The organism is Sunxiuqinia sp. (genome assembly GCF_055140945.1).
Genome location: NZ_JBSQYS010000013.1, coordinates 57,672 through 115,342 on the forward strand (window position 1 = coordinate 57,672; position 57,671 = coordinate 115,342).

The following is a 57,671-nucleotide window of genomic DNA, read 5'->3' on the forward strand; positions in this document are numbered from 1 at the left end:
AGCTCGGATATTGGGTGTCGCCACTTTTGATTATCTCCCTTATTGTTTTTTCAATATTATCAGCCCGTTTATGAGTATTCTGATGGCTTATCTCAATATTAAAATCCGACGATTTGATAAGACTTTTACCAAGCCTAAACCATCGCCAGAAATCAAATGACAAAACATTTTCTATATTTGATTGCGTGCTAACTAATCCGTCTAGTTTATGATTCCAGGAATTGTATTGATTGTTTTGTATTTTGGTCTGCCAATTCTTCTGCTTTATCTGACGCAAATTTCAAAATTATTGAATAAGATTGGAGCAGTAGTTTTGGCCTACATCATCGGATTAGTTGCTGGTAATAGTGGTATTTTACCCAGAGCATCAGTTGCCTTTAAAACAATTCTGGCAGGAAAGACCAGTCTTCCGCAGGAACAGACAAACGAATTATTAGCTCAGGGATTAATTTCTCCCAACGACCTTCTTGCAAACCATGTTGCCGGCATTCAAGATATCATCATCACCATTGTCATTCCGCTGGCTATCCCTCTGCTACTGTTTTCGCTTGATATAAAACAGTGGATCAAGCAAGCTAAAGGCGCACTGCTCTCACTTATTTTGGCCATGGTATCGTTGCTAATTGTAATTTTCGCTGGCTTCTTCCTATTTAAAAATGAAATAGCTGAAGCATGGAAAGTCTCGGGTATGTTGGTTGGAATTTACACCGGAGGCACGCCAAACCTGGCAGCCATCAGCACCGCAGTTGATGTTAGTCCCAACATATTCATTCTGACTCACACCTACGACATGATGCTTGGAGCCATCTGCCTAACCTTTTTAATGACTGCAGCCCAACAAGTATTCAACTTGTTTCTTCCGCGTTTCAAATACTCATCAAAAGAACGTAGTCAAGAAGTTGATGTTAAAGATGAGAGTATGGACAACTATAGCAAAATGCTGACTAAAAATGGAGTAATGCATTTGCTCAAAGCATTGGGGCTATCAATTGTAATATTTGCGATATCAGGCGGACTCAGTTTGCTCGTGCCAAAATCAGCTCAAATGGTAACGGTCATTTTATCCATCACAACGCTGGGACTTATTTTCAGCTCCATAAAAATTGTCAACCACCTTAAGAAAACCTTTCAGCTTGGGATGTACTTTATTATTGTGTTTTCGCTGGTAGTAGCAAGTATGGGCGATTTGAGCAGCATGTTTCAGATCGATTTCTTGTATCTCTTCCTGTTTGTTACAATGGCTGTTTTTGGATCTATGATTATCCATGTTTTCTTGTCGTGGATCTTTAAAGTGGACTCCGACACGACCATAATTACCATCACAGCCCTCACCTATTCTCCCCCATTTGTGCCGGTTGTTGCCGGAGCTTTAAAAAACAAAGAGATCATTATTTCCGGCCTGACGGTTGGTATTCTGGGCTATGCCTTTGGAAATTATATTGGTGTTGCCATCGCTTACTTTCTGAGTGGATTTTGATATTTTGACGCCTTCGTCGGTACAACTACGACATTGATTATCCGTGAGTTTTCCTAAGGTCGTGTTAAGTCATTCGATGGTCATTTAGGCGGTCATTAAGTTGTCATCAAACCAATGACAAGGAATGACAACACTTGACGACATGAAGAACTATATCGGTAAATGTGCAGACATTCATATTATTAAAAGAGATAATTCAGTCCCATGTAGAATCCGGAATCGCCATCCCGTTCATCTGCAGCTATCCCATAATCCAGTGCAATGATAAAGTTTTGATTCATGGCAATTCGCAAACCTGCGCCATAGGAAATATGCATCTGTTCAGCATGATCTTCAAAATAATCAGCATATCGAATCGATGACATCTCGGGAGAAAGAGGATTGACAAATTCAATCTTATCGGTTACCTGGCCAAAATCGACAAACCCATTTAGGCCGAGGTAGAAATTATTATTTAGAAGTTGAAAACGGGCAAACTTCCAACGTAATTCAACATTTGCGAGAAGGACACCGTCACCAACCACTCGGTTTCTTCGTATTCCGCGAAGCGTTTTTGAGCCGCCCAGCCCTTCGGATGTAGCTCCTTTCATAACAGAAGTGATTACCTGCGACTGATAATAAAAAGGCACATTGCCCGATAAGGTTGTTTGCCAGGCTATCCGATAAGCCAGGGATAAATCATCCGGAATAATTGTAAAATACTGACGATGCGTTAAACTCAATTTTGAAAAAGAACTTTCAGCTCCCAAAATATTTGGCGATACCAACAATACGGCTTCAGCCCAAATGCCTTTCATCGGATTGGGCTTATTATCGCGGGTATCCCAAACCAAACCACCTTTAAAAGTTGGCACAAAACCGCCATCAGCTTCCTCCTCTTTTATAATGCCCCAATCAATATAGTGTTCATACAAGCCGGGCACATCAGGCAAAACATCAGAACCACTTTTCCCTTCATTTAATTTTTCCAGTTTGACCTTGTCAATCTTAAAATTCAGGAAATTAAAACCGGCGATCCAACGAAACCGCCCGGTGGCTATTTTCCCCTGCAAGTCAATTTTCCAGCGAAATAATTTACGGTCGTATTTATAAAACATTCGTGTTCTGTAGTCTGCAGCATCTTCATCAATCCAATTTCTATTGAAGACGGCATCGTAACCGTTAAATCCATAAAAATCATAAGTCTGATCGGTTAAATAACTCAGGTCCATTGACGTTTGAACATCCTTTATTAATTGGTCAGAATCATAATAAAACCGATACACGCCGCTGCCTTTGGTGTAACGCGATACTTCAAGATAAAGAGAATGCTCGTAGTTTGGATAGCGGCTGCCATCGCCATAATCGAATAAATTAACAAAAGCCCCGTACTGAAAACCCAAATCGTTATCGAAAGTAATTGCCGGCAATGCTCCAAAGTTCCATCCGCTTTTTATTGATTGTTCATTTTCTTCGCTCTGAGGAAAAACCGATATGCTAATTAAAAGAAGCAGAAAGAGAATTTGATATGATTTCATTTCAGTATAATTGTTCGTGCTAAACGAAAATACCTCTTTTTTAGCTAAACCTACTATTATTGAAATCGGCTTCGATAAATTATTTTGAAGACATACTTCGGTTAAATGATGGATTTCTTATTTTTACACTTTGATCGTGCACAACTTAACTTTTGCAATCTAAAAGACAATGACTCAATTTTCCAGGATAGATTCTGATTCTGAAGTTCCAAAATACAAACAGGTGGAAGAGCTTATCATTTCAGATATTGAAGCTGGAATATTCAAACATGGTCAACGTATCCCATCCATCAACGAAACAAGTGAAGAACTGCTGCTCTCCAGAGATACGGTGGAAAAAGCTTACGTTCATCTTAAAAAAAAGGGAGTTTTATTAGCCGTCAGAGGCAAAGGCTACTACGTGAATAAAACAACAGTAAGCCGGAAACTTAAGATTGCCCTGATTTTCAACAAACTGAGTAACTACAAAAGGAGTTTATATTCGTCATTTGTAAATACAATTGGAGCTAAAGGCAGTGTGGATGTGTTCATATACAATTATGATATCGCAGAGTTTGAAAACATTATCAACAATAACCTCAGCAATTACGACTACTTTGTTATCCTGCCACATTTCAGAAATGAACAGGCTAATGTTAGCCAGGTCATCAAAACAATTCCGAAGGAAAAAGTTTTAATTATTGACAAAAATCTGGATGAATTAAAAAACTATCCGGTAGTTTATCAGGAGTACGACAAAGATATTTTGAATGCTTTGGGTGAAGCAATTGATCTATTAAAGAAATACAAAAAGCTGAATCTTGTTTTCCCTAAGAATGAATATTATTCGCAATTCATTAGTCGGGGATTTACAATCTTCAGTCAAATTCATAATTTTAATTGCCAAATTTTCGACTCGCTGGAACACAAAGACATTAAGCAAAACGAAGCTTACATTCTGATTTCGGATAATGATTTGTTTGAGCTTTTAAAATTTATCAAACCCAAGAATTGGATTGCCGGAAAAGATATTGGCATCCTCTCGTACAACGAAAGTCCGGTAAAAGAGTTGCTGAGTGACGGCATCTCAACCATTTCAACCAATCACAACCAAATTGGACAGCTCGCTGCTGAAATGATTCTCAGCCAGAATTTCCGTCGAATCAAAAGTCCTTTCGATTTCATTCGTAGGAATTCCCTCTAATTCGAACTATTTTTGTCCAAAAATTGGCTATAACAATTGAATCCAGTATATTCAAAGCACTTTAATATTAACAACAGAAAGCATAAGTATGTCTGAAAATCTAATTCACATATTGGTTGCCGAAGACGAGGAGTTTAATTTCTTGTATCTTGTCGAATCTCTCAGCGAATTTAACATTAAACTGTATCGAGCCAAAGATGGCTTGAGTGCTGTGAAAATGTGTCAGGAAAATCCGAATTTCGATCAGGTGCTCATGGATATTCGCATGCCGGTAATGGACGGCTACACAGCAACGAATGAAATTAAAAAGTTTCGTCCCAACCTGCCAATCATAGCGCAAACAGCTTATGCCATGGAATCGGACAAAAGAAAGGCTTTTGAAGAAGGTTGTGACGACTATATTTCAAAACCAATCCGGAGACAGGATTTGATTGACATTATAGCCAAATACGCTCCGGAAAGATGTCCGCTAAAAATTGTGACTCAATCAAGTTCCTAGTAAGAATTAAGATAAACGATTAATAGTGAAATAAAAAGCCTGATGGGATACAACATAATTGTTTTCATCAGGCTTTCATTATTATGGATATGGCATCTCGTGCCTCTTTATCAGTCTTTCGGCAACCAGACTTTCATTTTGTTCGCACCACGGTTATTCCACGCATAAGGTTTATTGAAAAAGACAAGCCTGAAATTGCAGATTTGTCACTTTATCAAGCGCACTTCATACACACCACCAACGCTTGAGCCTTCCTTTGCTTCAAACTTAACTCTCAACTTACCATCGGATTGCCCTGCGATTTCAGCCGGGATGGCATAGTCCTCAGTAAAAAATTCAAAGCCTTTGCTTCCATCAAGATTAACTTCAGTAATCAGCTCACCATTCACTAGAATAGTAAAATGGCTGTTGTTGTCCAGGCCAAAATACATTACGCGAAGCTTCTTTGCTTCCTTCTTTTCGTCTTTTAACTGATAGCTAAACCAGCCCCGGGCATCGCGCCAATGGCGTCCCTGATTTACACCAATTTGGGATTCTTCACTTTCAATAAAGTGGTCGGACTCGGGTTGCTGCTCTCCCGGAAAAACCAAATCGATTGTTTGTGAAGCCAATTGTCGCTCGGCCGCTTCTTCGGCAGCCAGCTCTTGTTGCATTTTCTCATATTTCTCCGCAGTTTCCACTTGCCAATAAACTACATAGCGTGATTCATGAAGGCGGAAAAAAGGAATTAATTTCAGATCGGCATACTTTTTCGGTTCCAGATTATCAATAGTAAAAGTTAAAGCCTCTCCAGCAACAGGATGGATTTCACCAACGACTGCATCCGATTCGCTAATGATCACCGGCATATCTTGCAACGGATATTTCTCGCCGTGAGCGATATGTCCTCCCCGGCTATCATCGGCATATAGACCCTCCATATCGGCAGTATCCGTTTTTGCAGCCAACACAATGGGACCGTGTAAAATTGTGTAGTACGCTTCGCCATCAGGTAATTGTTCAACGTGGGTGTGCATGGGCATTGTTACTTCGACCACATCGCCTTTTTTCCAATTCCTGCTTATCCTTATGTATTCACCCAGCTGCGCAGGAAAATCAATTGCTTTTCCATTTATCGTGACGCTCAATTCTCCTTTTTTCACCCACGAGGGATAACGAATATTCAAGGCAAACACCTGTTGTTCTTTTGGATTGATCGTAAATTGGGTTGTTTCCTGATCGGGAAAATCGGTTTGTTGAACGACCTCCACTTGTTTTTCTTCCCAGCTTAATTTTGAAGGAATAAACAAATTGACATACAAGTCGTCATCGCTGTAAGCATAAATCATTTCACCGTACTTAGTGTGGTTTTCCAAGCCAGATCCCACACAGCACCAGAAACTCGTTTCCGGTTGCGAATACACCCGATAATGTCCGGGGCGCATCGGGGTGAAATAGACAAAGCCTCCATGATCCGGATTTTGAGTCGATAGAATATGGTTATACAAAGCTCGTTCGTAATAATCCATATATTCGCCTTTGGGATCAGACAGGAACAACAGCTTGGTTAGCTTTAGCATGTTGTATGTGTTGCAGGTTTCTGGTCCCTGCTCACTGGTAATCATGGTCGAAAAATCATCAACCGGGTTGAAATGCTCACGGACGCTGTTGCCGCCAATCGAAACCGACCGATTTTTGACTACTGTTTCCCAAAAGAAACGGGCAGCTTCCGCCCATGATTCATTTCCTTCCACATCAGCAATTCGCTTATACCCGATTACTTTAGGAATCTGGGTATTGGCATGCATACCTGTTAGGTGGTCTTCATGCTCCAATAAGGGTTTCAAAACGGATTCGTGAGAAAACTGACGAGCCAGTTCCAGATACTTCTCATCACCTGTAATCACAGCTACATCTGCAAAAACCTCGTTCAATCCACCATGCTCACTTCGCAGCATATCCTGGATTTCTTCTTCGCTTAAATCTGACACCAGCTGAATAGCCCAGTCAGTGAGCTTGATCAACATTTCCTTTGCCACTTCACTCTCGCCATACCAATAGGCATCGCGCAAGCCCGTGTATATTTTATGAATATTATAAAGCGGAACCCACTTCTTATTTAAGCTGAATGAACCGGCATCGATATGCCCATCAGCAATTTCTTCCCACATGGCTCGTCCGCCAGGCACTCCACCCAAATAACCGTCGTCATACTGATCCTGTGCGTGCTTCAGCTCGCTGATCATGTAGTCCATTCGTTCTTTCATTCGCTCATCACCCGCAGCTGCATACATCATTGCTAAAGCCGACAGATAGTGACCTCCAATGTGTCCGTCGAGCCCTGTGTTTTCCCAATTCGCATAGCTTTCTGCTTTGGGGTCTAAGCCTGCCTCGCGTAAGTAGGGGGCTAGCAATCGATCAACATCCATTTCCAACATATACTGCATATCAGTGTACATGGCTCGCTTAAAAGGGCTGTCCAATAACTGAACATCAGACAAATGAAAGGTCTGAAGTTGAGTATTTTGCGCAAACAGCGCCAATGGAAAAAAACAAATTAACAATAATAGTGATCTCATATTCATGATGTACTTCTCAGTTTAGTTTAATCTCATATTGACACCGATCCTGTCCGCGATGGATGGAAGAAATAACCTTTGCCTGAACCTGCTTGCCTGCCACGTCTGAAAACATCAACTCGGCAAACCCTTCGGAACAATAACACAAAATTGACGATTTTATTCCTTTTTCTTTATTCACCATCGGACAAACACAGTAATTTTTGTTTTCGTCTGCAATTAGCACGCCTTCTTCTTTGCTGTAGCTTATCTTCCATCCCCATTTCTCTTCGATAAAATGGATGAATTTTTCCAAATCTCCAACATACGGTTTCAAAAATTCGTTCATTTTTAGATGCTCATAATGAGCACGAGCACAGTTTTTCAGCAAATCACGCGACAAGCTCTCGTCCGTGTGTTCGTCCACGCTTGCCATCAGGATGGAAATCCATTCCTGCATCATCTTTTGCCGGCTATTATCTTCGTCCTTTGGCTCAGCTGCAAATCCATCTCCCCCGGCAAAGGCTGAAAAACCGCAGAAACATCCTCCTGCAGTACAGGTTTGTTTAAGAAAGTTTCTGCGGTTTGTATCCATACCAATCTGTATTATAGTTTTTCGGAAACTGCTTTACCTGTGTAAGACACCGTTTTCACAGGTGTGCTTTCTGTCAAACCAGTTCCTGAAGTTTCATTCACCAAAACCAAACGGAACTGGCGTTCATGCAACATACCGGGGAATTCACCCTGGTGGTCTGAAATAGTTAATGTTTGCGCTACATCATTCCATTTAAATGTAATGGTTGAATACACGCCATCTTCATAATTGTAGTTATCACCTTCATCTTCATAAAGCGTAAATTCACCATCAGCTCCAGTGAAAATCCGAATCTCCATATCGTCAGCTTTCTCTTCTGATGCATATTGCACCTCAGGCCCCCAAGGCACAATCGACCCAGCTTTCACATATAAAGGCAGAATATCGATCGGTGTTTTCTTTTCAATCGTTTGACCGCCATTAAAGCTCTTTCCTGTCCAAAAGTCAAACCATTGTGTGCCTGCAGGTAAATATACCAGAGTTGACTTTACTTTGCTGAAATTTTCAACTGGATCAACGTATTTGGTTTCATCTTTTTTTGTCTTAACATACATGGGCTCAGTAACCGGACAAACCAAAAATGATTTTCCAAACATGTATTCATTGTTAATATCCAGGGCTTTTTTATCTTCCGCAAAATCCATTACTAAAGCACGCATCATAGTGGAACTTTTTGAAGTCACCTCCCACGAAGTGGAATATATATAGGGAAGCAAGCGATAACGGAGATTGATAAACTTTTCTATGGCATTGTATGTCCATTCCCCTTTATCCCCAAACTGGTATATCTCTCGCGGTGTGTCTGTACCATGAGATCGCATCATTGGACAAAAAGTTCCAAACTGCAACCACCGAACGTATATTTCGTGAAATGCTTTATTGTCTACTCCACCAGGGAAACGCCAAACAAAGAATCCGCCAATATCACTGTTCCAATAAGGAATTCCACAAAGTGAAAAGTTCAGCCCAGCCGAAATTTGTTTACGCAATACATCCCAGTCGGTAACAACATCACCCGACCAGGAATTGGCTCCATAGCGTTGTTGACCAGCAAAAGCAGAACGAGTAAGAATAAATACTCTTTTTTTATCAGTTGTAGCGCGCTGATGCGTTGAAACGCCTTTAATGTGCTCAAGTGGAAATGCGTTCAAAACTGAACGATATGGTCCGAGAAATGTTGGTTGCTCAAAATCCTCGTCTTTTACCTCAATATGGTCAGGCTCTGATGAATCCAGCCACCAGGCATCATTATGAATAAAGGAGAAAACACCTTCATTTAGATATTCCCAATAGATATCCCTTGCGGTAGGGTTGTAAACATCGTAGGGCTTGGTTCCCGAGTTTGGTGGCCATGTTAAAAAATTGAGCAGCATATTACGGCTCTTAAACTCAGCATATTGTTTTGTTAACGGACCAAATCCCGGCCAAGCGACAATCATCAGGTGCGCATTCATGTCATGTACTTGATCGACCATTCTTTTAGGATCGGGAAACCTTGTTTCATCAAAAGCCATCCTGTTCCAAACACTATCTTCACCCCAGTAACGCCAATCCTGAATAATACCGTCCAATGGGATACCAAGTTCGCGGTATTTTTCTACGACCCCAACCGTTTCAAACTGCGTTTTGTAGCGCTCACGGCTTTGCCAATAACCATAAGTCCAATAAGGAAACATCGGAACGTCACCTGTCAACTCCCGCATTTGAGCAACAACTCCATCTGCATCACCACCAATCATTACGTAATAGTCAACACATTGCCCGATTTCAGAATCAAAAAACGTTTCATTCTGGCTGTCAGAGAATTTTGTCGGCGAGTAATTGTCCCAAAAAACTCCATATCCTTTATTGGATAGGATAAAAGGAATAACACTCTCCTTATTGTCTTGCTTCAGTAAAACTTCTTGCCCGCGTTGAGACATTTTGCCATGTTGTAATTGCCCCAGTCCATATATGAATTCGTTCGGGTCCAATTGAAAACACTGCTTAACATTAAACACTTCAACGCCTGCATACTTTTTGGGTTCGATCGTGGTCCCGTTTGTCTTTTCAGAAATCAACAAACGATGATCTGCATCAAAAAATTCAATAGCTCCAGTATTTTTTTTTATAGAAATAACCATAGATGAACTAGAGAGCGTAACGGCATTATCATCCTCAGTCACTTGAACCAACACATCTTCTGGTGTCTTGATTACAGAAAGGCTTTCGTAAGGTAAGTCTGCGCCTTTCTTTGATTTTACGACACGAACGATTTGAGGACTGTAAAATTGAACCTTTATATCAACTGAGCCAATTGATTTTTGTATGCCTTGGTCGTTTTTAATAATACTGTTTGCCCGACAATTAATACCGGCAATAAACACGAATATCGAAATTAAAACCAAAAAATTCTTAGTCATTTATCAGTTTTTACAAGTTTAAAAGAGAAGCTCACTAAGAAATGAGCTTCTCTCGTCAAATAATTAAGTATTTATTAGTAACCTGGATTTTGGGATAATTTGCTATTTGTTAGAAGCGCTTGATTTGGAATTGGATAGATTGTTCTGTATTCGCTACTTGGATCGTGAGAGAACCACGACTTCGTAGTAAATACACCAAACCGTATCAAGTCTTGTCTACGGCGTCCTTCCTGACAAAACTCCCATCCTAGTTCATCTAAGAATCTTCCATACTCAATATCAGCACCACCCTCATGGGTCGTTTCATAAGTGTCACGACGACCGTAATCGTAATTACTACCGCCAATCAATTCCTCATCGGTAACAGCGGCTTTTTCAGGATTATCTTTGAATGCTCTTGCGCGTACCTGGGTCACTAGCTCTCCAGCACCTGATTGTCCGGTTCTCATTAATGACTCAGCTTTCATCAAAAGGATATCGGCATATCGCAATAACGGAAAGTCGTTACTTAAACGGTTCGTACTTCCAATAGCATATTCGAATTTCCCCCAACGGTACCCGTCGTACATGGTTGATTCATCAATGCTGGGTACGTTATTTACATAAACAAGAGGTTCGCCGTTATCACTTCGGGGAAGTATGTCACCTGAAGCAGTATATTGTTGTCCTTGAACATAATTTTCCTTCAAGCGAATGTCATCAGGATCAAAACTTTCAATAAACTGAGGAATAGCACAGATACCTCCCCAAGGCACATTGGTAAAACTGTACGTTTTTTGGCTTTCAGGAGCTAAGGTATTTAAATGGAAATCGAACGCATTCCAGTCAGTTACATAAATTTCATCTTCCGGGATTCCATAGATGATTTCTAATGAGTTCTGATTCTCCGTAATGAAAACATCTTTTTGGTTGCTTTCCAGTGCATAACTACCTGTACTTTCAGCAAATGCGATTACTTTATTACAAGCAATAATACAATCATCCCAATGTGCAGTGCCAATCCAAACTTCAGCATTTAGATATATCTTTGCAAGAAGTGTATAGGCAGCCCATTTATTAAAACGCCCATAATAATAACCACGAGCTTCTTCTGACAGGTTATCAATATTGTCAGTAATTTCGCTTATAATAAAGTTGAAAACTTCAGTTCTGGAAGATTGTTCAGGCAAATCAACATCCTTGTAATCGGTCACAATTGGGATATTCCCATAGAAATCAACCAAAATATAGTAATAAGAAGCCCGTAGAACTTTCAGTTCGGAGATCAACTTATCCTTTGCTTCCCCTTCAACGCCAATCGTACCATCCTCAATTTGTGAAAGCAAACGATTACAAGTAGTAACTCCATTGTAAGTACGCGACCACGGTTCCCACACAGAGTTATCTTCTACTGTCCAGGTGTGCTGGTGCCATCTTTTATAAATTCCGCCATCAACCCATCCATTCGGACGAGCAGGGGTAACTTCTTGATCAGCACAGTTCTGCTGCCCACGAAGAACACCATTCCAGAGTAATAAAGTTTCTCTCCACGGCACATATGCGGCATTAACGAGATAACTAATATCTGCATCCGACTCTGGACTGTATTGGGAACCAACTACATTTCCATAACTATCATCTAATAATTCGGTACATGAGGTTGATACTCCAAGAAGAAGGATAACCGCACACAACAGTTTTATATATATATTCTTTTTCATTTTATTACGGTTTTAAGATTAAAAATTAACATTTACACCGAATGTATATGACCTAACACGAGGATACTGAATTCTTTTGTCAAAACCTGGATCGAGTCCGGATGTACTCACCTCAGGATCTACTCCTTTATATCCAGTGAAGGTTGCAGCATTTAATACAGATCCATAAAACCTGATTGATCGTATGTATTTACCTATATTTCTGAGTGTATACCCGAGTGTAATATTGTCAATTTTCCAATAATCGCCATCCTCAACATAATAACTATTGAATTCTGGGTCAATCGTATTATTTAATTTGACTTTACCAAAGGCTAAATCATTTACTGATTCTAATCGGTTCTCTTTACGACTGTTTTTGGGATTTTCAAAATACATTCGTGCTTCATTAATAATCTGGTAATCAAAAGCCCCACGCATTGTAATGCTTAAATCAAAATCCTTATATCTTAAGTTGTTGTTCCAGCCGGCATACATTGTTGGAAGACCGTTTCCTATTACTTGCTTGTCCTCTATATCATGAGAAAACTCGTCGTAAGGAACCAATTCACCATCTGGTTTTTCGTAAATCCATTTCCCCTCATCGTCCACATCAACCACTTTATATCCCCAAAAATTACCTATGCGTTCTCCAACCTGCACTCTGTGAGAGCTGGTTTTAACAGGTTCCTGTATCCAACCGGTATCAAAAAAGTCATAATCAGTTTTAAAAACTTTTCCGTTAATCCTCTTTAGCTTATTGTCATTTTTTGAAAAAGTAACACTCGTACTCCATTCGAAATCGGTGGTTTGAACAGGTATAGCCGAAAGCAGTACTTCAATACCTTTATTTTCCATAACACCTCCGTTGGCTTTAATTGTGCCGTAATCATATGGTGGAACAGAAACTGTAAAATCATAAAGCAATCCATCTACCTTTCGGCTATATAAATCAATAGAACCGGAAAGGCGTCCATTTAAGGAAGCAAAATCGAGACCGATATTGGTTTCCTTCTTCTCTTCCCATTTTAGGTCAGGATTAGCATTGGATGCAGGAACAATTGTTTGAAGCCATTCTCCATTCACGTAGGCATACTTATCATACTTCAACATTCCAACTCCAAGAAACGCATCACTGGGTTGTGAACCGGTTACTCCATAACCTGCGCGTAATTTCAAATTATCAAAAATTCGTTGATTTTTCATGAAGGCCTCCTCTGTTATTCGCCATCCTAAAGAAGCCGATGGAAAAACCCCCCATTCATTATCCGTACCCCATAATTGACTGGCACCTTCATATCGTAAACTAGCCATAACCAAGTACTTGTCCTTAAATGCATAAGTACCACGCCCGAAGAAACCAATAAGATTGGAAGTATATTTTGAAGAACCCGCACCAGCTTTCCCTTCTTTCATGGCGGAACCAATGCCTATATTATGCCATCCTCCAAAATAGTCGTCCTGAAATCCGTAATTGTTAAACCACATTTCTTCAGAGTCAAACTCGTTGTAGCTATAACCCCCCAGGAGACTAAACCTATGCGCATCAAGATCTTTTTTATACAATGCTGTAATCTCTGCAACTTTTTCGATTGATGTTCTCGATCCAACAGAAGACCAACCATTTAAACCATCGCGTAAGGCAGATACGTGATTCAAAGATTCTGAGTAGCCATAAGCACGATGAAAACGTAAGTGCGACAAAACAGCACTTATAGTTAAATCAGCGATAGGTTTAAAAATGATATTCGAATTAAAACGAACCTCCGTATTTTTTACATCTCCATCACTTTCTTTAATTCGTGCAACCGGATTTTCATATTCAAACTTACTAAAGTTTTCATGCCATGTTCCGTCATCATTCGTTACAGGGTCAGTCGGTTTTCTTGAAACCGCCATACGGTAGGTGTATCCGTTGAAACTACTATTGTTTTGAGTTGAAGGATGCTCGTTAACCATACCAATAACTCCCATTCTCAGTTCTAGTTTATCATCAAACATAAAATGGTCAACCTGAAAACGTCCTTTAAAAGTTTCGTTGGCCGATTTCAACATGATTCCTTCAGAAGAATTGTAATTGGCATTGGCAATATAATTTGTATTAGCTGTACCTCCCTGAAATGTTACATTGTGTACATGAGAAAAAGGTGTACGTGTAATTTCATCTAACCAATCGGTGTCCGAACCATTATCCAATTCATCAGGGTACAGTGCCCGAAACTCGTCGGCACTCAACATTTCCGGTCTTTTGGCAATTTGCGATGTACTGACATAACCACTATATTCTACTCTATTAATATTCCCACCACCTTTCTTAAACTGTTTGGTAGTAATTAGAATAACTCCATTGGTACCGCGGGTACCATATATTGCAGCTGCAGATCCATCTTTTAACACCTCTACACTTTCTACATCTTCGGGCGGGACAGTAGTAAGACTTCCGGGAACTCCATCGATTAGTACTAGTGGGTTTGAATTTGCTCCACCAAAGGTGTTTGTTCCACGTATTTTCAACTGGGTTGTTGAGGTCGGATCACCACTTGGGTTTGTTATTACCAAACCCGCTACTTTTCCGGCAACCAACTGACCAACATCCTTGATTGCTCCCTTATTGAAGTTTTCAGGTTTAACACTTGCTACCGAACTTGTAACATCTCCAGCTTTAATTGTTCCATATCCAATAGCAACAACCTCTTCCAAACCAATAGTACTAGTTGATAGAATGACATCAATTGTTGAGCTGGTAACTGGCATTTCTTGTGACTGCATCCCCACAAATGAGAAAACAAGAACAGCATTTTCCGGGAGATTACCCAATTCATAATTTCCGTCCATGTCTGTGATGGTTCCAGTTGCTGTGCCTTTAATGACAACCGTTACCCCTGGCAGCGGCATACCGGAAGCATCAGTCACTTTCCCTGAAACGTTGGAAGGTTGTTGCATGAATTGGGACATCGAATCACCTCGACCTGCAAGAATGATTTGTCTGTTATTAATAGTGTAGGCTACATCACAGCCTTTAAACAACAGGTCGAGTACCTCTTCGATGGATTTGTTCTCCACATCTAAGGAAACCTTTTTGTCTAGCGAAACGGTCTTGTTGTTGTAGAAAAAGAAATAATTCGTTTCATCTTCTAACCGATCAAGCACCTCTGAAATCGTTGCGTTTTCAATCTTAAGTTCCACTTTCTGGGTTTGTGCAAAATTACTTTTAGCAAGTGTCTGCAGTGATAGTAGCGCAATTAAAAATACTGTCAATCTCATAATTCTAAAGATTTTTCCAGCTCCGGGATATAAATACCCGCAACTTGGTAAGAACCACGTTTTTTTCATAAATTTGATTTTTCAACGGATTAATTATTCTATTTGATTAATTCAAAAAAGGGCAGTGGTACGAACACTGTCCTTTTCGTTAGTTTTCAGACCATATTGTTACTTTTCTATCTTCAATTTTTGTTTTTACTGATGTAGATATCTCAATCATTTTCAAAACCTCTTCAATCGTTTCGTTTTGTATTGTAGCCGTGTATCTTATGCCGGAATTTAACAAGTCCGTTGACACACTGATCTTACAATTAAACCATCGTTCGAGTTTTACCACAGTTTCTTCAAGTGGCGCCTCTTTAAAAATTAGCTTGCCATCTTTCCATGAAGTCGTTAAGTAAGTCTCCACTTCTTCAACAAGCATTTTCCGTGATCTCCGGTCCAGCGTCATTCTTTGGCCGGGTTTCAGTTTGGCTATTTCTTCGCCGTTGGCATTTAGCAGAGAAATGCTTCCTTCTTCCAGGGTAGAACTCATCGTTCTTTCGTCGGCATAATTCGACACATCGAAGGAAGTACCCAAAACCCGGATATTCAGTTCTGATGTTCTTACAATAAAAGGTTGATCAGCATGATGGGCTACTTCAAAATATCCTTGACCACTAAGTATTACCTCTCGGGTGTTTTGCGTTGTGAAATTTACCGGGTACTTAATAGAACTGCCTGAATTTAGCCAGACTTGTGTTTGATCGGGAAGTGTAAAGTTTACCCGTGATCCAGGCATTGCGAATACCTCCTGCATGACTAATTCTCCTGTATGATCGTGCTGATGCAAACGGTAGTATAAAAAAGCAGATCCAATTAATAGCGGAATAAATAATATTGCAGCGATGCGACTAAGATAAGAAGTCCATTTAGGTTTCCTGAAGTCTTTCCCCAGATGACTCTCTTGTTTAGTTTTTACAACTCGCCAGATCTTATCTCTTAACAGATGAAAGTATAAATCGTGTTCCTCAACAGTTCCATTTTGTTGATCCCAGTGCCGTGTCATTAGATGGTCCAGCTCTTTGTCTCTGAAGGTCGACTTGATGTATGCTCTGAGATTTTCCTTCTCCTGAGCCGTAAGCTCACTTGATTTAAGTTTTTCAAGGAGTTGTGTAGGCTCTATTGTATATTTTGATCCCATATGATTTTTTCTTTTCATATAGGTATACACATTCCTCTCTGACAACCCCTATTCAAAAACTCATTTTCTTCATTTTAATGAAAAAGATCGAAAAATATTAGCCCCGAAAATCCCATAGACATCAGGCTCTTTCGGATTTGGGAGATAGATGTAGTCATCTGGTTTTCAACTGTCTTAATAGAGATTCCCAGTTGGTTCGAAATTTCTGCATTTGTCAGAATCTTTTCCCGGCTCAGTAAAAAAATTTTCTTTCGTTGCGGACTCAATTCTTCAATGGCCTTTTTATAGGCACGCTCTAATTCCGCAAAATCGAGCTCGTCGTCAAGTAAAATATCCCGACCTGGATGCAGCTTTGCATAACTTACATAAAGCTGCTCATTTTTTGATTTACGGATGGTGTTCAAAATGGCATTTTTAGCCATCGTGAAAATGAATGAATCAAACGACCGATCGGGTTGTAAATCGCCTCTAACTTTCCAAATTTTGAGAAACACTTCCTGTACGATTTCCTCAGCTTCTTGCTCACTTTTTAGATATGCCAGCGAAAAACGGTGTATCTTCTTTCCGTAAGCATCAAAAATGGTTTTAAACGCCTCGGAAGAACCTCCTTTTAGTTCTTTAAGTGTAGCAGAATTAATATTTGGAGTATGGTCTGTCAACGTTAGGTCAATTTAATTTCAAATATAGGAAAACCGCGAATGCACCCCAAGCCACCACCTTTTTACTTTCATGTGTAAAAAAAACAAATTAATTGGCTTGAAAAAGAAGGGTGTAATGATTTTTGATAAGTGCTACACCCTTCTTGTATCTGATCCTATTCTACCGGATCAATCCCTTTCAAAGTTGGATCGACCTCTAATAGTTCGCCTGTCGGGCTAAACGCTAGTTTGTCGATGCACACTTCGCGATGGAAGCCGCCTGCTCGGCCCATCTCAACACCTTTGGGATAAGTAAATCGATGATAGACCAAATACCACTCATCTTTGCCTGGCACCTGAATCGCAGAGTTATGCCCGGTGGCAAAAATATCCTGATCCTCATCCCGCTGAATCACGATGTTGTTTTCAGGAATGGTTAACTTTCCCAAAGGAGAATCAGAAGTAGCGTAACGCACTTTATAATTCGGACTGCGAGTATCATCTTCCGACCACATGAAATAATAGGTTCCATCCCGATAAATAACATACGTTCCTTCTCGATACGTGTTATCAATATTCATCTGCTTCAAGGTATTTTTGTTGATCGACACCATGTCGTCATTCAACTCAGCCGCTGCCATATAGCCATTTCCCCAATACAGGTAACTTTTACCCGATTCAGGATCGGTGAATACATCGGGATCAATTTCCTGTCCTCGATCCACCCCTAAAGTTTTAAAATCGATCAATGCTGTTCCACTATCAACAAAAGAGCCTGTAGGATCATCAGCAACTGCCACACCTATTTTTTGGGCCGCTGTGAAATAGAAAAAATACTTGTACTCGCCATCTATTTTCTTTTCGATAATACAAGGAGCCCAAGCATTGCGGTTAGCCCAAGTCACATCCTTTTTCAGATTAAGAATCGTGCCTTCGTCCGTCCAGTCGATCAAGTTATCCGATGAAAAGACCTTAAAGTAATATCCGCCCCAATTGTTAAAACCATCGGTTGTTGGATAAATATAGTACTTTCCTGTTTTTTCAGCATATAAAATATCGGGGTCAGCATAGTAGCCTTCCAACACCGGATTGTGGTGTTCAACGGCTTCAACCTGATAAACGACTTCGCCCTGCCCTTCGATTGTAAATTTGTAAGCTACTGGTCCAGTTGAAAAATCCTGAGCTCCTTGAGGAGTATATGAAACTCCTGTCCAGCTCTTAAACTGGGGGTCAAAGCTTGTTAAATCGACACCATTTTTTACCGGTAGTTGAATTGATTTTTCCTCCACATCGAGCACAACATTTTTCTTTTTCACCTCGTTCGACTGCACCTCAACTAAAAAGTCTTCCGGTTCGCCCCATTGATTGATCAAACGCTTTAGTTCCTTTTCGGTAATCGGCATTACCGTACCATGGCGCGGATGAAAATTCATAGAAATTTCTTCGTCAATCACTTTAAAGTGCTTTAAGTCTTTGCTTTTTGTAAACTGGTATCCGCCTTTGGTGTAGAGGTCGTACATCAAGATCCATTCGTCAGAATTATTGAGTTTGAAAATACCACTTCCCTCTACAGGGTCGGTTTCTTCATCAACGCGCTCGCTGCTAATTTGCTCATAACCTTCAGTCAACTGGTTAGAAATAGCAAGTTTGATACCCGGTTTTCCATCTTCCGATTTCATAAACAGATGATATTTCCCATCGTGGAAAATAATATCTCCATCAATACAGGCATTATTGGTCGGGCTATAAAACAATTGTTCGGGAGCAGCTTCCAACTCCGTAAAATCCTCATTGGCATAAGCATAATAGATTTTATCCGGATCATCTCCTTGCTTCATCGAAAAGTAAATCATATACTTTCCGGTCTGCTCATCATAAATGGTTTGTGGAGCCCAAACCCGCCAGACATCTCCAAATTCAACGGGGAACGACTCAGGAATATTCACTTTTGATGATTCCCAATGAATTAAGTCAGTTGACTTCATGAGCACCATCGCATAGTTTTTCCATCCCATTTCAGGGACATATAAATCAGTAGCTACCATGTAGAACGTTTTGCCATCAGCTCCACGCAGGATATGTGGGTCACGAACACCGCCGGAAGTACTAATTTCTTTGGAATCTAAAACCGGTTCATTGTCATTTAGTGCTTTGTAATGATAGCCATCCATACTCACGGCAAACCGGATCGCTTCTTCTCCCGGCCCATTTCCCGTAAAATAAGTAAACAGGTAACCTGAAAATTCGTCATCAGAGGACTTGAATTGACATGACACGAGTGCTGTTAGAGCTGGCAATGCCACCCCCCAAAGAAAAAAAGTTTTGAGTAAATTGAATTTAGTCATCGTAGTAGTAATTAATTTGATTTCATACGTAAAACTGAGAAAGAGTATGCCGGCAACGTGTAAGTAAGCTCTTTGTCAATTTGAATGGTGCTCGCTTCTGGTTTGGCCTTCTCATCATCTACCTCACCCGAAAGAACTGTCAGTTGCGCATCTCCAAAAGCAATCGGAGTTTTTGACAAATCAACTTCTGTATGTACAGAGACTGGCAGAAGGTTAGCTAATTTCAGAATATAATCACCCGATTTGCTGTCGTAAACTAACGACGATCCAACACGCTTTTGCACGTCTTCATTGTTATCAGACAAACTAATCATCGATGGAATATACTCATCTCCTGAGTTTTGTCCGAAAAGCTTTTGGACATAATAATCAGGGGTCAGATAAATGTTGGTATTGTCGAAATAAATTAAGTCCGGATTCCACTGAGTATTCCCTTTTTTGGCCAGCAAGGGAGCATACGACGTCATGCTCACCACATCAGCATTCCGTTCCACATTAATTAAATGAAGCGCATCGCACAAGGCTGTTTCCATGTTCAGTTTTCGACCCGGAATATGGGTCGCATATTCGCCCAAATATACCTTTGGCTCCGAGCGATCATACCGGTCATAGTAATCCTGGTTATTCAAATACCAGCCCGGAGGTTGATAGTAGTGTTCGTCAACCATTGGCACTTCCAGCTTCGAAGCTAGCTCCCAACCCACGCGATAGTCAGTTCCTTCAGAAAAAGGCCCAACGGTGCCAATCACAGTAATCTCAGGATGTTTCTCTTTGATAGCGTCGAAAATCTTTATGAAACGCTCCTGAAAAATGTCTGTGATCAGATCCTCATTTCCGATACCCACATATTTTAGGTTGAAAGGCTCCGGGTGACCCGCTTCCGCGCGAAGCTTACCCCACCTTGTATTTTTATCGCCATTGGACCATTCAATCAAATCGAGGATATCCTGCACGTACTGATCCATGGCGCACATCGGGATTCCTCCTTGCTGCCCATGTCCACCGGTTTGCGAATTTTGGCAAGGAACACCAGCCGCAATCACAGGGAGTGGTTCAGCACCAACATCTTCACAAAACTGAAAATACTCAAAATACCCCAGCCCCATCGATTGATGGTAATTCCAAATATTACGATCGGGTTTGCGCGTCTCCAAAGGACCGACCGTATTTTTCCATCGGTAAATATTATGCAAGCCGTCGCCATGCGCCACACAACCTCCGGGAAATCGAACGAAACGAGGATGCAGATCAGCAATGGTCTGAGCCAAATCAGCCCGCAATCCATTCTTTCTTTCTTTGAAAGTTTTTCGCGGAAAAAGGGATATCATATCCAATGCTATTTTTCCTTTAAATTGGGGAGTTAACGCTAATATTGCCTTGTCAATTGTTTCATTTGCAGTAAGCGTCAAAGTCAACTTTGTCCAGTCCGACTTCACCGCTTCTGATTGACCTTCAGCATAAACATTACCGTCTTCATCCACTAGTCGAACTTCTAATTTGCCTTTTGCTCCCTCCAATGTGCGTGCAAATACGGAGAAATCATATTTGGCACCAGCTTTCAGTGGAATTCCATCAAAGCCTTCATTTTGCAAGGATTCGCTTTTCTCGCCAGTAATTACAACAGCGTAATGTTTTTGATTGGGATGAACCGGAACCAAGGTATCAATAAAGAAATCATCTTCATCCCCTGTAAAGCTCCAGGCCTTCTTACAGTCCCAGGTTCTATCGCGGAATTTGGTATCTGCAGGATTGTATTCAAAACCTCTATTTTGTACTAATTCGGCATACAAACCACCATCGGCTGCATAGTTAATATCTTCAAAAAACACACCAATCAGCAGATCGCTAATTGCCTTGCTTTTCTCCGGCATTACGGTAATTTTAGCATCTAATGGTTTTAAATCAGAATAGCGATCAGCATCATCCGTTAATCGTTCTGAGCGCTGTATCTCATGGTATTTCGTCAGTTTATAAAAACGAGTCAATCCATCAATAACCGACCACGGAACCTTTGCCACAACACCGAATTGTTTTTCTCCATCAATCAGCACTTCTTCTCGTGCACCAACGCGGTCGGTTTCATCTCCTTCAACTGTTTGCGAGTAGCTTTTAAAATCAGTTGTGGTTGTTTTATAGATTTTCTGTTCCTCACGCCAATCACTTAACCAAGTAATTTGATAAACATTTTCCGTCGACAGGAAAGTAACCTCCGGAAGCAAAACATTTCCCGTTTCCAGTACATACGGATAAGATTGCGGCGACCAGGTATATAAATCATCGGTTTGCGCGTTGGCAAATTGTCCCGTCTTTTCATTCAAACTCCAGATCGCATGCCATCTGCCCTCATTGTCGTGAAACAAAAAAGGAGTTAGCATCCGCTTTTGTGATCCCCATGTTCCAAAATCAGAAAATAAAAAACGGAATTCGGGTCCAATCGAATGCCATCTTTCCTGATCAACACTCCAGGCATAATGCAATCCATTTTTGGCATTATTTTTTTGCGTTGCATAAGAAAAGACATAAGCAGAATCTGGCTCATTTGCTTGAGATGAGAATACTGAAAATAAGCCTAAAATAAAGATAGAAAGTAGTAGTTTCATTTTCGTTAGTAGCTAATTAGTGATTAAACGGACCATTAAAAGTCAAAACTACTTTTTTAAATTCAAAATTGCAATACACACCTTTTTTCAGCACCTGCCGGGAAATGATAAAATTAGTGTAAGAGTACACAACTCTTCCGGATAGTGCTGATGGAAAGGAGTAATCCGATTTGGAAAGTTAAACTTGATGTCGATGAATGCCTCTTTACTTCCAAGCATGCTAGATCGGCATCGTGTCCTGTTGGTATTTGTTACTCAGCTTTGATTGGGCTACATGCCAAAATTTGCAAATTCCGGAACCTGTTAAAATCAATATTCGATATTTGAAAAAGAAAAAAACGATAGAGAATGCGAAAATGTGGAGATCTATTTGAGATTTTAGTGGCGGAGAATCCAATTTTATCCCTTGTCAGGGATAAATAAAAAAACCGCTAAAAAAGCGTTTTTTTTTCGTGAACCTGAAGGGACAAAATTCGAATCATTTAATACGTTTGTGAGTTTACAATTCCCGTATCCAGATATTCCGGAAACTCACCGGATTGCCATGATCCTGTAAAATAATTGGGCCATCGCCATGTGGTTTGACCGTGTATTCAGGAATTCCGATGTATTCTGTTGGTCCACGCACTTCAACATGGTTTTGCACCAACACCCCGTTTTGAATCACTGTAACACGAGGATGGGTAAAATAAGTTCCGTCGTCGTTAAAGCGAGGCGCCGTATAGATGATGTCGTATGTTTGCCAAACTCCGGGAGCTTTGCAGGCATTCACCAGGGGAGCATGTTGCTTATAAACACTGCCGGCTTGTCCGTTACGATAGGTTCGGTTGTTAAAATTATCCAACACCTGCACTTCGTAAATGCCCTGTAAAAAAATTCCGCTGTTGCCCCGCCCCTGGCTTTCGCCTATAACTTCGGCAGGGGAACGCCATTCTACATGCAATTGAAAATCTTTAAACTGTCGTTTGGTTTCTATTGTTCCCGAACCTTTTTTTACAGTGGCCACCCCCTGATCAAACTCCCACGCAGGTTCTGCACCTTCAGCATTGGTCCACTCGTAACCAAAAGGTTGGTTGGCACTCAACAAAACAATAGCATCCGATGGGGCACCCATCGGTGTTTCGCCCGGTGTAACAACCATCACTTCGGGATCCCAAATTTCAGTCATTTCAGGAACCATGGTTGGCCGGTCTTTCTGAGCAAACACACTTGTACTTGCCAGCACAGCAAGTACGATTACAAAATTTCGCATAATTTATAGTTGGTTTAGGTTAAAAATTAGTTACAGGTCAAGCTCCTCCATAATGGCTTCAATTTTATCTTCAGCAGCTTTTTCTACCGCATCGTATTCGGCGCGGGAATTTAATTTGGCTGCCACTTCAAAATAGAATTTAATTTTAGGCTCGGTACCTGAAGGACGCACCGATATTTTTGTTCCGTCTTCGGTAAAAAACTGCAACACATTTGCTGTAATCTTCTGATCGATTTTCTTGCTCACACCACTAAGCAAGTTTTTTTCGGTCAGGTCAGCATAGTCTTTTACAATTTTTAGTTTGCTTCCACCCAATTCTTTTGGCGGATCGTTACGGAAAGTCACCATCATCTGCTGAATTTCATCAGCTCCGGTTTTCCCAGGACGAACGATGTATTTCATTTTTTCTTTTGAATAACCGTATTCCAGATAGATATCCTGAATCAGCTCGTACAGGGTTTTGCCCTGGTCTTTTGCCCAGGCAGCAATCTCTCCCATCAACGCGCAGGAAGAAACGGCATCTTTATCGCGCACAAAATCAGCCGGCATAAAACCAAAGCTTTCTTCGCCACCACCAATATATTTCTTTTGACCTTCAAGGTCGCGAATTATTTCGGCAATATATTTAAATCCGGTAAAAACGTCGAAATACTCAATGCCATTAGCACGAGCGATATCGGCAATCTTCTCAGTTGAAACAATGGTTTTTACAATGAACTCATTTCCTTTAAGCGCATTGCTTTCTTTCATTTTTGTAATGATGTAATAAATGAAAAGCAAGGCGGTTTGATTCCCATTTATAATGATGAATTCACCTTTGTCATTTTTAACAGCTACTCCAAGTCGGTCGGCATCCGGGTCAGACGCTAACACCACATCGGCATCAATTTCGGCACCCTTTTTCATGGCCATATCCATGGCCGCAGTTTCTTCGGGGTTTGGAGATACTACTGTCGGGAAATCGCCACTTACCACATCCTGCTCAGGCACGTTAATAATATTTGTAAAACCAAACGCCCGCAGTGCAGCAGGAATTAATTTCACCCCTGTTCCATGAATCGGCGTGTAGACAATTTTCAGATCCTTATGTCTGGCAACAACTTCAGGAGCAATAGAAACTGTTTTAACTTGCTCCAAAAACTTCTGATCCATTTCAGCACCCAAAATCTCAATCAAGTCTTTATTGCCTTCAAATTTGATATCCTCGGCGTTTACTTTGCCAACTTCATCAATAATATTTTTATCATGAGGACCTACAATCTGCGAACCGTCAGTCCAGTAAGCTTTGTATCCGTTGTACTCTTTGGGGTTGTGCGAAGCAGTTAAAATAATACCACTTTGGCAGCCTAGTTCACGAATGGCATACGACAATTCCGGTGTTGGACGCAAATCTTCAAATAAATAAACTTTGATTCCATTTGCGGAAAAGATATCGGCACTTTTTTCGGAGAACAAACGGCTGTTGTTACGGCAATCATAACCAATGGCAACTTTAATTTCCTGCCCGGCAAACTCCTTATTTAGGTAGTTACTCAAGCCTTGAGTTGCTGCACCGACAGTATAAATATTCATCCGATTTGTTCCCGCACCCATGATTCCGCGTAAACCTCCGGTACCAAATTCAAGATCACGATAAAAGGAATCGATCAGCTCATTTTTATCCTCCTGCTCCAACATCCGTTTAACTTCGTTGCGGGTTTCTTCGTCGTAAACATCGGTTAACCATGTTTGTGCTTTACTGATTACCGCATCTAAAACATCTTTATTTGTTGTCATTTTTATCTATTTTTTTATTTGAACAATACATTTTTTCAGGCTATCGCGCCAGTAGGGAATTTGAATTCCAAAAATACGTTTAATTTTAGATTTATTCAGAACGCTATACGCCGGACGCACGGCCGGAGTAGGATAATCTTCGGTTGGGATTGGTCTGACATTGCAATTAATTTCATAAATTTCATGAATCGATTTGGCAAAATCATACCAACTACAAACGCCTTCACCGGAATAATGGTAGATACCGGGCTTCCAAAGGCATTCTTTATTTTCTGTTTTTGAAATGATTGTTAAAATTGCTTGCGCCAGATCTCCGGCAAAGGTTGGAGTGCCAATCTGATCGTTGACCACCTTTACTTCGTCCCGTTCCAATCCAAGCTTGATCATCGTTTTCAGGAAATTTTTCCCGGTAGCTGAATACAACCACGAAGTCCGGATAACCATGGCCGACTTCGATTCTTTCAACAAAGCAATCTCACCATTGAGTTTACTTTTTCCATAAAATGATTCCGGGTTCACTAAATCATTTTCGGTATACGGCGTATAGCTGGTTCCATCGAATACATAGTCGGTTGAAATATGAATAACTTTGAAATTGTAGGCTACAGCTAATTTCCCAATCCAGCCGGGCACCTTTGTATTTAATAAACCTGCTAATTCAGTATCTCTCTCAGCAACATCAACTGCCGTATATGCTGCACAATTAACCAGGTAATCAGGCTTCACATTTTCAACAAAGTCATCCAAAGCCACTTTGTCTGTTAAATCCAATTCATTAATGTCAGTAAAAAAGAATTGAAAATCATGATATTGATTCGCAATTGCATTGATTTCTGAACCCAATTGTCCTTCAGCACCGGTAACAAGAATTTTCACCATAACTTAAAAGTTGTATTCCGCTTCTTCAAATAATACATTCTTTTGATCTTTGTCAGATACCAAGGCATCTTTTTCATCCACTTTCCAGTCTATATTTAGTTGTGGATCATTGTATACTATTCCTCTTTCAGCTTCCGGATGGTAATATCCATCGCATTTATAGGAAAACACCGCCGTTTCGCTTAATACGGAAAAGCCATGTGCAAACCCACGCGGAATATAAAACTGCTTTTTGTTTTCGCCACTCAATTCAAGGCCAAACCATTGTCCAAAGGTTGGCGAATCCTTCCGCAAATCAACTGCTACATCAAAAACAGCTCCTTCAATCACCCGCACGAGTTTTGCTTGCGCATAGGGCTTTAACTGATAATGTAACCCTCGAATAACCCCTTTGGTTGACTTCGACTCGTTATCTTGTACAAAAGAAGTTGATATTCCTGCTTCTTTTAGATTTTTTGCGTTAAATGATTCTAAAAAATATCCGCGCTCGTCCTTAAAAACCCGGGGTGTTAAAACCAATAATCCTGCTATCGGAGTATTTTTAATTTCCATGAAAAGTTGATTCGATTAAAATGAAGTTATTTTTTTATGCGCCAGTTTATAGAGATACTCGCCATACTGATTTTTCATGAGTGGCTCTGCCAGCTTTAGTAGTTGCTCTTTATTAATGTATCCTTTTTTGAAAGCAATTTCCTCGAGGCACGACACTTTCAGCCCCTGACGTTGCTCAATGGTGGCGATAAAGTTCGAAGCCTGCAATAAGCTGTCGTGAGTACCTGTATCAAGCCAGGCAAAACCGCGCCCCAATAGTTGAACTTTCAACCGTTTTTCTTTCAGGTACAATCGGTTCAAGTCAGTAATTTCCAACTCTCCCCTTGGCGAAGGTTTCAGCGATTTTGCTTTCTCAACCACATCATTAGAATAAAAATAAAGACCTGTTACCGCATAATTCGACTTGGCCTCCTCCGGTTTTTCTTCAATTGACAATACATTCCCTTGCTCATCAAAATCCACGACTCCGTAGCGTTCCGGATCATTTACGTAATAACCGAAAACCAAAGCTCCATCCTGCAACTGTCCGGCATCGCCTAATATTTTACTGAAGTTGTATCCGTAAAAAATATTGTCACCTAAAATTAAACAAACCTGATCATTCCCAATAAACTCTTCGCCAATCAGAAAGGCCTGAGCCAAACCATCGGGCGATGGCTGAACGGCATATTGCAAGTCAATCCCCAATTGCGATCCATCACCCAATAAATCCTGATAAACCGGCACATCCTGAGGCGTTGAAATAATCAGGATTTCGCGTATGCCGGCCAGCATTAATACTGACAATGGGTAATAAATCATCGGTTTGTCGTAAACCGGTATTATTTGTTTTGATATTGATTTCGTAATTGGATACAATCGGGTTCCGGAACCTCCGGCTAAAATAATTCCTTTCATAACTAACTTATTTTTAGCAATTCATCGAAATATGAAATTGTTTTTGTCAATCCTTCTTCCAATTGAATTTTGGGTTCCCAACCATCCAATTTTTCCTTTGCCAGCGAAATATCGGGTTTTCGTTGAATTGGATCATCCTCAGGCAAAGGCAAGTAAACTATTTTAGATCGGCTTCCAGTCAGCTCAATAATACGTTGAGCTAACTCAAGCATTGTGAACTCATTCGGGTTCCCAATATTCACCGGACCAATAAATTCATCCGGTGTTTTCATCATGCGTTTAAATCCTTCAACCAAATCATCGACATACTGAAAGCTTCGGCTTTGCAGTCCATCTCCAAAAATGGTGATGTCCTCGTTTTTAAGCGCCTGTACAATAAAGTTGGAAACCACTCGCCCATCGTCCGGCTCCATTTTAGGACCGTAAGTATTGAATATACGAACGATTTTAATGGGTACATGGTTTTGCGAATAATAATTAACAAAAAGTGACTCCGCACAACGTTTTCCTTCGTCATAACACGAACGCACGCCTATGGGGTTAACGTTGCCCCAGTACGATTCAGGCTGTGGATGCAATTCCGGATCGCCATACACTTCGCTGGTCGACGCCTGCAATATTTTAGCTTTTACCCGTTTTGCCAAGCCCAGCATATTGATTGATCCCATTACCGATGTTTTAATCGTTTTGATAGGATTATATTGATAATGAACAGGAGAAGCCGGACAGGCCAGGTTGTAAATTTCATCAACTTCAATATAATAAGGCATAATGATATCGTGCCTTACTAGTTCGAAATAGGGATTATCCAGAAGATGAACCACTTTTTGCTTTGAGCCGGTAAAGAAATTATCCAGGCAAATAACTTCATGGCCATCATTTAAAAGCTGTTCGCATAAGTGGGAGCCTATAAATCCGGCACCCCCGGTAACTAAAATGCGTTTTTTTCGAGCATCCATTTGGGTCAGTTTTTTTTCTATTTAAGCGGCCAGTTTAAAAGTTCTCATTTCAGCCAATCAAACTTCAAAAGTGGCAAACAATTGTACTATTCAGACTACTGACCAAAAGTAGAAAATAAATCAGTTTCGACAACAATAATCGAGCTCCAATACCGTGCCGCCAGTTGATTTATCGACCAATTGGCGACCAACTCAAATATAGAAAGAATAGCGAGTTATTAAATCTGCTCGTTTTCACCAAAAAAGCACTGAGAATCTTTGAATTATAGCATATAAATCCTAATTTTGCGGCGCATTTAAACAAATATAAAGTCTAACTTATTAATTAATTGATTATTACATGACAGAAGAAAAGAAAGAGAACCTCGAACCAAAAGAGGAACTCGAACAACAAGATGCAGCACAGGATGTGCAACGGGAACACGAAGTAGTTTCTGAAAAAGTAAGTGAAAAAGAAGAAGACAAAGCCGAAGAGCTTGTTGAAAAAGAAGGTGTTTCCTCGCTAGCCACTGAGGAAGAAGAAGCAACAGAGGTTGCTGAAGAGCCCGCCGCCGAGTCGGAAGAATTTGACTGGGCTGCACTGGAAGCAGACGATGAAGGTTTTGCTGGTAAAAAGAATACCGAACTCGTGGATCTTTACGACAATACCTTAAACACGGTTCAAGAGAAAGAAGTACTGGAAGGTACTGTTATCTCAATGAACAAACGCGAAGTTGTTGTTGATATCGGCTATAAATCTGACGGTATTGTAAGCTTAAACGAATTCCGTTATAACCCGGAACTGAAAGTTGGGGATACGGTTGAAGTTTATGTTGAAAGTCTTGAAGACAAAAAAGGACAAATGATCCTGTCGCACAAAAAAGCACGTGCAGTCCGCTCTTGGGACCGTGTTAATGATGCGCTGGACAAAGACGAAATTATCAAAGGATACATCAAGTGTCGCACAAAAGGTGGTATGATTGTCGATGTATTCGGAATTGAAGCTTTCTTGCCAGGTTCACAAATCGATGTGAAGCCAATCCGCGACTATGATATGTACGTTGGTAAAAACATGGAATTCAAAGTGGTTAAAATCAACCAGGAATTCCGTAACGTCGTTGTATCGCACAAAGCATTGATTGAAGCAGAGCTTGAGCAACAGAAGAAAGAAATTATCTCTAAATTGGAGAAAGGTCAGGTGCTTGAAGGAACTGTTAAAAACGTTACTTCATACGGTGTATTCATTGACCTTGGTGGTGTTGACGGATTGATTCACATCACTGACTTAAGCTGGGGACGTATTTCTCATCCGAATGAAATCGTTGAATTGGATCAAAAACTGAATGTTGTAATCCTTGATTTCGATGATGACAAAAAACGGATTGCCCTTGGCTTGAAACAATTGACTCCTCACCCATGGGACAACTTGGATACTGAGTTGAAAGTTGGCGACAGCGTGAAAGGCAAAGTTGTTGTAATGGCTGACTACGGTGCGTTTGTTGAAATCGCTCCGGGAGTTGAAGGTTTGATCCACGTTTCAGAAATGAGCTGGTCACAGCACTTGCGCAGCGCTCAGGACTTCTTGAAAGTTGGCGACGAAGTAGAGGCTCAGATTTTGACATTAGATCGCGACGAGCGTAAAATGTCACTGGGTATCAAACAATTGAAAAAAGATCCATGGCAAGAGATCGACACCAAATTTGGTATCGGAACAAAACACAGCGCAACGGTTCGCAACTTCACCAACTTTGGTGTATTTGTTGAAATCGAAGAAGGTGTTGACGGATTAATTCACATTTCAGACTTAAGCTGGACGAAGAAAATCAAACACCCATCTGAATTCACTTCAATTGGTGCTCAAGTCGAAGTTGTTGTGTTGGACATCGACAAAGACAACCGTCGTTTAAGCCTTGGACACAAACAATTGGAAGAAAATCCATGGGATGTGTTCGAAACTATTTTCTCTGTTGATTCTATCCACGAAGGAACCGTTGTTGAATTATTTGACAAAGGTGCAACGATCGCTCTTCCATATGGTGTTGAAGGATTTGCAACTCCTCGCCACCTGGTAAAAGAAGATGGTTCAAAAGCCAGCCTGGAAGAAAAAATGGACTTCAAAGTGATTGAATTCTCTAAAGCAGCAAAACGGATCATTCTTTCTCACTCACGTGTATTCGAAGATGAGAAAAGATCAGAAGAAACTGCTAAAAAGAAAACTCAAAGCAAACAAACTGCAAAAGCAATGAAGACTGTGAAAGACAGCCAGGAAAAAACAACTCTTGGTGATATCAGTGAATTGGCTGCTTTGAAATCACAAATGGAAGCAGAAGAGAATAAAGAAAAATAGATCATAAACTCTATCAATAGTTTCAACAGAAATTCGTAAATTTCATTCTATGGAATTTGAAATTATCAAAAAAGGGGATCAGATTGTTGTTAAAGTTTTGTCGAAAAAGCTTGACACCAATAATGCTCCGGAGCTAAAATCAGAGTTGATTGTTTTAGGTAACGATGGAGCAAAAAACATCATTTTAGATGTGAGTAACTGTAGTTATGTTGACTCATCGGGACTAAGTGCAATATTAGTTGCCAACCGACTTTGCGAAGATGCTATCGGAACGTTTATACTTTGCGGTCTTCAACCTGATGTTGAAAACCTGATACGAATTTCGATGCTTCACACCGTTCTACTGATTACAAAAGATGTAGAAGAAGCAGAGAAGCTACTGATCGAAAAGAGCAAACTTTAACAGGAGTTCCTGTATGCAGATGCCTTTTCAATTGACAATTCTTGGAAGTAGTTCAGCAATGCCTACTTCTAAAAGATATCCAACCGCTCAAGTGCTCAATGTGCTTGGGCGGTTCTTTTTAATAGACTGCGGTGAAGGCACCCAACACCAATTGCGAAAGAATGGAATCGGTTTTGGGAGGCTCAATCATATTTTTATATCACACCTCCATGGCGATCATTTCTTTGGTCTGATCGGGTTTATTTCAACCCAGGTACTGCTTGGACGAACGAATGACCTGCATATTTATGCCCATTCTGAACTGCAACGCTACATTCAATTTCAAATTGAATTTTTAAAAATTGAAGAATTAGGTTTCCGGTTGGCCTTTCATCCGCTTAACTTCAAGAAAGAGCAGCTTATTTTCGACGACGAGAAACTAAGCATCACATCTTTTCCGCTCAACCATCGCGTGCCCTGTTGTGGCTTCCTGTTTAAAGAAAAAAACAGGGAGCCCAATATCAAAAAAGAACAAGTCAAAAAATACAAGATTCCAATCCGGGAAATCAAAAACATCAAATCCGGAGCTGATTTCACAGCTGAAAATGGTAAAATTATTCCGAACAAAGATCTGGTAATTTCTCCGTCAAAGCCACGCTCATTTGCCTTTTGCTCTGATACAGCTTATCACGAAAAGGTAGTTCCAGTTATACAAGACGTTGATATTTTATACCACGAAGCAACCTTTGCAGATTCGGAAAAACAACTCGCAAAAACAACATTCCATTCAACCGGCAAACAAGCTGCACTTATTGCACAAAAAGCTCATGCCGGGCAATTGTTGATTGGTCACTTCTCGGCCCGCTATAAAGAACCTGATATTCTCTTAGAAGAAGCTCAAAGTATTTTCCCAAATACAACGGCAGTTACCGAAGGTGATGTGTACGAAGTAATCCGAGATTAAAAGAGAAAGCGAGTTGGATTATTCCTCGAAAAACTCTTTATTAAAATTAACCAGATAGAGCTCTTTTACCGGACGGGTAAACGCGGTATACAACCATCTTAAATATTCAACATTCAGCATATCTTCAACCAGATATCCCTGATCAATAAAAACAGCATCCCACTGCCCCCCTTGGGCTTTATGGCAGGTAACCGCATAAGCAAACTTAACCTGCAACGCATTGAAGTGTTTATTCTCTTTAATTTTCTCCCAACGCTTTTTCTTACTTCGAATATCCAAGTAATCCTCCGCTACCGATTCATACAACCGTTGACTTTCTTGGTAGCTTAACGATGCCGTCTCAATATCGAGTGTTTCCAGCAAAATCTTGCAATCGATCTCCAAATCGTCGTAGTCCAAAAACTTCAGGCACACATTGGCAAAATGAAAACCATACAATTCTTCATATCCGTAAATTGATTGAACTTGTACAATATCACCATTGGCAATAAAATCCAGCCTTTCATCGTCACTCAGCCAATAGTAGTTGTTCTTTACAATCATCAATAAATCCCCAATAGTTACCTGAGCTTCTTTATATAGAATTGTAGAACGAATACCTTCATTAAATTTATTGGCTCGTTTATTTGATCGGGTAATGACCATCGTTTGCTGCTCTCCAAATTTATCGTAGCACTCAGTAATTTTATCAATCAACTCTCCTCCCCCAATTCGCTTGATATCAGTAAAATTAGTCGTCTCAATGGGAAAATAAGCAGGATCAGAAAAACCTTCCCCAACCAACGAGCGAATATTAGTAGCATTGTGTAAGATTCCGGAATCGAGCTCTTGACGTACAACTTCTGTTAACTCAAGATGCATCACTTCAGCCCCATACATCTCCAGCTCTGAATGATCCAGAGCCGGGCTAATTGCCATGCCAACCGGTGGAAGCTGGGCTGTATCGCCAACCAATATCAATTTGCAATTCTGTCCCGTATAAACGTACTCATAAAGGTCATCCAACAAACGCCCGGTTCCAAAAACCGACCCTTCAGGAGAAGAATTGGAGATCATGGAGGCCTCATCGACAATAAAAAAACAATTCTTTGTTAAATTTTTGTCAAGTGCAAACTTCCCAAAACCATCGGTTGTTGATTGTTGTCGATAGATTTTTTTATGAATGGTATACGCACTGCAACCAGTGTAAGAAGCCAAAACTTTTGCCGCTCGCCCCGTGGGAGCCAACAGCATAGTGCGAAACTTAAAACTGTTAAGTGTTTTAACCAGAGCATTTAACATGCTCGTTTTCCCTGTTCCCGCATATCCTTTTAATAAAAAAAGCACATCCGGGTCAGGACGTGTGATAAATTCACCCAGTTTTTCGGCAAGCACAGATTGACCTTCTGTTGGCTCAAAACCTAGATTTCCGCGAATTTGTTCTTCAATGTGTTTTTTTAACATTGATGCGAAATTATAACTATTCCACAGATAGTAATTTAATTTTTTTTATAAATTTGCATGCAAACAAAAACTAATCTTAAAACGATAAAGATGAAGACAGTAATTCAAATCGTACTTATAGTCGCTGCAATCATCCTTGCATACCTTATCTACGACAGTGTTGAAAGACCTATTGAATTTGAGAAAGCAAAAGATGCCAGATTTAAAGTTACCGTACAAAAATTGAAAGACATCCGTAAAGCGGAATTAGCTTATAAAGATGTAAACGGCGAATTTACAGGCGATTGGGATACATTGATCAACTTTGTGAAGCATGATTCACTGCCATTAGTTAGGAAAATTGGTATGCTTACCGATAGTATGATTGAAGCAGGATTGACTGAAGAAACTGCAATAAAAAAAGGCTTGATCATTCGTGACACCATTAACGTGAGTGTTTTAGAAAACGTATTCAACGAATCATATCCAATTGATAAGCTAAACGTAGTGCCGGTAAAAGGGGTTGACGCAAAATTCCATCTAGGTGCAACAGAAATTACAACTGGTTCAGGAATCATTGTTCCGGTATTTGAGGCTAAGGTTCATAACAATACAATTCTCGAGGGCTTGGATGAACAGCTGATTATTAATCTTAATGACCAAAAACGTACGAATGGCAAATACCCGGGACTAAGAGTTGGTTCGTTAACTGAAACAAACAACAATGCCGGTAACTGGGAGTAATAAAACGTATGCAACAACATTTACATCTTGTTGACGAAACTTTCGATTCTAATTTCACCCAAGAATATTATTTATCCATCCAGTTTAGTCTGGATGGATTTTCTTTTTCTATCCGCGATGGATTGCAAAACAAGTACATCTATCTTTTCAATAAGGATTTTTCGGGTAACCCCAAACTCTTACATCGCAAGTTAAAGGACATTTTTGATCAGTTTGAAATCCTGCAAGCTGATTTCAAATCCGTTCAAATTATGTATGTATCGCCGGGAAAAATGCTTTTAATCCCCGACGAATTTCTATCGGACCATGATGCAGTTGAAAATTACAAGTTAAACCTGAGTGTGTCAGATGAAGAGGAACTGAACCACCTTCCGATAAAAAAATACCAATCTGTTCTTCAGTTTGCTATTTCCTCAAAAGTCAAGCGTTTTTTTGAAGACAAGTACCCGGGAGTTATTATTCAGAATGAATTGGTCAACTACTTTAACCGGATTGAAAAAAACAATAACACAGAAGAAGGACTCCATATTTTACTGTACAAAAATCAACTAACAATTGCTTTAGCTGGGGATTCAATTCGCTTTTGTAATTCGTTCAAGTATCGTAACGACAACGACTTATTATATTACATTTTGCACGTTGCCAAAATGGCTGAAGCCGAACAAAACCTTCAAATACGGCTAAACGGCCGTGTTAATAAACGTTCGGCGATTTATCATCACTTAAAGCAATATTTTAAAAATGTCGTCATCGAAAATAGGAGTACCGAAACCTATTACAGCTACCTGTTTGATCAACTTCCTGATGCAAGATTTGTTAACCTGTTAAACAACCATTTATGAGAATTGTAGGAGGAACACATCGCGGAAGGCAATTTAGCCCCGGGAAGTCGTTTAAAGCGCGCCCCACAACCGACCGTGCTAAAGAAAGCTTGTTTAACATCCTGACAAACAGAATCGACTTTGAAGAGCTAAAAGTACTTGATCTTTTTTCAGGCACAGGAAGTATTTCATTTGAGTTTTTTTCTCGTGGATGTGCCAATGTAACTACAGTAGAACTGGATTACCAACACCATGAATTCATACGCTCGGTAATCCAAAAACTGGGTGCCAAAGAAGAAATTCGAGCCATTAAGGGAAATGCATTTAAATTCTGTGAACAAACTGTTGATCAGTTTGACCTGATTTTCGCAGATCCGCCATACGATCATCCCAAATTCAACGAAGTCCCTGAGTTAATTCTGAAAAATAATTTACTGAAAGATGATGGGCTTTTTATTCTGGAACACTCCAAGTATTATGATTTTTCAAGTTTCAACGAATTAGTGGAAACCCGTAAGTACGGCAGTGTTCATTTCAGCTTTTTCAAAAAAGCGGATGCAGGAATTCCACTTTAGCCATATTAAAGTCTCTAAATTCATTTCTATCTAGATTCAGAGATTGATGAACCCACTGTATTTAAGCAGTTAGAAGATGCAGAGAATTGAGTGAAACACTTGTGAAGAAAGAATGGGAAACAGAAGTTGGTTATATATATCACTAAGAGGACTAGCAAAAGATTTACTGAGTGTACGGAAAGGTTATCAAACAAAACTGACGGTCTGCTCTCCTTTCTGAAACACAATATACTTTTGCTTAAGCAAATAAGAAGATAGTCTGTAAAGATTAAGATTGTTCTTATCATCGTTATTCGTGATCTGTTAGAGTAGTATTCTAAACAAATAGGTAGTCGCTATCCTTTTCTTCATCAATCAGACTATCAAGCCGCTCCTCTCAATACCAAGTTCCAGGCCTCGTAATTCGGCCTGCCCTTTCAGCAAACCAATAGCCGAATACCCCGGATTTGTCTTTTTCTTTAAGTCATCCAAAATCGTATGCCCATGGTCGGCACGCATCGGAATTCGATCATCGTGCCTGTTCATGGCATTCCTTTTTCGTTGTTCTTTCAAAACGGCTACAATCACACTATACATGTCCACATCGCCGCGCAGGTGGCTGGCCTCGTGAAAGCTGCCGTCAATATTTCGTTGTGTACTACGGAGGTGTAAGAAATTAACTTTATTACCCAGCCGGGCAATTATTCCGGGTATGTCATTATCAGCACGAACACCCAGCGAACCAGTACAAATGCATAATCCATTATAAATTGAGTCCATGATATTGACGATGTAGTGCAAATCGTTTTCCGTACTAACCACGCGTGGGAGGCCAAAAAGAGGAGTTGGCGGATCATCTGGATGAATGGCAAGACGAACTCCTGCTTCAATTGCAACCGGCACGATTTGCTTCAGAAAATACGTTAGGTTTTCGCGGTAAGCATTGGAATCGATCAATTTATATTCTGCCAAACGAGCCCTAAAATCCTCAATAGAATAACCTTCCTGTCCACCAGGCAAACCTGCAATAATATTCTTTTGCAAGATGTACTGCTTTTCAGAACTCATAGCTTCAAATTTCTGCTTTGCCATTTCAATCTGTGCTTTGCTATAACCGGCCTCAGCTCCTTCCCTTCTTAAAATAAATAAGTCAAAAGCAATGAAATCACTCATATTAAACTCCAATGCCCTTGCCCCATCACTCAATTCGAGTTCCAGATTCGTGCGGGTCCAGTCAACTACCGGCATCCAGTTGTAGGTCACCACCGGTATTCCAACTTTTCCAACATTGCGGATTGATTCCTTATATTTCTCAATCCATTTATCGCGCGTTGCTTTGCCCTGTTTTATATCTTCATGCACAGGTATACTCTCAATCACACTCCAGGTCAGTCCCCTCCTCACGGGAGGTTGAACACTCTCATCAAACTCAATTAGTCTTTTCCTTTCTGCAATGGCCTCTTCTGGCCAAACTTCACCTATTGGTACTTCGTGAAGAGCCGTAACAATACCTGTTGCTCCGGCTTGTCTGATATCTGTTAAAGTAACAGGGTCTGAAGGTCCGTACCACCTCCATGTTTGTTCCATTCCCATCGTAATCTTTTTTAGAATATTCTATTAGCTTTCTGTACTATTTCAATTTATCTGCCATCTTTTTGGCAATTAAACCTGATGCAAAGCCGGGAGATAATCGATATAGAAAGTCCATCATTTTGGCATCCTTACCTAGTATTATTCGAACTTTATTCCCCTCCATTCCATCCAGTATTTGCAGGGCTGCATCTTCCGGCGCCAAAATCTTCATGCCTTGCTTGGCATCTTTTTCCTTGTTCTCTTCTGCCAAACCAGAATTAGCTTTAATATTTGTTTTTACCGCTCCCGGGAAAACCACAGATACCTTCACCCCTGTTTCGCGCAATTCACCGTGCAAAGCTTCGGTCATCAGTTTTACGGCTGCTTTGGCTGCACCATAAATTCCTTGTCCCGGAACCGGTAAAAACCCACCCATACTGGATAAATTAATAATATGAGCTTCAGGCCTTCGAAGAAGTGCAGGAAGAAATGCTCTTATCAGGTTTAGGGTGCCATAGAAATTCACATCCATAATTCTGCTGATATCCTGATCCGTTAAATCCAAAATTTTAACAAAAGGCTGAATGATACCGGCATTGTTGATAATCCCATCAACTGCAGCATACTCCGGATTCTGTGCAAATTCAACCACTTTTTCAGCGTTGGTGATATCCAACACGACTGGTCGTATATTTTCAGGTGCCAACGCAACTGTCTTTTCCAGATTTTCTTTGTTAACATCAACAGCGATAACTTCTCCTCCGCGAGAGATAATTTCAGCAACCAGTTCGCGACCAATACCACCACCGGCTCCTGTTACGATAAGTTTTTTCCCTTGTACTTTCATGCTAACTTTTTAAATTGATGTTTTTATGAACTTATTTGCTGGCCGGGGTAACACGTTCAGACTTACCATCATATCTACCGGCCAGTTTACATGTACAATGATTCGAATCCTTTTCAGTCATTAGCAATTCCACATTAAACCAGCCCGACTTAAAACTAACGAGCATACCTTCTTCTGTTAACGCTGCTTCTTTAATATCAACCGTGCCATCCTTCTTTGAAGAAACCGTTCCTTTCCATTCTTCGCTGTCGTGCCTCAAGTCAACAATTAACTTGGAATCACCTCCTGGTGTTCCTTTAATCTCAACGTTCCATTTCCCAATAAAAAAATCAGATTTGTTGCCACTAGCCAAAGTAACAATTGACAATGAAACAAAGAAAAATATAATAAATAAACTTTTCTTTTTCATGTTTCAATTTTCTTGTTCTTTGCTTGACTAAACAGCTGCTTTGCCTGGTCAAACGATCGTTTATATAAATTCAGAAATTCTTGAACACATCAGATATTTACGCTAATGAGAAACATACATTGAGTGACCCCCAGTGAAGGCCACCCAATCTTTATTTTACTCATTAACAAGCCTCTGGTCATACTTGATTTCACCAACTTCTTGTGGCTCGCTCCCATCATCAAAAACCGTTAGCTTAACCTCATCTCGTTTTCTCTTGTTAAGTTTGATCGTTGCGGTACCATTCCGAACTCCTTCACAAGCATTGATAAGATAAGTCAGTACTTCCTTCGGCAAAGGATCGCCGTTTGAAATAAGAATTTTGTCAAAGCGGCCAACAGTTTTTGAAGCAAGCTCTTTTAGGCTCTCTTCAAACGTTGCCAAACCTGCGTCTCCCTTCATCAATGACACAGAAGAGGAAACCCCTTCTCCACTGATAAGAAGCTTCTGGTCAGTTACCAGATATGCCATATTCCCTTGAGTGTGACCTTTCACATGATAGGCAATCACGGATGTTACTCCCAGGTCGAAAGTATCTCCGTCATTTATGGCTTTAAACTGGTCAGCAGGCCTGTTCGGAGGAAAGTCTTTCAACTCAAACTTATCCCATTTTTCTTGCGAAGCAAAGTAAGGCCTATTCGAAAGCATTCTTTTAGATAAAGGTTGTCCACCATCCTTGTCATACCATTCAATATCCTTTTGATGCATATAGACGTTCTCGAAATCGCCGGCACCACCTGTGCCTCCTAAATGATAGTGCGTTACCAGCACCGAAACAGGTTTGTCTGTCAGAGTTTCCACAAAAGTCCTTAAGTTTCCAACTCCAATCCCTGCGTCAATAAGCACCGCTTTTTCAGTGCCTTCAACAAGATACACGTATGCTGCCCGGTCTGAACATTGTATTTGCGTAACTCCATCCGTTATTTTCGTGGCATGAAAAATTATGTCATTGTATCTGGCGGATGTTTTCGTTGGAGTCCATTGAGCTCCATTCACTATTTGTGATATACCACAGACTAGAAATAGAGTGGTCAATAGTGCCAAATTCTGATAGATTCGTTTTGTTTTTGATTTCATAAGTTCTTAATCTTTAATCGATGAAAATTCCCGTCACGATCAATATTCCTTAGGGATTTCCATATCCTTTTTGGCTTCTTCAATTAGAGGATCCCAGTCAAAAGTCCTTACACGGTTCATCCAAATTGGATTAACATAGTGCTCTTCAGCTAAGGACGCATAGGTTTTATACACATCAAATGCTTCTGTTAACTGAGAAATAGAGGCCTCCTGATAGGTTTTGTCTTCTGTTTTTTGATAAAGTGCCAAGTTTGTTGCAGCGTCAATTTTAAGTGCATAATACTTCCCAAGCATGGCCATCAGTTTAATATCGGTCAATGTTCGTTTTAACTCAGGATCATTTACACCCTGCAATTCTTTTTGCAATTTCATAGCTTTTTCCGAATTCTGATGCAGTATCTGTGCGACTTCAAAAGGAGTTTTAAGATCAGTTGTTCCATCTGCCTCTTTCATTTTGACAAATTCGTAAATGGATTGATAACCAGATAATGGATGTGGGTCTGAAGCGATAAAGCGTTTCACGTCGTGAAACCCTTTTTTATTTCGTGCCGAGCGTGGTTCACTCATACAGCCTTCGACATACCATTGCATATCATGACCAAAGAAGTGAAATCCGGTTGTAACCGGGTAGGTCATAGAGGCTGCATTCCATGCTGTTAAGAGTTTTTCTCCATCAATTTCAGGGAATCGGTATTGCATGATCTGAGCCATTCTTTGATTAGAAAAATTAGGATCATAACCTAACCTACCCCACAACATCCATGAAAACCAATGTCTTTTGATTTCAACCGCTCCTGATACATCTGGATCTTTACTGATAAAATCACGCCCCCAGACCCATCCGTCGGATCCCATATAATATCCACGAGTAACATCATCAGGAAGATTTTGAATAAACTCACGAACAAAATTCGGAGCTCCCCACCGGAACATATAATTATCATCGTTTCGTAAAGTCCAAATAGTTTCCATTCCTGCAGGCTTGATGTCCTTAACAAAATCCACATGAAAATCATGTGTGGTATTACTGTAAGAGTGTGCTCCTGAATATTTGTAACTAAAAATAAGATCAATATTCTCGTTTTCGATTACCGGACCAAAGCTGGCTTTCACTTCTTCGGCTTTTGTCCAATGCTGACGATGAATTAAGGTAAATTTCCGATCAGGCATCTCTGCAGCAGCATCCAACATTCCTTGTCCATAGGTCTCAAAGGCCCAGTTCTCAGCGCCAATCGGGTCGTGCGGATCCATATTTTCGCCAGTTGTTAATCCAAACCCGCTTAAATCAGGATAAGCCCTAAACATGGCGGCAACACTCTTCCTGAAGTAATCCTTGGTCACTTCGTTATTTTGGTCGTCAGTTATACCATATTTTCCATAAATACCATAGTCATAAATATTCCAGTTTAAAATAAAAAAATTGATATTTCTGTCCTTTGCATATTTCATTACGTTACGCCAGAACTCCATTTTTTCGTCCATTGTGATTTCAACCACAACCTCTGTAGAATCCAGCACCTCAGGTCCACCGAAGTTTTGGCCTTTCAATGAATACCAATCCTTTAACTTTCCAGTAGATCTTACTACATTATCCAATGCAATATCTTCGTAACCAGGCGTTCGCACCATTGAAGGGAAACAATTCAAACTCCAAATAGAAATGAAGTTATATCGGTCTTTTGCAAGGGCATCGATATACTCTTTCCAAAAATCCATATCCCACATTACAGGTATGTTCTGTTGTCCTGCATCACCCATTTGCGTATAGGTAGGTGTCCTTGCATCCAGTGGGATATTTAGCTTTGTTCCTCGCATTTTTGTATATGGATTTTGAGTAACTTCTTTTATATTTTTCAATCCATACACTTGAATTTGTTCAGCCAACTCAAGCCCGCCATACATAGCACCTGAGTTACTTGTGGCAATAATTTGAATCTTTTTATCATCTTTAACCAAACTAAAACCTTCTTCCTCAATACCATCCTTATTCGACTGCAGACTAAATACTATATCAGCATTTACATCTTGAGTCAATTGAAGTTTCATTCCCTTTTCAGTTAATGCTTCCTTGATATTGTCTAATGCAAACTGAATTTTAGGATCTGTCTGCCCGACATTTAATGTTACTTTTTGGGTTGCATTAGCGCACCCAAACAACGCAATAGACATTATTACAATGTTTATTTTTGATTTTAAAAAGACAAAAAACGATTTTTTCATAATTATTTATTTATTGGTTTTTGTTCATAATCAAAATACTCAGTCAATGGAAAGCCGGGCTTAATGGCCTGGTATGACTAGAAAAAAATCTGTGCTTGCATAATAAACTGCCATTTGGTATCTGTAATAACATTTTGGCCTGCAACCAAATTATAGATTGGTCTGCTCGATCCCTGAAAAGTCCACTTAATATTGTGCCCCATTTGCAAGATATTGACACCTATATCAAACTGTGTAGAAGCCTCATCCAGTGCTTCAAAATCTTTATAGGTAATGGCACTAAATGGCTGAATTTGTGAATTCATCATCTTATTTGGTAAGAGATAGCCAAATTCTCCTCTTAAAATGCTACCAGTACCAACCTCCCATTCGCTGTTGCCTATACCTTGTGGAATAGCCATGCCCTTATCGGCCATGGATACATTCATTCGGCCTGCAGACCTTATATAGTCTTTGCCAAAGTCATAATTAAAGTAACCTAAATAAGATGTCATTGCACCACCATTCTTAAAAGGGAGATCAACGAATAAATCAGTAGAAAAAAGAAATATGTCTGCAACTTCGAGATTCTCAGCCTCTGTTCTTGAAAACATGGCTTCCGGGTGATAATAAAAACCAGCGCCAATGTTGAACATTTTTGCCTTTCCTAGATTATTCATGGTAATGGCGTGCGATTGACTCTCCTTATCAAAAAACTGCCAACTGAAATAACCTTTATAGGCCATATTATCATTAGCTCTCGCAGTTGTACTATTGTCATTGGCCAAATCTGTTCCTGTTAAGAAAGGCTTAGCAACTGACATCCGATAATTTAGTTTTGCAACAGTACCTTTAGCATAAATCCCTAATTGTCTTCCAAACCTATCCCAAATACCCGCTACTGGGTATGTAAACGCCGGATTATCTATAACCAATCGTTTTGTTGCGCTACTGTTGTTGTAACGTGAAATTCCATTCCAGGTATGTAACCCAAACCCAACATGAAGAATATCTTTCTTCAAAAAGAATTCAGTGTGAGCATTATACAATGAAAATTGAGGTTTTTCTGAATTATTGAATGTTAGCCCATCAGACCCCATTTGAGTGAATATATACACCTTATCCAATAATGATGTGTAAAAAATTAAGCGACTTCGTCTTATTCCAACATCAAAATCACTAGCTTCATATACACCATTCATATCCGGATTATTTTGAATTACTCTTGTCCAAACTTGATTTATCATAACGAAACCTGCATACGATGATTTATCTTCTGATAAATAATATCGAAGTTTAGGATGCGTTAATTCACTTTGAGCAATTAAGTTTTTGCTACAAATGCCTATTAACACTATACTGAATACGATTTGTAGCACTATTTTATTTACACTCATATCTCTTTTTTATAATTTTCAGGAATTAATTAACAAGACAGCCAGTTCTGTTCTATCGGTCTTTGGAATTGCCCAAAGCGTTATTGTGGCATCGGGAGAAATCATCATCACTTTCATTCTGAAATTTAACTGATCCTTATCCTCGATCTTTTTCGCACCAAAGTTCAGGTACATAATTCCCACAATTGCTTTCTCGCTTGTAATCCCAACCAAAGGGTTTTATTGGCTTTTCATTTTCAGCTAGATTTGATCATATCGGTCCAATATCACTCCGCATTCCCTGGGGTTATCCTACTTAACTCGTTCAAGACAACTTCCGGAGACAAGGCCTTATTCACCTTCTCAACCTGAATCTCCTTTTTGACTTCAAAGCTCTTGTCCAATCTAAAGTCCTTACTTGACGCACCAATGTGGATTTGGTAAGTCCCTGGTTCTGCAATCCACATTGACCGATCTGCATCGAAAGAAGCTAAGTCCATTTTATTAAGTGTAAACTTGATGGTTTCCACCTCTCCTGGTTGAAGCAATGCTGTTTTTGCGTACTTTTTTAGTTCATAGGCGGGTTTTTCCAATTTACCATCAGGTGCTGACAGGTACAATTGAACAACTTCTTTACCGGCAGCTTCACCTGCATTTTTTACAGTTAGTGAAATATCAATCGTTTCTGTAAATTTCTGACTACTCGTTTTCAGATCGTCATATTTAAAATTGGTATAGCTCAAACCATAGCCAAATGGAAAGGCCTCTTCAATATTAAATGAACCATAGTACCTATAACCTACATAAACACCTTCGTTATAAACGGAGGTCGGCTGACCAGCTAATTCTAATCCGGGGAAACTTGTTGCTGAGGGAACATCGGAATAGCTTTTGGGAAAAGTGATCGGCAATTTCCCGCTTGGATTAATTTTCCCCATAACAACATCTGCTAATGCATCGCCAGCCACCTGACCTGGTTGCCAGGCGACCAAAATAGCATCAGCCAAATCGCGCCAACTTGCCGTTTCAATAGCGCTGCCAATGTTGAGTACAACGATTACCTTTTTCCCTTTTTTATGAAAAGCCTCGCTGATGTTTGTTAAATTTTGCAACTCCGTTTCAGAAAGCTTAAAATCATATTCTATTTCCCGATCTTTACCTTCTTCTGAGTTTCGACGAATGGTAACCAGCGCCACATCTGCATTTTGAGCAGTTTCCTTCGCCAACCGGCTATCAATCTGCAATTCGGGAGCTCGTGCAATCCTCCCTCTGATCCGATCGATAAATCTGCTTCTTGGCGTATTCTTATTGATATAACCGTTGTAAACATCAGCCAACGGTTTGTAGCATTTAAATCCGGCCTCTTCTAATCCGGAGGCAAAAACCTTTGGCTCCGGTGCATTCATAACAAACCCACTCCCTGCACCTCCGGCATTGGTTACGTAAGAACCATTTCCGAATAGTGCAATGCTTTTGTCAAAGTCTACAATTGGTAAAACTTGATTCTCATTTTTAAGCAGTACCATTCCATCAGCAGCAACTTTTCGTGCAACATCAATATTCGCCTTCAAATCAGGCTTATTCGAATAGGAATAATTCTGAAACTTAGGCGTTCTCATGATCAGGTTCAGAATATGCTCTACTCGTTTATCCAAAACTGCGTTACTCAATCTCCCTTCTTCAACCGCTTTGATGATGTCCTCTGATTGATGTGGCCCGGGCATAATTAAGTCTAGTCCGGCATTCATTTGTGCTCCGGCATCAGCCTTCACCCCCCAATCTGTCATGACTAAACCATTAAAACCCCAATCCTCTCTAAGAACGTCATGTAGTAAATCGCGATTGGCAGTACAGGGCTTTCCATTCACTAAATTATAGGCAGCCATTATTGTCCAAGGCTCAGATTCTTTTACTGCAATCTCAAAGCCCTTAAGATAGATCTCACGCAGTGCACGTTCACTGATTACTGCATCCACATTGGTGCGGTTGGTTTCCTGATTATTCGCAACAAAGTGTTTCAGCGACACACCAACACCTTTCGACTGAACACCACGAATCATAGCTGCCCCCATCTTTCCAGACAATAATGGATCTTCTGAAAAATATTCAAAATTTCTTCCATTCAATGGATTACGTTGGATGTTGACCGCTGGCGCTAAAAGGATGTCTACACCGTATTCCGCAACTTCGTTTCCATAGCTCTGCCCAAGCTTATAAACCAATTCTTCATCCCAGGTTGATGCCACAGCTGTTGCCACAGGAAAAGCCGTACTAAAATATTTATTCTCTAAATCTTCAGGCCGTCTCAAAGCCAGACTCACTCCGGCCGGGCCGTCAGCCATAACTATTGAGGGAATTCCTAAGCGGGGAATGGCCAGTGTCCATCCTGCCCCTTTACTGGCAGGCGGGTCCACTGTGTATGCCAGTGTACCCTCGGCGGGCTGAAAGGGGTTCATCTTTGCACCAATCATTGAGCTGGATTTAATGCCGGGGCCTACCACAAAACTGGCTTTTTCCTCTAAGCTCATTGCAGCAATGACCTCTTTAACGGGCGCTTTGCCTAATTGCGGAGCTTTAGGGGAAGCTTCCTGCGCATGTGCACTATAGGAAATAATTCCTGACAGTATCATTCCGGCAATTACAAGCTTGTTAATTAGTTTTCTCATCTGCTTAATATTTTTATTTATTTTAATCTTTATTGCTCTGAACCCATTTTTACGACAACATCCACGTCGCCATCAGGCATCTCAAAATTGAAGCTTTGAGGCGCATAAGGCGCATCGCCATTCTTGTTTATACTTAGTTTTTTATTTCGCTTACCTTGAACCTGAATTGATTTGAATTCATACCCGGTTTGCGGCTCTACAATTACCTTCACCGATTCTCCTGCTCTGGCTTTAGTGGGAATCGTGGAAATCTGCCCATTTTTCACAGATCCTTTGATAGTAATTGCGTGCAACGGATTAGGAGTAGGCGTATTTCCTTTTGCAAACTCATATTCTTTTATCCGGCATATTTCTTTGCCATCAACGCTACCAATAAAGGAGATCAATACGCCCATTGTCCCTTTTAACCCGCCTACATCATTTAATAGCTTGTTATCGTCCAATCCAACTATTGGTAACCGAATGTCATGGTATTTTCCATCGGCACTCATAAAGCGGGAAAGTTCGAAAGTGCCCAGTTTTATGCGTTTGGTTTCGTCGTTAAAATCAGTCTTTGGAACTACCCATAGCGTTACTGAGGCACCGGGAGAAATCATCATCGCATTCATTCTGAAATTCAACTGATCCCTGTCCTCAATTTCCTTCTCACCAAAGTTCAGGTACTTAATTCCCACAATTGCATTCTCACCTGTAATCCCAACCAATGGATTCAATCCATCAGGGTTACGCTGTGAACCTGCTATTTTAATTTCATCTGATTTGTAACAAATCGTATTGATATTGTAGCGTTTAAAGGCATCCAGACCATTAGAATAAATCCCCTGAGAACTCATCTCCACTTCGGGAATTACGACTTTCTCACCTTCAATCCGAATTTCGATGGGTTCAATCATGGCTTGCCGATTGTAAGAGTTGCTTGTACTTTTGTGGTAAACCACATACCACTGGCCATTCACTTTTGCAATGCTACCGTGGTTATTTCCATAATCCCAGTTCTTGCCATTGTCAACGATGATACCGCCATAAGTCCAGGGTCCTTCAGGACTGTTGCTGTAGCAATAAGCTAAAGCCGGGTACCTGTCATTCGTCAAAGAGGACATGTTTGGAGAATAAACAAAAACATACTTACCCTCTGCCACTTTTTTTATTGAGGAAGCTTCAAATACCGTTGAGTACTTATTCATCACCGGATTATTCAAGGTTTTATAGACGACTTCCCGAGGGGTTATTTTTGTTCTTCGATTACTCTGCTTCTTTCCAGTAACCGGATCTATTATCGTATGCATATCTTCCGGGTCAATCTGTGCCCAACGATCGCCTTTTTTCTTTCCCCAAAAAGCATACACTTTTACGGATCCATCCTCTTGCTCATCAACCAAAACAGAAGGATCGAAAGTACCACCTTCGCTTGCGGGAGGCCAATCGCATACTACAGGGTTCGTAAATGGTCCTGTCGGGCTGTCACTTTCTGCCATAAAACACAGTGGCCCCAGATCGCAATAACCTGGAATAGCTCCGTCAGAACCAGGCAGCGGACCTTCCTTTCCATCCATCTTATAATCTTTCAGGAAGAAAGTATACAAATAGTATTTCTTTGTTATTGGATTATAGACACAATCGGGTGCTCCAAAATTAGCATCCTCTCTCTTCCCATATCCAATATCCCAAACCTGTTTTACATTAAATACTTCGCCGTGGTTGGTCCATTTTGTCAAATCGTCAACCGGAGCAGACCAAACATCGTGGCCATAACCACAATAATCGCTTACTATTTCATCGCGGGAACCATATATAAAAAGACGCTGTTCCCCCTTGTAACCAAACACGTGAGGTTCACCATCAGGAATAAAAGCGGTTGGTGGTAAAAATGGATTCTGAGCCAATAATGATTGACCGAGAAAAATTACCAATCCCAATGTTAGCACTATCAATTTTTTCATAATCCCATTTATTCATTAATTCTCAACATTCAACTTCTCAAGCCTCAAACACAACAAGCTAGCAATTAGCAATACACTCGCTTACAGCTTTTAATTTCATTGCACCACAACCCTCACTCTTGCCAAATTCTGAATGCGTGCAAAAGCACTTTCGGTGTTTCCTTCACGTTGTGAAGCCACTCTTACTGTAGGAAAATAGGTTCCAGGTTTCAGAAACTTGTAAGTGCGCTGAATCTCCAATTCTTCCTTTAGAGGTGATTCCAGTTCTTCGGCTATCGGATAGGTACCTTCGCCTTCAAAATCCCACTCAACAGCAACGATCTTCCCTGTTCCAGCAGGCACCTGAATGGCTGCTCGAAAATCAACTTCTTCTCCCACTTTCACGACAGCTTTGATGGTATCATTGGCCAATACGGATACGGTAGGTTGAATACCTTTCCGCTCATTTGCTGATTCCGGCACAATAACCTGCCCATCAACAATGGTGTAGTTAGTTGTTTTAGGCGGGTAAACCCCGTCTTCCACCCAGGCACTTAAATCGCGTAGTGCCTGTTGAAGAACCCCCAAATAACTAACCATATGTGTTGGATAATGCTGCTTTGAAAAATCTCCGTGATTAGCACGGTCGGTATACCACAACACAAAATGGTCATCGGCCTTGTCGCCCCAATATGCTTTCACCTGATCCCGGTACCAGTCGGCCTGCCATGGAAAAGCTTCCGTATCCCATAAATTCTCAAGAACAATCATTTTCCCCTCAAACTTACCTGTGGGCACAGCACCTGCAGCACCGCTTGTAAAGATTGGCCCGAGAATGATATTGCGCTGCGGATAAATCGGTGTGCCTTGATAATCGCGGAACATATCCCACACCTTATATTCGGGCCCTGGCACCTGGTGACGGTGGTAGGTTTGCGCTGCCAAAAAATTGGAGTTATCAACCACCAATTCATCACCAACTGTTACGCGAGCTAACTTTCTTTTTGAGGCTACTTCACCCAGGATTACAACATCACCTTCAATGCTTCGGGCTGCAAAATCTTTTCCTTTTGCGCGACCACTTAGCATACTCACTTCACCCCCCAAAAACTGCACTTTACGCGGAGCGGTTTCCAGTTGAAAGGCCAGAGGCAACTCGTTGCCTTTATCGTCGAGTGCCTTCCAGGCAGCGTCAGCGCTTCCGCGTGCCTGCCCGGGCATACTTTCAATTCCCAATCCCATGGCAACAGCATCAGCGGCATAGATTAATCTTTTAATTTTTGATTGATGCTGAAGTCTGCCTGCAACCAAAGATTTGGGAGGGTTGTATCCCAGATAGCCTTCTTTTTCCCAAAAATCGCTAAAGTAAGATTTGTCGGCCATCAGCATACCGCCATAAAGCGCATTAAAAGCGTGAATGCCCATTGTTTTATAGGCAACCCAGGCATGAGGAGGAAACCCCATTTTTGTCACCTCAGCCAAAGCTTCACGTTCTTCCAGGTTAAGCCCTTCGTACATATTGCCGCTTCCGCCCGGCTCCAACGCATCAACGATTTGCGGAAACTTATTTTGCAACACACGCATGGCGTGCATACGCACTGTAAACACATTGGGAATGGCCATTGGCGAACCAATAACAAAAGGCACCACACCATCCCAAATATCTTTTGTATTTTCAAATCCGCCGATTGTTCGGTAGGCTCCGCCACTTCCGCCAAAGGCATAGCCATAAGAACGATGATCGCCATACATTTCGACAGCTAACTCGCGCGAGTACATGGCGCAAATGGCATTGGCACCATAAGCTCCCAAAATTTTATCGCCGCCACCCAATGCGTTACCATCTTGTCCACCACCATTGGTTTCGATAAAGTAGGCGCCACTTTCGATGGAGAACCCGATTTTATCCTCTTCGCCAACAGCTCCCTGCGATAAGTTTTCGCTATCGGGAACCGGTGTGATGTACTGAAAGAAACGACCTTCGTATTGTTCCTTAGGAGGAAAGTAAAATGAAAAGCGTGTATCACGACCTTCGAATCCGCCATGCACGTAGCGGTGTCGTACAGGCTCATCGCGCCACTCATCTATATCGATATAAGGCTTGTTGAATAACGAGTCTTTAACCTGAACCAAAGGATCCTGACCCGAAGCAGTCTTTTCGTTTTTGTCAGAAGTGCTGCATGCTCCTAGCAAAAGGAGGACAAAAACAACAATTTGATATTTCATTTTATTCATAACCTGACGTTTAATACACTTTCCCAAACACCTTAATTCTATCAATTCGCTCTTATTCTCAGTTTAGTGGCATTCCCGGGATATATTGCTACATCCCGGGGCAATGCCAAACAAAAACTGATGATGAAAAAACTTGCTACAGTGATGTTATGCACTTAACATTCACTTTTGCTATTTCGTACCACTTTAAACGTTATTCTTTTAGGCCTTTCAACCATTCCAACTCTTTATACACTTCATCCATATGATATTTCCAATGAAACTCTTTATCATAGTTTTTCTGTTGGGTGTCGGAATAAGAATAGCCTAAATGATGCATCAGGGGTATGGGATCATAAACCTTCTCTGTTACTGCTACAAGCTGCTCCCAGTCTTTGATTGCCTCCTCCAGCCATTTGAGAGACTGTTGATGATAAGTGATATCTTTCGATGTCTTAAACTTCTGATAATAAAAAGCCGAGCGAAGTTTGTTGGCAAAATACAAGCCGATATACGACCATGCTTTAATGTCGGATGCCTCATATAACAAATCTACATTTTGAGCGACTCTCTTCTCATCCAATTCAGCAAGCTCTGCAAGAGCTTCATTACAGAAGTTTTCTACAGAATCGGCTAATTCTAACGGAGTTATCTTCCCGGCAACGTGCAGCTCTCCTTTTCTCACAAAATCCCTGACACCTACCCAAGATGGTTCCATTGGACGCTGACGAGCCAGTGTTTTTAAAGGTATTACTCCCATATCTTCCGTAACCAACTTGGCGAAACCTTCTGAATACAAGGTAAAATCCCATGTCGCATCCATGTAGGAAGCAACAACAAGTGGAACACGGCTCGCTTTCGTTTGGGCAGAATATAGCTGACTCCCGCTTTGGGGATATCGATGTGTAAATTCATTCTTGAAAAAGGAATCCGGAGTCGTCGGATCATAAAGTAATCTTCCCCACATCTTATAATACATCCATTGTCTTTCAAAGGCATATTTATTACTAGTCCCTGGCAGCGAAGTGATATAGTCTTTTGCCGGGATGTATGATTCTGAACCTAAAAAATACCCGCTGACATAAGGATGTAAGTTCTTTTCAATATGCTCACGTATAAAATCAGGTTGACCCCAACGCAATACAAAAAAGTCTTCATTACGGACTGTCCAGGCCATTGTATAACTTTCCGGCGTTGGATTCCAATAGGCATCAGAAAGGTCTCCACCGTGTACCTTAACCAAATTAGGTGTTGCGTGGCCATGCGACCAATTAAATTTAAATGGCAGTATCACTTTACCCTCCGAAACGCGATTAAATGCGTCTATCGTTTTTCTTGACCGCTCAGCAGTCGTTCTTAGTTTGTCGCCGCGTCCGGGAGAACTATTACTACGATAAATGAACTTGATTTTCCTTGAAGCCATCTTCATACCTTCAAGATAAGTGTCTTCTATCCACTGTTCTTTTTCATCAGCAGACATTCCCTGCATCGCTTCAGACAACGAAGTACCTATTCCTGTAAGATTTGGGTAAGTATCGATAACTGTTTTTATTGTTTCCCGGGTATAATCCTTAACAATCTCTGAAGTGTCCGTTTCCTCGGTGTTGTACTCATTGTTCAGACTATGAGTTGCTACTTGATGAATCTTGGCAAACTCTTTAGAAACGTGAATATTCCAGGTCACCAAATAGGTTTCAATGCCTCTGTCTTTGGCCATCTTGAACAAACCGTGCCAGAAATTTTGCCAATCTGCTAACTCTGTGTCGCTAAGCCCACAAGCTTCCGGATATTTCTCCGTTTTCACCATATAAGCGAAAGGATGCAGACTCCACAAGGTCAGTTTATTGAATCTGTTCTCCACCATCATGTCCAGAAATGATTCCCAGAAATTCAAATCACGGCACACATCCTTGTGAATCTCCAGTGCTTTACCATTTCGATAAGACCGCCAGGGCAAATTAAATTTGATGGCACGGAAATCAACAGCAGGGGTAATACTCTTTTCCTCTAGTTTCAGGTTCCCTTGTTCTGTCTGATCCTGAATATCCAGCAATCCGTACATAATTCCGACCGGAGAGCCGGCATGCAATTCCAATGCCTTATCGTTAATGGTAATCTCAAAGGACTCAGGCGCATATTTAATAGTATCAATCTCAGTTCGAATGATATAATCAGGATCTTCATTCATTGAACTGATACTAATTGAAGTCGATTTTTGTAACTGACTGACCGCATACTCAATTTCAGAGCCTACATTCTGAATATTCTCTATACTAATACGAACGGTTTTGTTGCTATTGGTACAGTTACCAAAAAACCAAAGCAGCAGGAACAGGGACAACCCAACAGATTTTTTTTTCATATTCTAGGTTTGTTTTAGTTTTCTATTTTGTGATTTAAAAGTAATGTCTCTGGTTTCAAAACATTTGTTAGCTAATCATGGTGTATCGAGCAGATAGATTTCCCCTCTCTTTTCACAGAGAAGGGATAAATTAAAAACCCCACGTATCTATCTATCAGAGTAAATAGTCATTAGATATTTTTAAACGAAAGAAACACAATACTATATGGAGGGAGTTGAACTTCTCCTGCTTTTATCTTTTCCCCTTTAAGTTCAGGTAAAGTCTCATCAGGATTTAATTCAAGTACCTTACCATTCAATTTTACCGTTTTTGTTAGCAGCTCATTTACAGTTTCTGGCTGAAGCTCATCACCTGTAAACAAATACTGCTCTGCCTTTGCAGGAATAGAAATAGAACATTCTGAATTCTTTGGGTTTACAATCATGACAGCCAAGCCGTTCGATGAATTTTTCAGATTATGAACAAAAACATCCACACCTTCAACTGGCAAACTTGCCTCATAGGCTTTGGTTCCCATTAGTTTGTTCCAGAGCAATGCTGCCCAATAGTTAGGCTTTGGTTCATACGTTTCCTGCTCAAGCAGTCCATATTCACTGGCACAAATCGTGTTATGCATTACAACCTTTACATTCTTTTTTGCTAACCTACCTAATTGTTCCAGGTAACGGAAACAATCCACATAAGTGGCAGCCAGGGGATTTCCGCCACAAGAAGCTTCAGCAGTTTCGGTCAACCAGATTGGAATACCCGGTTGGTATTTATCCCTAAATTCTTCATAATATTTTAGCCCAAGTTCAGTTTTGCTCAACCACTCTTCTGTAAGCGCATCCTCCGGAGTTTGTCTGCCAAAACACCTTTTTGATAAGACGCCATAATAGTGGTACGACCAAATATCAAAATTTGGTTTTGGTTCTGCTTCAAATATTTGATCCGTTGTTAGTGATATTCCTGGCATAATACCTCCTTCACCTGTTGAGCCCGGGCCTGCAATTTTCGTTTCAGGCATTGCTGAACTCATATAGCTTTTAAAAGCAGCAAAGTCTCTATCAAACCAGGCACCATCATATCCTTTTGGAGCACCACCATGACTAGCATGAGATGGCTCATTAAACATTTCGGCCATGGCTATTTCCCCTCCGATTGATTTGGTATAGTTAATCAGTGGTTTTATTTGGGCCGTAGTCCAGTTACCGTCTTTGTCTCTTATACCATCACTTATCGTAAAAGATGTTGTTAATTTACCGTCAACTGCCTCTACAAAATCAATGACTCCTTTCCACTGCTTTCGAGTCAAAACATTATTATAGCCCTCTGGAGCAGTTTCCAGTTTAGGTTTATCGTTATCCTGAAAATAAATTGTATTAGCCCAGAGTCCACTTACCCGAATGTAAGTTGGCCCCAAAGCAGAAGTAAGCACACGTAGTTTTTTTTCATACAGATTAATCGCCGGAATACTTTGTTTTAAAGCATCAAAACCACGTCCCCGTATTTTTGTTGAATCCAATTCATCATAGGGTATCCAAAATCTACCACCAACCACTTCGCACATTTCTAAATTAAATGACTGGTATCTTTCATCCACTTCGCCAACCTGCTTTAAATTTTTGAGAGTGAGCTTAATATTACATTCCAGTTGTTCTGGATAAAATGTAATATCCTTTAATTTAGCCTTTTCCGAACCATTCGCGTGGACATTATTAAAAATCAACAATGTCAGGATAAGACTAAAGATAATGTTCATTTTCATAGTTAAATATTTATTTTTTACTGAATATTTGTTTAATAATTCTCAAGTAAAGAGCCATGATAATATACTAGGCAAGCATTAAAAAGAACGACTTAAAAAGGTGTTGACTAAATTGATCGGAGCATCATGATATCACGTACAGAAGATATTCCCTTATCCCATCTAAAAAGAGAAGGAAAGAATTTGATAGTAATTAGAAAAACAGGGAATATAAAATCGTTTGGCTTGAAATGGCTATAACAATCAGATGTAGTAAATCATACTTCACGTTTGCAGAACATTTGCATGCATTTACGTTATGAGAAGAAAAGGGGAATAAGACTCCCCTTTTCACTGTCCTAACAAACTCTACTACTATTCTTTATCCTTTATTTGTATTCTTGTCGCATAACAATCAAACATGTCCATCATAGTGCCTTCCATGGTATCCTCATCAATCTTTTCTAACCAAATGTATACGTCATAACCACTTGCCACAAAATAGCAAGTAATATCATCTGGGTTTACTTCCAACCGGGTAAGCTTGGTTGGTTCTTTTCCTTCCGATTGGAAAGTACCCGTTAATTTACCTTCTTCTCCCTTTTTCAAGATCAGGGTTGAATGAGCATCTCCACTTGGAGTTCCTTCGGTGAGAATATCCCATTTTCCAACAAAGTAATCTTTACTGTCCTGGGCGTTTACACTAGTTGATAAAGCAATAATTGCTGCTGTAAATAAAAACATCATTAACTTTTTCATAACTCTATTCTTTTAATTAATTACAATGGTTTAAAATTTAAAATCTATTGATAATTCAAACTGCCGTGGACGAATTGCTGAAGCTACAACTGCATTTAACTGCTCTGCTTTTGCGGCATCCATTTGCATGGAATTAACTAAGTCACCTTTGATTCCTCTTTCATCCAAAAAGTTGGTTACTTTGAACTGAATCTGAACATTGCGACTCATTGTATAATCTATGCCTCCAAAACTTTCCCACCATGGGTTATATTCAACTGTATTTAATGCAGTTCCGTATTGTTTGCCAAAATAGCGTAGGCTTACCCAAGCTTTCAGTTTTCCTTTATAAAATTTGTAACTTGGATCAATTTCCAGTAATACTTTTGATAATCCGACTACTTGATTCTCTGAATAGTCGTAGGATCCTTCACCAGCCGGAACAGTCACTCCATAAGGCGTAGGAGTAGCATCGAATTTGTAGGCCAGGCTATAGTTTTTATACTTAGGATTCTGAAGTGTAACCAATAAATGAATATCGAAATTCTTAAATGGTTTAGCCATGATATCAGTTGTCCATCCTAAAGTTTGAATATCGTATAATTCCGGTCCAAAATCATCTCTCACCAATTGTGCTAATCCAGCCATTTGCCCCAGCGCAGACTCAGCGCTGGCATTATAAAGTGTTGTTTCCGAACTTTTAATATTTGCTTTTGTAATTCCGGTAACCTTTGAAACAATATTTAATTTGTTTCCTACATTATAATAGAGACCAGCTCCATACTTTGTCACAACAATTTCATTGTCTGTTGGTATTGTTGAACGGATATAGGTATTTCCTTCTTCCGGAATTGGAGTACCGTCAGGTCCACGTTTAGAGTCCCAAAAAATATCCCAATAAGAATTATAACATCCGTCAGCAATAAGTCCGAAATTTTTACCAATCTTATAAGTTAAATTACCAACGGCAACCTTATTGATTTTGTTATTTTGTTCATAGTCAATAAACTCAGACTCAACAGCTGGCTCATTTGAACTAAACTGATCATGTGTTTCTTTATAATTCTGATGCTCAATACGGAACCCTAAACCTAAATCAAGTCGGTTACCCAAAGAAAAGTCATCTGAAAAATACAACGCAGCTTTATTTACCTGATTATCATCCACAGAACCATTGTTTCCCGGGTTTAACACCGCTTCCGGATTCGTACCATCAAAATAGGTGATCTCAGTCCCGGTAGCCGTTCTTTGAGCCGAATAAATTCGAGGATTCGCTTCTACCGTCATCGTATACATCCCTTTTAAAGTTTCATATGCCCGGTGGAACATTTGGTATTGACCACCAACTCTTAATCGATGTGTTCCGATGTTCTTAGTGAACTGTAACCTGGAATTAGACATGGTAACATCCGCTTGAGGAATCAACTGATTCAAAGTCAACTGGCTGCCAATTCCACCATTCGCATCAGGATTAATATTCGTACTTAAAGGGAATATAACGGGCATAGTACCTTTCATTTTTTGAAAAAGCGACGTATATTCCATATTCCATCCATTATCAAACTTGTGATCACCTACCAAGTATATATTTTGTGAGATCGACTTGCTAAACTTATCATCAGACAGATCTGCTACCTTTGCGTTACCTTGAGAATCTCTGTAAGGAATTAATCCACTACCTGGAATATAGGAGTCTTTACCTAAATCAAAGTTGTCTAATTCAGAAAACTTGCCGTCACCTTCAGAACGAAGAGGTACGTAATTAGACATGATCATTTTTGCACCCACATACTTATAAAGTAGTTTAACCTGACCTTTGCCGTAGTCTTTTTGAATACCTGCTTTCATCATCTCAGTATTATCATACCAATCTGTGAATTGATAATTAATACCATTTCCCTTGTCAAAGTTTTTGTAGGCGCTTACAATGTACCCCCATCCACTCTTACTCAAAGGTCCGGTCATCGTAACATCATATCGGGAGGTTCCATTACTGGAAAGCAGGAGCGAAGCAGCCCCTCTGAACCTTCTGGAAGCATCACGGGTAAATGATCGAACAGGATTTCCTACCTTACCGTATAATAATGCTCCTTCTTCAAAAGAAAGAAGTCCCATCCGCGAGAGACTATTGTCATTTCTCCACGCGGCCATGGGATTTGTTGGAAAGAAGTAATAAACGACGGGAACGCCGTTTTCAGCAATAACTAAGTCCCCTCTAAATGGCAACCCAATATTCACTGTTCTTGGGCCTGTCGAGTTCTCAGCATTAAGCATGACGTTGCGGTTCTTTTCCTCTTTGTCTTTTGTTACATCTGCATGATCAATTGGAATAACAATCTCAATGCCAACAGAGTCTTGAACTACTTCTTGCGCTATAACCTTGACTGAAGACACACTAATAAGCGATAACGCACACAATAATAATTTTTTCATTCGTTTTAGTTTGATTAATGTTAAAAAATTCAATTCAAAAACTTTTCTTCATCATTTAGTTTAGAAATCTGTAATCAAAACTATGGAACGCCAATAGGAAAAGTGTGCGAATTTTATTTCCTAGACTAACTATACGTGCTGATAATAAAAAAAACCGCGTGTGGATTCTGTAGGCAATTAATAATCTGCCACTTAAAAGAGGTGATGCAACAATTTGGGAATTGAGAATAAAACCATTATTTTAGGGTTAAATGGTTTGAAAGTTGAAAATTGTCATCGCAATTAAGAGTAAATCTCGACGATACAACCATGAATAGCCTGTCTTCTGACCCGCTTTCTGTATGCAAAAGTATGCTTATATCTCCTGTAAACTCATTTTTTAACAAAAATGTGAATCAACAGCTCTGCAATTTCATTTTTAATTAACAATGAACGTATCAACTACGGCAAGCGAACATATCTCACGAGAATGAATTTTGTTATTCGCACTGACGACGTGTGATTGAGAGCTAAGCCATTTGAAATAGATTCCTCATTGCACGGGCAATAACAAGTTAAACGTTCTACTTTGCGATGCGCTTCCCTCAGCTTATAGATCTACATTTGTATTGAATCCTTACTGAGTCAAAAATAGAAAGCTAAATTT

Annotated in this window: 41 protein-coding genes (1 of these 41 only partly in view); 10 read left to right on the forward strand and 31 right to left on the reverse strand. The window is 40.3% G+C overall.

What is annotated here, in order from left to right; translation table 11 throughout:
* On the forward strand, window positions 1-160 hold the end of the coding sequence (gene nhaC, locus ACTB00_RS08230) for a Na+/H+ antiporter NhaC (protein WP_463299432.1). Its footprint begins 1,304 nt before the window's first position; 160 of the gene's 1,464 nt are visible here — the last part of the coding sequence; the start codon falls outside the window, past its left edge; the stop codon is at window positions 158-160.
* A gap of 48 nt (window positions 161-208) precedes the next feature.
* Window positions 209-1,477: a DUF819 family protein gene (locus ACTB00_RS08235; RefSeq protein WP_463299433.1), complete on the forward strand. Its 1,269-nt coding sequence runs from the start codon at window positions 209-211 to the stop codon at window positions 1,475-1,477.
* A 182-nt stretch (window positions 1,478-1,659) separates the two neighbouring features.
* On the opposite strand, the gene omp85 is transcribed toward ACTB00_RS08235, so the two are convergent.
* On the reverse strand, window positions 1,660-2,994 hold the full coding sequence (gene omp85, locus ACTB00_RS08240) for an Omp85 family outer membrane protein (RefSeq protein WP_463299434.1): 1,335 nt from the start codon (window positions 2,992-2,994) through the stop codon (window positions 1,660-1,662).
* A gap of 169 nt (window positions 2,995-3,163) precedes the next feature.
* Here omp85 and ACTB00_RS08245 point away from each other — a divergent pair, with 169 nt between their 5' ends.
* On the forward strand, window positions 3,164-4,177 hold the full coding sequence (locus tag ACTB00_RS08245) for a GntR family transcriptional regulator (protein WP_463299435.1): 1,014 nt from the start codon (window positions 3,164-3,166) through the stop codon (window positions 4,175-4,177).
* Window positions 4,178-4,265: 88 nt separating this feature from the next.
* Window positions 4,266-4,676: a response regulator gene (locus ACTB00_RS08250; RefSeq protein ID WP_463299436.1), complete on the forward strand. Its 411-nt coding sequence runs from the start codon at window positions 4,266-4,268 to the stop codon at window positions 4,674-4,676.
* A gap of 206 nt (window positions 4,677-4,882) precedes the next feature.
* On the opposite strand, the gene ACTB00_RS08255 is transcribed toward ACTB00_RS08250, so the two are convergent.
* The 15 genes from ACTB00_RS08255 to ACTB00_RS08325 all read right to left on the reverse strand — a co-directional run bounded on the left by ACTB00_RS08255 (window position 4,883) and on the right by ACTB00_RS08325 (window position 28,234).
* On the reverse strand, window positions 4,883-7,234 hold the full coding sequence (locus tag ACTB00_RS08255; protein WP_463299437.1) for a beta-L-arabinofuranosidase domain-containing protein: 2,352 nt from the start codon (window positions 7,232-7,234) through the stop codon (window positions 4,883-4,885).
* Between the two features lie 16 nt (window positions 7,235-7,250).
* On the reverse strand, window positions 7,251-7,808 hold the full coding sequence (locus ACTB00_RS08260) for a DUF6144 family protein (RefSeq protein WP_463299438.1): 558 nt from the start codon (window positions 7,806-7,808) through the stop codon (window positions 7,251-7,253).
* Window positions 7,809-7,819: 11 nt separating this feature from the next.
* Entirely contained in the window at window positions 7,820-10,210 is a 2,391-nt protein-coding gene (locus ACTB00_RS08265; protein WP_463299439.1) for a glycoside hydrolase family 31 protein, read from the reverse strand.
* Window positions 10,211-10,284: 74 nt separating this feature from the next.
* On the reverse strand, window positions 10,285-11,910 hold the full coding sequence (locus ACTB00_RS08270) for a RagB/SusD family nutrient uptake outer membrane protein (protein ID WP_463299440.1): 1,626 nt from the start codon (window positions 11,908-11,910) through the stop codon (window positions 10,285-10,287).
* A gap of 18 nt (window positions 11,911-11,928) precedes the next feature.
* The gene (locus tag ACTB00_RS08275; RefSeq protein ID WP_463299441.1) at window positions 11,929-15,153 is read right to left on the reverse strand and encodes a SusC/RagA family TonB-linked outer membrane protein; all 3,225 of its coding nucleotides are present in this window, start codon (window positions 15,151-15,153) and stop codon (window positions 11,929-11,931) included.
* A 148-nt stretch (window positions 15,154-15,301) separates the two neighbouring features.
* Window positions 15,302-16,336 carry a FecR family protein gene (locus tag ACTB00_RS08280; RefSeq protein ID WP_463299442.1) on the reverse strand — a complete coding sequence of 345 codons (1,035 nt, stop codon included), beginning with the start codon at window positions 16,334-16,336 and terminating at the stop codon, window positions 15,302-15,304.
* A 74-nt stretch (window positions 16,337-16,410) separates the two neighbouring features.
* On the reverse strand, window positions 16,411-16,995 hold the full coding sequence (locus tag ACTB00_RS08285; RefSeq protein ID WP_463299443.1) for an RNA polymerase sigma-70 factor: 585 nt from the start codon (window positions 16,993-16,995) through the stop codon (window positions 16,411-16,413).
* A gap of 155 nt (window positions 16,996-17,150) precedes the next feature.
* On the reverse strand, window positions 17,151-19,319 hold the full coding sequence (locus ACTB00_RS08290; protein WP_463299444.1) for a family 43 glycosylhydrolase: 2,169 nt from the start codon (window positions 19,317-19,319) through the stop codon (window positions 17,151-17,153).
* Window positions 19,320-19,330: 11 nt separating this feature from the next.
* The gene (locus tag ACTB00_RS08295; RefSeq protein ID WP_463299445.1) at window positions 19,331-21,919 is read right to left on the reverse strand and encodes an alpha-L-arabinofuranosidase C-terminal domain-containing protein; all 2,589 of its coding nucleotides are present in this window, start codon (window positions 21,917-21,919) and stop codon (window positions 19,331-19,333) included.
* 499 nt (window positions 21,920-22,418) lie between these two features.
* Window positions 22,419-23,171, reverse strand: coding sequence for a 3-keto-disaccharide hydrolase (locus tag ACTB00_RS08300; protein WP_463299446.1), 753 nt, complete (start codon window positions 23,169-23,171; stop codon window positions 22,419-22,421).
* Between the two features lie 30 nt (window positions 23,172-23,201).
* Complete coding sequence (locus ACTB00_RS08305; RefSeq protein ID WP_463299447.1) at window positions 23,202-24,947, reverse strand: phospho-sugar mutase; 1,746 nt, start codon at window positions 24,945-24,947, stop codon at window positions 23,202-23,204.
* Window positions 24,948-24,953: 6 nt separating this feature from the next.
* Window positions 24,954-25,826 carry a dTDP-4-dehydrorhamnose reductase gene (rfbD, locus tag ACTB00_RS08310; protein ID WP_463299448.1) on the reverse strand — a complete coding sequence of 291 codons (873 nt, stop codon included), beginning with the start codon at window positions 25,824-25,826 and terminating at the stop codon, window positions 24,954-24,956.
* Window positions 25,827-25,829: 3 nt separating this feature from the next.
* Window positions 25,830-26,378, reverse strand: a complete 549-nt coding sequence (rfbC, locus tag ACTB00_RS08315) for a dTDP-4-dehydrorhamnose 3,5-epimerase (RefSeq protein WP_463299449.1) — start codon at window positions 26,376-26,378, stop codon at window positions 25,830-25,832.
* A 15-nt stretch (window positions 26,379-26,393) separates the two neighbouring features.
* Window positions 26,394-27,275, reverse strand: coding sequence for a glucose-1-phosphate thymidylyltransferase RfbA (gene rfbA / locus ACTB00_RS08320; protein ID WP_463299450.1), 882 nt, complete (start codon window positions 27,273-27,275; stop codon window positions 26,394-26,396).
* 2 nt (window positions 27,276-27,277) lie between these two features.
* A complete protein-coding gene (locus ACTB00_RS08325; RefSeq protein WP_463299451.1) occupies window positions 27,278-28,234 on the reverse strand; it encodes a UDP-glucuronic acid decarboxylase family protein in 957 nt (318 codons plus the stop codon).
* 340 nt (window positions 28,235-28,574) lie between these two features.
* On the opposite strand from ACTB00_RS08325, the gene rpsA reads away from it, so the two are divergent.
* Genes rpsA through ACTB00_RS08340 form a run of 3 tightly spaced genes read left to right on the forward strand, consistent with a single transcriptional unit; the run spans window position 28,575 to window position 31,906 of the window.
* Window positions 28,575-30,560 (forward strand): 30S ribosomal protein S1, encoded by a 1,986-nt coding sequence (rpsA, locus tag ACTB00_RS08330; protein WP_463299452.1) that lies wholly within the window; start codon window positions 28,575-28,577, stop codon window positions 30,558-30,560.
* 49 nt (window positions 30,561-30,609) lie between these two features.
* On the forward strand, window positions 30,610-30,963 hold the full coding sequence (locus tag ACTB00_RS08335) for an STAS domain-containing protein (protein WP_463299453.1): 354 nt from the start codon (window positions 30,610-30,612) through the stop codon (window positions 30,961-30,963).
* A 13-nt stretch (window positions 30,964-30,976) separates the two neighbouring features.
* Entirely contained in the window at window positions 30,977-31,906 is a 930-nt protein-coding gene (locus ACTB00_RS08340) for a ribonuclease Z (protein ID WP_463299454.1), read from the forward strand.
* Window positions 31,907-31,924: 18 nt separating this feature from the next.
* On the opposite strand, the gene ACTB00_RS08345 is transcribed toward ACTB00_RS08340, so the two are convergent.
* Window positions 31,925-33,349 carry an ATP-dependent DNA helicase gene (locus tag ACTB00_RS08345; protein ID WP_463299455.1) on the reverse strand — a complete coding sequence of 475 codons (1,425 nt, stop codon included), beginning with the start codon at window positions 33,347-33,349 and terminating at the stop codon, window positions 31,925-31,927.
* Window positions 33,350-33,439: 90 nt separating this feature from the next.
* Between ACTB00_RS08345 and ACTB00_RS08350 the strand changes: the two genes are divergently transcribed.
* The 3 genes from ACTB00_RS08350 to rsmD are packed head-to-tail and all read left to right on the forward strand — an operon-like array spanning window position 33,440 to window position 35,468.
* Window positions 33,440-34,072, forward strand: a complete 633-nt coding sequence (locus ACTB00_RS08350) for a hypothetical protein (protein WP_463299456.1) — start codon at window positions 33,440-33,442, stop codon at window positions 34,070-34,072.
* 8 nt (window positions 34,073-34,080) lie between these two features.
* Window positions 34,081-34,914 carry a DUF3822 family protein gene (locus ACTB00_RS08355; RefSeq protein WP_463299457.1) on the forward strand — a complete coding sequence of 278 codons (834 nt, stop codon included), beginning with the start codon at window positions 34,081-34,083 and terminating at the stop codon, window positions 34,912-34,914.
* The gene (gene rsmD / locus ACTB00_RS08360) at window positions 34,911-35,468 is read left to right on the forward strand and encodes a 16S rRNA (guanine(966)-N(2))-methyltransferase RsmD (protein WP_463299458.1); all 558 of its coding nucleotides are present in this window, start codon (window positions 34,911-34,913) and stop codon (window positions 35,466-35,468) included. Before ACTB00_RS08355 ends, rsmD begins: the two co-directional genes overlap by 4 nt.
* A 354-nt stretch (window positions 35,469-35,822) precedes the next feature.
* Here rsmD and uxuA read toward each other — a convergent pair whose 3' ends face one another.
* The 14 genes from uxuA to ACTB00_RS08430 form a co-directional block, all read right to left on the reverse strand.
* Window positions 35,823-37,040: a mannonate dehydratase gene (gene uxuA, locus ACTB00_RS08365; protein WP_463299459.1), complete on the reverse strand. Its 1,218-nt coding sequence runs from the start codon at window positions 37,038-37,040 to the stop codon at window positions 35,823-35,825.
* Between the two features lie 37 nt (window positions 37,041-37,077).
* Window positions 37,078-37,866: an SDR family NAD(P)-dependent oxidoreductase gene (locus tag ACTB00_RS08370; RefSeq protein ID WP_463299460.1), complete on the reverse strand. Its 789-nt coding sequence runs from the start codon at window positions 37,864-37,866 to the stop codon at window positions 37,078-37,080.
* A gap of 31 nt (window positions 37,867-37,897) precedes the next feature.
* Entirely contained in the window at window positions 37,898-38,275 is a 378-nt protein-coding gene (locus ACTB00_RS08375) for a hypothetical protein (protein ID WP_463299461.1), read from the reverse strand.
* 156 nt (window positions 38,276-38,431) lie between these two features.
* A complete protein-coding gene (locus tag ACTB00_RS08380) occupies window positions 38,432-39,391 on the reverse strand; it encodes an MBL fold metallo-hydrolase (protein WP_463299462.1) in 960 nt (319 codons plus the stop codon).
* 39 nt (window positions 39,392-39,430) lie between these two features.
* A complete protein-coding gene (locus ACTB00_RS08385; RefSeq protein WP_463299463.1) occupies window positions 39,431-41,611 on the reverse strand; it encodes a hypothetical protein in 2,181 nt (726 codons plus the stop codon).
* Window positions 41,612-41,688: 77 nt separating this feature from the next.
* A complete protein-coding gene (locus ACTB00_RS08390; RefSeq protein WP_463299464.1) occupies window positions 41,689-42,987 on the reverse strand; it encodes a hypothetical protein in 1,299 nt (432 codons plus the stop codon).
* Window positions 42,988-43,005: 18 nt separating this feature from the next.
* Window positions 43,006-43,200 carry a hypothetical protein gene (locus tag ACTB00_RS08395; RefSeq protein ID WP_463299465.1) on the reverse strand — a complete coding sequence of 65 codons (195 nt, stop codon included), beginning with the start codon at window positions 43,198-43,200 and terminating at the stop codon, window positions 43,006-43,008.
* Window positions 43,201-43,253: 53 nt separating this feature from the next.
* Window positions 43,254-45,632 carry a glycoside hydrolase family 3 N-terminal domain-containing protein gene (locus tag ACTB00_RS08400; RefSeq protein WP_463299466.1) on the reverse strand — a complete coding sequence of 793 codons (2,379 nt, stop codon included), beginning with the start codon at window positions 45,630-45,632 and terminating at the stop codon, window positions 43,254-43,256.
* A 29-nt stretch (window positions 45,633-45,661) separates the two neighbouring features.
* On the reverse strand, window positions 45,662-47,572 hold the full coding sequence (locus tag ACTB00_RS08405; protein WP_463299467.1) for a family 43 glycosylhydrolase: 1,911 nt from the start codon (window positions 47,570-47,572) through the stop codon (window positions 45,662-45,664).
* A 96-nt stretch (window positions 47,573-47,668) separates the two neighbouring features.
* Complete coding sequence (locus tag ACTB00_RS08410; RefSeq protein WP_463299468.1) at window positions 47,669-49,786, reverse strand: PKD domain-containing protein; 2,118 nt, start codon at window positions 49,784-49,786, stop codon at window positions 47,669-47,671.
* Window positions 49,787-49,979: 193 nt separating this feature from the next.
* Window positions 49,980-52,127: a hypothetical protein gene (locus tag ACTB00_RS08415; protein ID WP_463299469.1), complete on the reverse strand. Its 2,148-nt coding sequence runs from the start codon at window positions 52,125-52,127 to the stop codon at window positions 49,980-49,982.
* A 170-nt stretch (window positions 52,128-52,297) separates the two neighbouring features.
* On the reverse strand, window positions 52,298-53,875 hold the full coding sequence (locus ACTB00_RS08420; RefSeq protein WP_463299470.1) for a hypothetical protein: 1,578 nt from the start codon (window positions 53,873-53,875) through the stop codon (window positions 52,298-52,300).
* Between the two features lie 354 nt (window positions 53,876-54,229).
* Window positions 54,230-54,613, reverse strand: coding sequence for a hypothetical protein (locus ACTB00_RS08425; RefSeq protein WP_463299471.1), 384 nt, complete (start codon window positions 54,611-54,613; stop codon window positions 54,230-54,232).
* Between the two features lie 30 nt (window positions 54,614-54,643).
* Window positions 54,644-57,025 carry a hypothetical protein gene (locus ACTB00_RS08430; RefSeq protein ID WP_463299472.1) on the reverse strand — a complete coding sequence of 794 codons (2,382 nt, stop codon included), beginning with the start codon at window positions 57,023-57,025 and terminating at the stop codon, window positions 54,644-54,646.
* Between the last annotated feature and the right edge of the window lie 646 nt (window positions 57,026-57,671).

Bases quoted from the DNA above. Each gene is read 5' to 3' on its own strand.
- rfbD (WP_463299448.1), bottom strand. From the start codon at position 25,826: ATGGTGAAAATTCTTGTTACCGGTGCTGAAGGACAATTGGGTTCAGAA.
- ACTB00_RS08335 (WP_463299453.1), top strand. From the start codon at position 30,610: ATGGAATTTGAAATTATCAAAAAAGGGGATCAGATTGTTGTTAAAGTT.
- ACTB00_RS08390 (WP_463299464.1), bottom strand. From the start codon at position 42,987: ATGAGTGTAAATAAAATAGTGCTACAAATCGTATTCAGTATAGTGTTA.
- ACTB00_RS08340 (WP_463299454.1), top strand. From the start codon at position 30,977: ATGCAGATGCCTTTTCAATTGACAATTCTTGGAAGTAGTTCAGCAATG.
- ACTB00_RS08425 (WP_463299471.1), bottom strand. From the start codon at position 54,613: ATGAAAAAGTTAATGATGTTTTTATTTACAGCAGCAATTATTGCTTTA.
- rpsA (WP_463299452.1), top strand. From the start codon at position 28,575: ATGACAGAAGAAAAGAAAGAGAACCTCGAACCAAAAGAGGAACTCGAA.
- ACTB00_RS08430 (WP_463299472.1), bottom strand. From the start codon at position 57,025: ATGAAAAAATTATTATTGTGTGCGTTATCGCTTATTAGTGTGTCTTCA.
- uxuA (WP_463299459.1), bottom strand. From the start codon at position 37,040: ATGGGAATGGAACAAACATGGAGGTGGTACGGACCTTCAGACCCTGTT.
- rfbC (WP_463299449.1), bottom strand. From the start codon at position 26,378: ATGGAAATTAAAAATACTCCGATAGCAGGATTATTGGTTTTAACACCC.
- ACTB00_RS08370 (WP_463299460.1), bottom strand. From the start codon at position 37,866: ATGAAAGTACAAGGGAAAAAACTTATCGTAACAGGAGCCGGTGGTGGT.
- ACTB00_RS08325 (WP_463299451.1), bottom strand. From the start codon at position 28,234: ATGGATGCTCGAAAAAAACGCATTTTAGTTACCGGGGGTGCCGGATTT.
- ACTB00_RS08260 (WP_463299438.1), bottom strand. From the start codon at position 7,808: ATGGATACAAACCGCAGAAACTTTCTTAAACAAACCTGTACTGCAGGA.
- ACTB00_RS08305 (WP_463299447.1), bottom strand. From the start codon at position 24,947: ATGACAACAAATAAAGATGTTTTAGATGCGGTAATCAGTAAAGCACAA.
- rsmD (WP_463299458.1), top strand. From the start codon at position 34,911: ATGAGAATTGTAGGAGGAACACATCGCGGAAGGCAATTTAGCCCCGGG.
- omp85 (WP_463299434.1), bottom strand. From the start codon at position 2,994: ATGAAATCATATCAAATTCTCTTTCTGCTTCTTTTAATTAGCATATCG.
- ACTB00_RS08355 (WP_463299457.1), top strand. From the start codon at position 34,081: ATGCAACAACATTTACATCTTGTTGACGAAACTTTCGATTCTAATTTC.
- ACTB00_RS08245 (WP_463299435.1), top strand. From the start codon at position 3,164: ATGACTCAATTTTCCAGGATAGATTCTGATTCTGAAGTTCCAAAATAC.
- ACTB00_RS08290 (WP_463299444.1), bottom strand. From the start codon at position 19,319: ATGACTAAATTCAATTTACTCAAAACTTTTTTTCTTTGGGGGGTGGCA.
- ACTB00_RS08270 (WP_463299440.1), bottom strand. From the start codon at position 11,910: ATGAAAAAGAATATATATATAAAACTGTTGTGTGCGGTTATCCTTCTT.
- ACTB00_RS08405 (WP_463299467.1), bottom strand. From the start codon at position 47,572: ATGAAAAAATTGATAGTGCTAACATTGGGATTGGTAATTTTTCTCGGT.
- ACTB00_RS08300 (WP_463299446.1), bottom strand. From the start codon at position 23,171: ATGCGAAATTTTGTAATCGTACTTGCTGTGCTGGCAAGTACAAGTGTG.
- ACTB00_RS08415 (WP_463299469.1), bottom strand. From the start codon at position 52,127: ATGAAAAAAAAATCTGTTGGGTTGTCCCTGTTCCTGCTGCTTTGGTTT.
- ACTB00_RS08380 (WP_463299462.1), bottom strand. From the start codon at position 39,391: ATGAAATCAAAAACAAAACGAATCTATCAGAATTTGGCACTATTGACC.
- ACTB00_RS08420 (WP_463299470.1), bottom strand. From the start codon at position 53,875: ATGAAAATGAACATTATCTTTAGTCTTATCCTGACATTGTTGATTTTT.
- ACTB00_RS08345 (WP_463299455.1), bottom strand. From the start codon at position 33,349: ATGTTAAAAAAACACATTGAAGAACAAATTCGCGGAAATCTAGGTTTT.
- ACTB00_RS08255 (WP_463299437.1), bottom strand. From the start codon at position 7,234: ATGAGATCACTATTATTGTTAATTTGTTTTTTTCCATTGGCGCTGTTT.
- ACTB00_RS08410 (WP_463299468.1), bottom strand. From the start codon at position 49,786: ATGAATAAAATGAAATATCAAATTGTTGTTTTTGTCCTCCTTTTGCTA.
- ACTB00_RS08350 (WP_463299456.1), top strand. From the start codon at position 33,440: ATGAAGACAGTAATTCAAATCGTACTTATAGTCGCTGCAATCATCCTT.
- ACTB00_RS08280 (WP_463299442.1), bottom strand. From the start codon at position 16,336: ATGGGATCAAAATATACAATAGAGCCTACACAACTCCTTGAAAAACTT.
- ACTB00_RS08275 (WP_463299441.1), bottom strand. From the start codon at position 15,153: ATGAGATTGACAGTATTTTTAATTGCGCTACTATCACTGCAGACACTT.
- rfbA (WP_463299450.1), bottom strand. From the start codon at position 27,275: ATGAAAGGAATTATTTTAGCCGGAGGTTCCGGAACCCGATTGTATCCA.
- ACTB00_RS08235 (WP_463299433.1), top strand. From the start codon at position 209: ATGATTCCAGGAATTGTATTGATTGTTTTGTATTTTGGTCTGCCAATT.
- ACTB00_RS08375 (WP_463299461.1), bottom strand. From the start codon at position 38,275: ATGAAAAAGAAAAGTTTATTTATTATATTTTTCTTTGTTTCATTGTCA.
- ACTB00_RS08385 (WP_463299463.1), bottom strand. From the start codon at position 41,611: ATGAAAAAATCGTTTTTTGTCTTTTTAAAATCAAAAATAAACATTGTA.
- ACTB00_RS08250 (WP_463299436.1), top strand. From the start codon at position 4,266: ATGTCTGAAAATCTAATTCACATATTGGTTGCCGAAGACGAGGAGTTT.
- ACTB00_RS08265 (WP_463299439.1), bottom strand. From the start codon at position 10,210: ATGACTAAGAATTTTTTGGTTTTAATTTCGATATTCGTGTTTATTGCC.
- ACTB00_RS08400 (WP_463299466.1), bottom strand. From the start codon at position 45,632: ATGAGAAAACTAATTAACAAGCTTGTAATTGCCGGAATGATACTGTCA.
- ACTB00_RS08295 (WP_463299445.1), bottom strand. From the start codon at position 21,919: ATGAAACTACTACTTTCTATCTTTATTTTAGGCTTATTTTCAGTATTC.